Origin of the sequence: Streptomyces sp. NPDC046876, assembly GCF_040645035.1 — a bacterium.
Lineage (GTDB): Bacteria > Actinomycetota > Actinomycetes > Streptomycetales > Streptomycetaceae > Streptomyces.
In genome coordinates, this window is sequence record NZ_JBEYXK010000044.1 from 1 (window position 1) to 54,291 (window position 54,291).

52 protein-coding genes are annotated in these 54,291 nt (G+C 72.3%); 15 read left to right on the forward strand and 37 right to left on the reverse strand.

The window, feature by feature from the left end; genetic code table 11:
- Positions 1-310: 310 nt before the first annotated feature.
- The 3 genes from ABZ924_RS22375 to ABZ924_RS22385 all read left to right on the forward strand — a co-directional run bounded on the left by ABZ924_RS22375 (position 311) and on the right by ABZ924_RS22385 (position 3,778).
- A complete protein-coding gene (locus ABZ924_RS22375; protein ID WP_361912440.1) occupies positions 311-1,534 on the forward strand; it encodes an MFS transporter in 1,224 nt (407 codons plus the stop codon).
- Positions 1,535-1,632: 98 nt separating this feature from the next.
- Positions 1,633-3,060, forward strand: coding sequence for a solute carrier family 23 protein (locus ABZ924_RS22380; protein WP_361912579.1), 1,428 nt, complete (start codon positions 1,633-1,635; stop codon positions 3,058-3,060).
- A gap of 76 nt (positions 3,061-3,136) precedes the next feature.
- The gene (locus ABZ924_RS22385) at positions 3,137-3,778 is read left to right on the forward strand and encodes a DUF5995 family protein (RefSeq protein WP_361912443.1); all 642 of its coding nucleotides are present in this window, start codon (positions 3,137-3,139) and stop codon (positions 3,776-3,778) included.
- Positions 3,779-4,472: 694 nt separating this feature from the next.
- On the opposite strand, the gene ABZ924_RS22390 is transcribed toward ABZ924_RS22385, so the two are convergent.
- The 3 genes from ABZ924_RS22390 to ABZ924_RS22400 all read right to left on the reverse strand — a co-directional run bounded on the left by ABZ924_RS22390 (position 4,473) and on the right by ABZ924_RS22400 (position 7,667).
- The gene (locus ABZ924_RS22390) at positions 4,473-6,170 is read right to left on the reverse strand and encodes an NAD(P)/FAD-dependent oxidoreductase (protein WP_361912446.1); all 1,698 of its coding nucleotides are present in this window, start codon (positions 6,168-6,170) and stop codon (positions 4,473-4,475) included.
- Between the two features lie 58 nt (positions 6,171-6,228).
- On the reverse strand, positions 6,229-7,029 hold the full coding sequence (locus ABZ924_RS22395) for a carbon-nitrogen hydrolase family protein (RefSeq protein WP_361912449.1): 801 nt from the start codon (positions 7,027-7,029) through the stop codon (positions 6,229-6,231).
- A gap of 254 nt (positions 7,030-7,283) precedes the next feature.
- On the reverse strand, positions 7,284-7,667 hold the full coding sequence (locus ABZ924_RS22400) for a hypothetical protein (protein ID WP_361912452.1): 384 nt from the start codon (positions 7,665-7,667) through the stop codon (positions 7,284-7,286).
- A gap of 417 nt (positions 7,668-8,084) precedes the next feature.
- Between ABZ924_RS22400 and ABZ924_RS22405 the strand changes: the two genes are divergently transcribed.
- Positions 8,085-8,807 (forward strand): GNAT family N-acetyltransferase, encoded by a 723-nt coding sequence (locus tag ABZ924_RS22405; protein ID WP_361912455.1) that lies wholly within the window; start codon positions 8,085-8,087, stop codon positions 8,805-8,807.
- A gap of 376 nt (positions 8,808-9,183) precedes the next feature.
- On the opposite strand, the gene ABZ924_RS22410 is transcribed toward ABZ924_RS22405, so the two are convergent.
- Positions 9,184-9,639 carry an Lrp/AsnC family transcriptional regulator gene (locus ABZ924_RS22410; RefSeq protein ID WP_007262967.1) on the reverse strand — a complete coding sequence of 152 codons (456 nt, stop codon included), beginning with the start codon at positions 9,637-9,639 and terminating at the stop codon, positions 9,184-9,186.
- Positions 9,640-9,649: 10 nt separating this feature from the next.
- A complete protein-coding gene (locus ABZ924_RS22415; RefSeq protein ID WP_361912458.1) occupies positions 9,650-11,119 on the reverse strand; it encodes an amino acid permease in 1,470 nt (489 codons plus the stop codon).
- 306 nt (positions 11,120-11,425) lie between these two features.
- Between ABZ924_RS22415 and ABZ924_RS22420 the strand changes: the two genes are divergently transcribed.
- From ABZ924_RS22420 to ABZ924_RS22445, 6 genes are all read left to right on the forward strand, one after another.
- A complete protein-coding gene (locus ABZ924_RS22420) occupies positions 11,426-12,451 on the forward strand; it encodes a GDSL-type esterase/lipase family protein (RefSeq protein WP_361912461.1) in 1,026 nt (341 codons plus the stop codon).
- 126 nt (positions 12,452-12,577) lie between these two features.
- Complete coding sequence (locus tag ABZ924_RS22425) at positions 12,578-13,600, forward strand: SCO0930 family lipoprotein (RefSeq protein ID WP_361912463.1); 1,023 nt, start codon at positions 12,578-12,580, stop codon at positions 13,598-13,600.
- A 147-nt stretch (positions 13,601-13,747) separates the two neighbouring features.
- Entirely contained in the window at positions 13,748-14,605 is an 858-nt protein-coding gene (locus ABZ924_RS22430; protein ID WP_361912466.1) for a LytTR family DNA-binding domain-containing protein, read from the forward strand.
- Positions 14,606-14,788: 183 nt separating this feature from the next.
- Positions 14,789-15,064, forward strand: coding sequence for a hypothetical protein (locus ABZ924_RS22435; RefSeq protein WP_361912469.1), 276 nt, complete (start codon positions 14,789-14,791; stop codon positions 15,062-15,064).
- Positions 15,065-15,252: 188 nt separating this feature from the next.
- Positions 15,253-16,983 (forward strand): cation acetate symporter, encoded by a 1,731-nt coding sequence (locus ABZ924_RS22440; protein ID WP_361912472.1) that lies wholly within the window; start codon positions 15,253-15,255, stop codon positions 16,981-16,983.
- The gene (locus ABZ924_RS22445; RefSeq protein WP_361912475.1) at positions 16,980-18,245 is read left to right on the forward strand and encodes a histidine kinase; all 1,266 of its coding nucleotides are present in this window, start codon (positions 16,980-16,982) and stop codon (positions 18,243-18,245) included. The genes ABZ924_RS22440 and ABZ924_RS22445 overlap by 4 nt, the downstream gene beginning before the upstream one ends.
- Before the next feature lie 349 nt (positions 18,246-18,594).
- On the opposite strand, the gene ABZ924_RS22450 is transcribed toward ABZ924_RS22445, so the two are convergent.
- The 28 genes from ABZ924_RS22450 to ABZ924_RS22585 form a co-directional block, all read right to left on the reverse strand.
- Entirely contained in the window at positions 18,595-20,037 is a 1,443-nt protein-coding gene (locus tag ABZ924_RS22450) for a GuaB1 family IMP dehydrogenase-related protein (RefSeq protein ID WP_361912478.1), read from the reverse strand.
- Between the two features lie 146 nt (positions 20,038-20,183).
- Positions 20,184-21,353 (reverse strand): XdhC family protein, encoded by a 1,170-nt coding sequence (locus tag ABZ924_RS22455; protein ID WP_361912481.1) that lies wholly within the window; start codon positions 21,351-21,353, stop codon positions 20,184-20,186.
- Positions 21,353-22,711 (reverse strand): transposase, encoded by a 1,359-nt coding sequence (locus ABZ924_RS22460; protein ID WP_361912484.1) that lies wholly within the window; start codon positions 22,709-22,711, stop codon positions 21,353-21,355. Before ABZ924_RS22460 ends, ABZ924_RS22455 begins: the two co-directional genes overlap by 1 nt.
- 73 nt (positions 22,712-22,784) lie before the next feature.
- Positions 22,785-23,432: a TMEM175 family protein gene (locus ABZ924_RS22465; protein WP_361912486.1), complete on the reverse strand. Its 648-nt coding sequence runs from the start codon at positions 23,430-23,432 to the stop codon at positions 22,785-22,787.
- Positions 23,433-23,514: 82 nt separating this feature from the next.
- Positions 23,515-23,856, reverse strand: a complete 342-nt coding sequence (locus ABZ924_RS22470; RefSeq protein WP_361912489.1) for a nuclear transport factor 2 family protein — start codon at positions 23,854-23,856, stop codon at positions 23,515-23,517.
- A gap of 12 nt (positions 23,857-23,868) precedes the next feature.
- Positions 23,869-25,407 carry an ATP-binding protein gene (locus tag ABZ924_RS22475; RefSeq protein WP_361912492.1) on the reverse strand — a complete coding sequence of 513 codons (1,539 nt, stop codon included), beginning with the start codon at positions 25,405-25,407 and terminating at the stop codon, positions 23,869-23,871.
- On the reverse strand, positions 25,404-26,651 hold the full coding sequence (locus tag ABZ924_RS22480) for an MFS transporter (protein WP_361912495.1): 1,248 nt from the start codon (positions 26,649-26,651) through the stop codon (positions 25,404-25,406). Before ABZ924_RS22480 ends, ABZ924_RS22475 begins: the two co-directional genes overlap by 4 nt.
- A 54-nt stretch (positions 26,652-26,705) precedes the next feature.
- Complete coding sequence (locus ABZ924_RS22485) at positions 26,706-27,530, reverse strand: FAD binding domain-containing protein (protein WP_361912498.1); 825 nt, start codon at positions 27,528-27,530, stop codon at positions 26,706-26,708.
- Positions 27,527-29,932, reverse strand: coding sequence for a xanthine dehydrogenase family protein molybdopterin-binding subunit (locus ABZ924_RS22490; protein ID WP_361912501.1), 2,406 nt, complete (start codon positions 29,930-29,932; stop codon positions 27,527-27,529). The genes ABZ924_RS22485 and ABZ924_RS22490 overlap by 4 nt, the downstream gene beginning before the upstream one ends.
- Before the next feature lie 5 nt (positions 29,933-29,937).
- Positions 29,938-30,510 carry a (2Fe-2S)-binding protein gene (locus tag ABZ924_RS22495; protein WP_361912504.1) on the reverse strand — a complete coding sequence of 191 codons (573 nt, stop codon included), beginning with the start codon at positions 30,508-30,510 and terminating at the stop codon, positions 29,938-29,940.
- Entirely contained in the window at positions 30,495-31,109 is a 615-nt protein-coding gene (locus ABZ924_RS22500) for an NAD(P)-binding domain-containing protein (protein ID WP_361912507.1), read from the reverse strand. Before ABZ924_RS22500 ends, ABZ924_RS22495 begins: the two co-directional genes overlap by 16 nt.
- A gap of 67 nt (positions 31,110-31,176) precedes the next feature.
- A complete protein-coding gene (locus ABZ924_RS22505) occupies positions 31,177-32,661 on the reverse strand; it encodes an aldehyde dehydrogenase family protein (protein WP_361912510.1) in 1,485 nt (494 codons plus the stop codon).
- A gap of 29 nt (positions 32,662-32,690) precedes the next feature.
- Positions 32,691-33,431 (reverse strand): type 1 glutamine amidotransferase domain-containing protein, encoded by a 741-nt coding sequence (locus ABZ924_RS22510; protein ID WP_361912513.1) that lies wholly within the window; start codon positions 33,429-33,431, stop codon positions 32,691-32,693.
- Between the two features lie 73 nt (positions 33,432-33,504).
- A complete protein-coding gene (locus tag ABZ924_RS22515; protein WP_361912516.1) occupies positions 33,505-34,248 on the reverse strand; it encodes a MinD/ParA family protein in 744 nt (247 codons plus the stop codon).
- On the reverse strand, positions 34,248-35,543 hold the full coding sequence (locus ABZ924_RS22520) for a PP2C family protein-serine/threonine phosphatase (protein WP_361912519.1): 1,296 nt from the start codon (positions 35,541-35,543) through the stop codon (positions 34,248-34,250). The genes ABZ924_RS22515 and ABZ924_RS22520 overlap by 1 nt, the downstream gene beginning before the upstream one ends.
- Positions 35,525-36,001 carry an anti-sigma regulatory factor gene (locus tag ABZ924_RS22525; protein ID WP_361912522.1) on the reverse strand — a complete coding sequence of 159 codons (477 nt, stop codon included), beginning with the start codon at positions 35,999-36,001 and terminating at the stop codon, positions 35,525-35,527. Before ABZ924_RS22525 ends, ABZ924_RS22520 begins: the two co-directional genes overlap by 19 nt.
- Before the next feature lie 5 nt (positions 36,002-36,006).
- On the reverse strand, positions 36,007-36,318 hold the full coding sequence (locus ABZ924_RS22530) for an STAS domain-containing protein (RefSeq protein ID WP_361912525.1): 312 nt from the start codon (positions 36,316-36,318) through the stop codon (positions 36,007-36,009).
- A gap of 1 nt (position 36,319) precedes the next feature.
- Positions 36,320-38,461, reverse strand: coding sequence for a glycogen debranching protein GlgX (gene glgX / locus ABZ924_RS22535; protein ID WP_361912527.1), 2,142 nt, complete (start codon positions 38,459-38,461; stop codon positions 36,320-36,322).
- Complete coding sequence (locus ABZ924_RS22540) at positions 38,458-38,832, reverse strand: STAS domain-containing protein (RefSeq protein ID WP_361912530.1); 375 nt, start codon at positions 38,830-38,832, stop codon at positions 38,458-38,460. The genes glgX and ABZ924_RS22540 overlap by 4 nt, the downstream gene beginning before the upstream one ends.
- Positions 38,833-38,873: 41 nt before the next feature.
- Entirely contained in the window at positions 38,874-40,694 is a 1,821-nt protein-coding gene (locus ABZ924_RS22545; RefSeq protein ID WP_361912533.1) for an AGE family epimerase/isomerase, read from the reverse strand.
- A gap of 1 nt (position 40,695) precedes the next feature.
- Positions 40,696-41,127 carry a VOC family protein gene (locus ABZ924_RS22550; protein ID WP_361912536.1) on the reverse strand — a complete coding sequence of 144 codons (432 nt, stop codon included), beginning with the start codon at positions 41,125-41,127 and terminating at the stop codon, positions 40,696-40,698.
- A complete protein-coding gene (locus tag ABZ924_RS22555) occupies positions 41,127-41,738 on the reverse strand; it encodes a DJ-1/PfpI family protein (RefSeq protein ID WP_361912539.1) in 612 nt (203 codons plus the stop codon). The genes ABZ924_RS22550 and ABZ924_RS22555 overlap by 1 nt, the downstream gene beginning before the upstream one ends.
- Positions 41,731-43,335, reverse strand: coding sequence for a GMC oxidoreductase (locus ABZ924_RS22560; protein WP_361912542.1), 1,605 nt, complete (start codon positions 43,333-43,335; stop codon positions 41,731-41,733). Before ABZ924_RS22560 ends, ABZ924_RS22555 begins: the two co-directional genes overlap by 8 nt.
- A gap of 12 nt (positions 43,336-43,347) precedes the next feature.
- Complete coding sequence (locus ABZ924_RS22565; protein WP_361912545.1) at positions 43,348-43,728, reverse strand: nuclear transport factor 2 family protein; 381 nt, start codon at positions 43,726-43,728, stop codon at positions 43,348-43,350.
- Positions 43,729-43,741: 13 nt separating this feature from the next.
- Positions 43,742-44,197 carry a nuclear transport factor 2 family protein gene (locus ABZ924_RS22570; protein WP_361912548.1) on the reverse strand — a complete coding sequence of 152 codons (456 nt, stop codon included), beginning with the start codon at positions 44,195-44,197 and terminating at the stop codon, positions 43,742-43,744.
- A gap of 73 nt (positions 44,198-44,270) precedes the next feature.
- The gene (locus ABZ924_RS22575) at positions 44,271-44,705 is read right to left on the reverse strand and encodes a nuclear transport factor 2 family protein (RefSeq protein WP_361912551.1); all 435 of its coding nucleotides are present in this window, start codon (positions 44,703-44,705) and stop codon (positions 44,271-44,273) included.
- 44 nt (positions 44,706-44,749) lie between these two features.
- Positions 44,750-46,393 (reverse strand): thiamine pyrophosphate-binding protein, encoded by a 1,644-nt coding sequence (locus tag ABZ924_RS22580; protein ID WP_361912552.1) that lies wholly within the window; start codon positions 46,391-46,393, stop codon positions 44,750-44,752.
- A 42-nt stretch (positions 46,394-46,435) separates the two neighbouring features.
- The gene (locus tag ABZ924_RS22585; RefSeq protein WP_361912555.1) at positions 46,436-47,260 is read right to left on the reverse strand and encodes a type 1 glutamine amidotransferase domain-containing protein; all 825 of its coding nucleotides are present in this window, start codon (positions 47,258-47,260) and stop codon (positions 46,436-46,438) included.
- Positions 47,261-47,540: 280 nt separating this feature from the next.
- Here ABZ924_RS22585 and ABZ924_RS22590 point away from each other — a divergent pair, with 280 nt between their 5' ends.
- The 5 genes from ABZ924_RS22590 to ABZ924_RS22610 all read left to right on the forward strand — a co-directional run bounded on the left by ABZ924_RS22590 (position 47,541) and on the right by ABZ924_RS22610 (position 51,107).
- Complete coding sequence (locus ABZ924_RS22590; protein WP_361912558.1) at positions 47,541-47,810, forward strand: UBP-type zinc finger domain-containing protein; 270 nt, start codon at positions 47,541-47,543, stop codon at positions 47,808-47,810.
- Positions 47,807-49,591 carry an FAD-dependent oxidoreductase gene (locus ABZ924_RS22595; protein WP_361912561.1) on the forward strand — a complete coding sequence of 595 codons (1,785 nt, stop codon included), beginning with the start codon at positions 47,807-47,809 and terminating at the stop codon, positions 49,589-49,591. The genes ABZ924_RS22590 and ABZ924_RS22595 overlap by 4 nt, the downstream gene beginning before the upstream one ends.
- Positions 49,592-49,710: 119 nt before the next feature.
- Positions 49,711-50,211, forward strand: coding sequence for a hypothetical protein (locus ABZ924_RS22600; protein ID WP_361912563.1), 501 nt, complete (start codon positions 49,711-49,713; stop codon positions 50,209-50,211).
- A 78-nt stretch (positions 50,212-50,289) separates the two neighbouring features.
- Positions 50,290-50,625 (forward strand): antibiotic biosynthesis monooxygenase family protein, encoded by a 336-nt coding sequence (locus tag ABZ924_RS22605; protein ID WP_361912566.1) that lies wholly within the window; start codon positions 50,290-50,292, stop codon positions 50,623-50,625.
- Positions 50,622-51,107, forward strand: a complete 486-nt coding sequence (locus ABZ924_RS22610) for a group II truncated hemoglobin (protein ID WP_361912568.1) — start codon at positions 50,622-50,624, stop codon at positions 51,105-51,107. The genes ABZ924_RS22605 and ABZ924_RS22610 overlap by 4 nt, the downstream gene beginning before the upstream one ends.
- 120 nt (positions 51,108-51,227) lie before the next feature.
- On the opposite strand, the gene ABZ924_RS22615 is transcribed toward ABZ924_RS22610, so the two are convergent.
- The 4 genes from ABZ924_RS22615 to rpe form a co-directional block, all read right to left on the reverse strand.
- The gene (locus ABZ924_RS22615; RefSeq protein WP_361912571.1) at positions 51,228-51,593 is read right to left on the reverse strand and encodes a barstar family protein; all 366 of its coding nucleotides are present in this window, start codon (positions 51,591-51,593) and stop codon (positions 51,228-51,230) included.
- A complete protein-coding gene (locus tag ABZ924_RS22620; protein ID WP_361912573.1) occupies positions 51,590-52,045 on the reverse strand; it encodes a ribonuclease domain-containing protein in 456 nt (151 codons plus the stop codon). The genes ABZ924_RS22615 and ABZ924_RS22620 overlap by 4 nt, the downstream gene beginning before the upstream one ends.
- Before the next feature lie 68 nt (positions 52,046-52,113).
- A complete protein-coding gene (locus ABZ924_RS22625) occupies positions 52,114-53,127 on the reverse strand; it encodes a sugar-binding domain-containing protein (RefSeq protein ID WP_361912582.1) in 1,014 nt (337 codons plus the stop codon).
- A gap of 152 nt (positions 53,128-53,279) precedes the next feature.
- Positions 53,280-53,966 (reverse strand): ribulose-phosphate 3-epimerase, encoded by a 687-nt coding sequence (gene rpe, locus ABZ924_RS22630; RefSeq protein ID WP_361912576.1) that lies wholly within the window; start codon positions 53,964-53,966, stop codon positions 53,280-53,282.
- Between the last annotated feature and the right edge of the window lie 325 nt (positions 53,967-54,291).

Below are 54,291 nucleotides of genomic sequence, written 5' to 3' on the forward strand. Positions count from 1 at the left end.
GTCCGGGCGCAGCCCGGGGGCGGGCGCAGCCCGGTGGGGTCCGGGCGCAGCCCGGGGGCGGGCGCAGCCCGGTGGGGTCCGGGCGCAGCCCGGGGGCGGGCGCAGCCCGGTGGGGTCCGGGCGCAGCCCGGGGAACGGGGGAAGGGTGGGGAGGGGACAGCCCCGCAGGGCCCGGCAACCGCAGCAGCCCGTAGGGTCCCGGCAACCGCAGCGGGGCCGCACCGGTCCCGGCCGGGGGCCCCGAGCGTGGTCGGGACCGGTCCGTCCGGGGGGTGGTCCGGAGCGGGGGTGGTGCGGCTAGCGTGGGGGTATGAGGCCGCCCGGGGAAGACGGATCCGGCGCCGGGCGGCTGCGCCGCGCCCGCGTCGCCATTGCCGCCGTTTTCTGTGTGCACGGGGCCGTCACCGGCTCCTTCGCCACCCGGATCCCCTGGATCCAGGACCATGCCGGGCTCGGGGCGGGGAGCCTCGGTCTGGCGTTGGCGTTCCCCGCGCTCGGGGCGGCGGCCGCCATGCCTCTCGCCGGGCGGGTCAACCACCGGCTCGGGGCCCGCACCGCGCTGCGCGTGCTGCTGTCGCTGTGGACGCTCTCCCTCGCGCTGCCGGCCCTCGCCCCGGACCTGCCCACCCTGTGCGCCGCGCTCCTCGTGTACGGGGCCGCCTCCGGCCTGTCGGACGTGGCCATGAACGCCCTCGGCGTCGAGACCGAGAACCGGCTCGGCCGTTCGATCATGTCCTCGCTGCACGGCATGTGGAGCACGGGCGCACTGCTCGGCTCGGCGGCCGGCACCGCCGCCGCCCATACCGGGGCCGACGCCCGGCTCCACCACCTCCTCGCCGCGCTCGGCCTGACGGCCGCCGGGCTGTTCGCCGTACGCGGGGTGCTGGACCTGCGCAGCACGCCGGAGGAGGCGGCGCCGCCGCACTTCGCCCTGCCCCCGCGGTCGGCCCTGCTGATCGGTGCGGTCGGGTTCTGCGCGGTCTTCGCGGAGGGCGCGAGCCTGGACTGGTCGGCGGTCTACCTGCAGGACGCGCTCGGCACGGACGCCGGCCTCGCCGCCGCCTGCACCACCGCCTTCGCCCTGACCATGGCCGCCGCCCGCCTGGCCGGGGACCGGGTGGTCGACCGGTTCGGGCCGGTCCGCACGGTCCGCGCGGGCGGTGCGCTGGCCACGGCCGGCGGGCTGCTCGTGGTGACGGCCCGCCACCCGGCGGCCGCGATCGCCGGGTTCGGGCTGATCGGGCTCGGGGTCGCGGTGGTGGTGCCGCTGGCGTTCGCGGCGGCCGCGCGCAGCGGTCCGGCCCCCGCGCAGGCCATCGCCGGCGTCGCGACGATCACGTACACCTCGGGTCTGATCGCCCCGGCGGCGATCGGCGCGGTGGCCGACGCGACCTCGCTGGTCGGCTCCTTCGCCCTGGTCACGCTGCTGGCGCTCGGGCTGACCGCGGGCGCGGCGGTGCTGCGGCAGCGGCCGCTCCCGGCGGTGGAGGGGGCCTGCGGCAATCGGGGCGAAACCGCCGGTACCCGGCCGTAATATAACGCTGGCCCTGCGCCGTGGGCCGTGCGCCGTGCGCCGTGCGTGCGGTTGCGGCCAGGATGCTCGATCAGTCGACTCGACGGAAGTGGTGGAACATGGGCTTCGGCCTGCGCTGGACCCTGCACGGAGACGGGCGGACCCCCGCCCCCGGGGCGGTGGTGCGGCCGGACGAGCGGCTGTCGTGGCCGCGTACGGCAGGGCTCGGCGCCCAGCACGTCGTGGCGATGTTCGGCGCGAGCTTCGTCGCGCCGGTCCTGATGGGCCTGGACCCGAACCTCGCCATCATGATGTCCGGCGTCGCCACGATCGTCTTCCTGCTGACCACCCGCGGCCGGGTGCCCTCGTACCTCGGCTGCTCGCTGTCGTTCGTGGGCGTGGCGGCGGCGATCCGGGCCTCGGGCGGGGACAGCGCGGTGGTCACCGGCGCCGTCTTCACCGTGGGGGCGGCCCTGTTCCTGGCCGGGCTGGCCGTGCAGCGGTTCGGGGCGCGGATCATCCACGCGGCGATGCCGCCGGTGGTGACGGGCGCGGTGGTGATGCTGATCGGCTTCAACCTGGCGCCGGTGACGGCCTCGACGTACTGGCCGCAGGACCAGTGGACGGCGCTGCTGGTGATGCTGTTCACCGGGATGGCCGTGGTGTGCCTGCGCGGCTTCTGGTCGCGCATCGCGATCTTCCTGGGGCTGGTCTTCGGGTACGCGGTCTCCGCCCTCTTCGACCTGCTCTTCGGCAAGATCCACTCGACGGTGGGCGGCCCCGAGGCCGTCGACCACTGGCGGCTCGACCTCTCCGGTGTCGCCAAGGCCGACTGGATCGGCCTGCCGTCCTTCCACGCCCCGCAGTTCGAGTGGTCGGCGATCCTGATCGCGCTGCCGGTGGTGATCGCCCTGATCGCGGAGAACGCCGGGCACATCAAGGCCGTCGGCGAGATGACCGGCGACCGGCTCGACGACACCCTCGGCACGGCGATCGCCGCCGACGGCGCGGCCTCCATGCTGTCCACGGCGGTCGGCGGCCCGCCGAACACCACGTACTCCGAGAACATCGGCGTCATGGCCGCCACCCGGGTCTACTCGACGGCGGCCTACTGGGCGGCCGCCGGCTTCGCCCTCCTCTTCGGCCTGTGCCCGAAGTTCGGCGCGGTCGTCGCCGCGATCCCCGGCGGGGTGCTCGGCGGCATCACCGTCATCCTGTACGGCATGATCGGCCTGCTCGGCGCGCAGATTTGGCGGAGCGGGCGGGTGGACCTGCGCAATCCGCTGAACCTGGTGCCGGCCGCGGCGGGCATCATCATCGGCATCGGCGGCGTGAAGCTGCAGCTGACCGAGGGCTTCGAGCTCGGCGGGATCGCCCTCGGCTCGATCGTGGTCATCACGGGCTACCACGCGCTGCGGTTCTTCGCCCCGGCCCACATGAAGGAGCAGGAGCCGCTGCTGGACGAGGGCACGTCCACGTACGACGAGAACGCGGACGGGACCGAGGCCGGACCCGGTGCCGGCCCCGGGACCGACACGCGTTCCTGAACCCGGTTCGCCCGAACCGGCGAAGCACGCGGCCAAGTTCCGCGCGTCCGCCCCGCCGCCTGGGACGCTGCCAGGCATGGAAGCGGTGCTCGCGCGGATGCGCGCCCTGGACGAGCGGCTCCCGGCGCGGGACGGGGTCGCCGTCTTCAACCGGGTGTACCTGACGGTGACGGAGACGCTGTACGAGGGCATCCGCCGCGGCGGGTTCCCCGCGCCCCGGCGGGCGGAGGCGCTGAGCGTGCGGTTCGCCGAGCGGTACCTCGCGGCGGTGGAGGCGGAGCGGGCGCCGGCGTGCTGGCGGCCGCTGCTGCAGTACCGGCGGCACCCCGGGGTGCGGCCGCTGCAGTACGCGCTGGCCGGGATCAACGCGCACATCGGCCACGACCTGGCGCTGGCGGTGGTCTCCACGTGCCGGGCTCTGAAGTGCGAACCGGGGGCCCTGGAGGCGGACTTCGACCGGGTCGGCGACACGCTGGTCTGCCTGGAGGAGCGCATCCGGGAGGACCTGATGCCGGGGCCCGACCTGCTGGAGGTCGCCGATCCGCTGACGCATCTGCTCGGGTCGTGGAGCCTGGAGCGGGCGCGGGGGGCTGCGTGGTCGGCGGCCCGCCTGCTGTGGGGGCTGCGCCGCTCCCCCGACCTGGCCGAGGAATTCGCCGAATCCCTCGACGCGGGCGTCGGCCTGGTAGGCCGCTGCCTCCTGACCCCCACGGCCTGACCCCTCCCCCGGGGCGCTGACCCCGCCCCCGCGCCTCAAACGCCGGCGGGGCTGGATGTGCTGCCCCCCGTCAGAGACGAATGGGAACCGCCCCGAGGCCCGCCCCGCATGCGCAGCCAAGGGCAGGAACCACCCGCCTTCGAAGGCGAGAGTCGGCAAAATCCAGCCTCGCCGGCGTTTGAGGCGCGGTCCGGGCGGAGCCCGGTGCCCGGCAGAGCCGGGTTCCTTGGGGCGCCGCCCCAAACCCCGCGCCTCAAACGCCGGCGGGGCTGGATTTTGCCGGACCCCCGTCCCGAGCGTCGGCGGAAGCCGAGATGGCAGGCCCCGCGTCACGCGTCGGCGGAGCCGGCTGGGCTTCTGGGGCTCCGCCCCAGACCCCGCGCCTCAGACGCCGGCGAGGCTGAAACTGCCGGACCTTCGTCCAAGGGACAGGCAGGCCGATCCGGCCTCCGGCCGGGCCAGAATTGCCGGCCCGCATTCGAAGCCGAGGTTCGCCAACACCAGCCCCGCCGGCGTTTGAGGCGCGGGGACTGGGGCAGCTCCCAGCAAACCCGGATCCGCCGGGCACCGGGGCGCCTCAAGCGCCGGCGAGGCTGAATGTGCCGGGCTCTGGGGCGGCGCCCCGGGTGGGGACGGAGGGGTGGGCCGCCGTCGCGTTCGTGGGCGGCGGCCCGGCGGGCGGGGGCCCGGAGGGTCAGTCCTCCGGGAGTTCGACCGGGGCGATCTCGTCGTAGACGTCGCCCGGGCCGGGGTTGGTGGCGTCCGTGGCGCCGCCCAGGTGGTGCATGACGCCCCAGACCGCGTTCAGCGCGGTCTGCACGGCACCCTCGGCCCAGCCGGCCGTCCAGGAGATGTCGTCGCCGGCGAGGAAGATGCCCCGCTTGTCCTCCGGCAGGCGGTCCTGCATGAAGTGCGTGAACAGGCGCCGCTGGTAGCGGTAGTGGCCCGGCAGGTTGGCCTTGAACGCGCCCATGAAGTACGGCTCGTTCTCCCACGACACCGTCACCGGGTTGCCGATGATGTGCCGGCGGATGTCGACCTTCGGGTAGATCTCCCCGAGGGACTTCAGCATGACCTCCATCCGCTCGCTCGCGGACAGCGGCAGCCACTTCAGGCTGTCGTCGCACCAGGTGTAGGAGAGGCAGATGACGGCGGGCTGGTCCGGGCCGTTGTCCAGCAGGTAGGTGCCGCGGGTCATCCGGTCCGTCAGCGTCATCGACATGACGTCGCGGCCGGTCTCCTCGTCCTTGTCCAGCCAGAACGGGCGGTCCACCGGGATGAAGAGCTTCGAGGACTCCATGTAGTGGGTGCGCTCGATCGCCGTCCAGTGGTCGATCGGGAACAGCGTGTCGTCGCACTCGATCTTGGAGAGGAGCATCCACGACTGCGCGGTGAAGATGGCGGCACGGTACGTGCGGATGTCGCCGGCGGCGTCCGTCACCGTGATGCGGTTGCCGGCGGTGCGGTGCAGGCGGGTGACCGCCGGACGCGGGGCGCCCTCGTGCAGGGAGGACAGCGAGGTGCCCTGGGCCCAGTGCACGATCTTCTCGGGCTCCCGCTCCCACAGGCGCATCGGCAGCTGCTGCGAGCCGCCGACGATGCCGCGGTGGTGGTCGTCGGCCTCGGTGTAGACGACGCGCAGGATCTCCAGGATGGAGTTCGGGAAGTCGGTGTCCCAGCCGCCGGTGCCGAAGCCGACCTGGCCGAAGATCTCGCGCTTGCGGAAGGACTTGAAGGCCTCCGACTCGCACAGGAAGCCGTAGAAGGTCTGGTTGTCGAGCTTCTCGACGAGCTTGGCCCAGATCTCGCGGATGCGCGGGACGTCCCGCTCGCGCATCGCGGTGTTCATGTCGGAGAAGTCGGCGCCCTCGTCGAGGCACGCGTTCCACGCCTCGGCGACGTCGCGGTAGATCTGCGGGAGGTCGGCGATCGTCTCGGCGTAGTGGGTCTCGCCCTTGAGGTCGACGACCGTCGAGGGGGTGGCCTCGGCGAGCGGGTTCGGGAAGGGCTGGGTCTGCAGGCCCACGAGGTCGATGTAGTGCTGCAGGGCCGTGGAGGAGGGCGGGAAGCGCATGGCGCCCATCTCCGCGGTGAGGCCCTCGGTGCCGGGGCCCTCGAAGCCGACGGTGCGCAGGCGGCCGCCGATCTGGTCGGCCTCGTACACGACGGGCTTGAGGCCCATCTTCATCAGCTCGTAGGCGGAGATGATGCCGGACAGGCCGCCGCCGATGACCGCGACCTCGGTGCCGTGCTCGGTCGCCGGTATCTGGCCCAGGCCCGCGGGGTGCGCGAGGAAGTCGTCGTACGCGTACGGGAAGTCCGGGCCGAACATGGTGATCGGCGGCTGGCCGTCGCTGTGCGGAACGGCGGTCGTGGGCACCGTGGACGTCATGGGGTACGACTCCTTGCAGGGTGGGGCTGGGGGGAGGGGCTCAGGGGGCGCGGAGGGCTCAGACGAGGGAGGCGTAGAGCCCGGGGCGGCGGTCGCGCAGGTACGGGTTGTTCTCGCGCGAGGCCCGCAGCAGCTCGGGATCGACCTCGCCGATCACCGTCTCCTCGCCGCGGCCGGCCCGGGTGCGGGTGGCACCGTCGGGGGCGGCCAGGCAGCTGAGTCCGACGAACTCGAACTCGCCCTCGGGGCCGGTGCGGTTGACGTACGCGATGTACATCTGGTTCTCGAAGGCCCGTACGGGGACGAGCTGTTCGGCCACGAACTGGAACGGGTGCATCTGCGCGGTCGGCACCAGGAGGAGGTCGGTGCCGGCCAGCGCGTGGGCCCGGACGTTCTCCGGGAACTCCACGTCGTAGCAGATCATGATGCCGATGCGGAGGCCGCCGAGGTCCGCCTGGACGACGGGGGTGTCGCCGGGGGTGAAGGCCTCCTGCTCGAAGCAGCCGAAGAGGTGGGTCTTGCGGTAGTTCGCCAGCCGGGCCCCGTCCGGTCCGACGAGCTGCGCCGAGTTGTAGACCGTCTCGCCGTCGCGCTCGGGGTAGCCGTAGAGGACGGCGACACCGTGGCGGCGGGCGATCTCGCCGATGGCGCGGGCCGACATGCCGTCGGCGGCCTCGGCGAGGGCGGCGATCTCCTCGACCGGCAGGGCGTAGCCGGTGAGGAACATCTCCGAGGTCACGAGGAGCCCGGCACCCGCCTGTGCGGCGCGCGCCGCGGCCTCGTCGAGCGCCTTGAGGTTGTCGGCGGTGTCGCCGAGCCGGCCGGAGCTCTGGAGGAGGGCGGTGCGCAGCGGGGGCATGGGCGTACCTCTGGGGCAGGAGGGGTGGGGTGTCCTACGAAGGTACGTTTCGGCGTTCGACCCGGACAAGCCGTGACCGTTGCGCTGCGAGCATCGATTCGTTGCGCGTTTCGGCGGCGGGGCGGCGATTCGTTGCGCGGGGGTCGGCGCTTTGCCCGGCCCGGGGCGAAACGCTGCGGCCGCGGGGCGGGCTCGGCCCCCAGGGTACGGGGCCGGCCGGCAGGATCCGGTTGCGCTGGTGGTCGAGCGCCGGGCTAGGACGCCGCGCGGAAGGAGCGGAAGGAGGGGTGGGCGCTGAGGCGGCGGAGGTCCTCGAGGATGTCGGGGGTGTCGTTGCCGATGATGCGGCCGCTCCAGGTGTCGCAGAGGGCGGGGACGGTCAGGGTGCCGTCGTAGTGGTGGCCGGCGGCCTCGTAGGCGCAGCGCAGGGCGGCGTACGAGGCCGGGGAGCCGAGCAGGGTGGTGGCGACGGCGTGCTCGAGGCCGAGCGTGCTCAGCGCGGCGGCGACGCGCGCGGAGTGGGGACAGTCGGCGGACAGGTAGAGGCGGTAGCGGTGCGGTACGGGCGAGAAGCCGGATCCGATGCGGCCGCGCAGGACGGGGGCCGGGCCGGTGCGGGGCAGGACCATCTGAAGCATGACTCTCCTGGGGCGTGGCGGAACGCCCGGCGGCATGCTGCGCGCCGGGTCACGGGGGCCGTGCGGGGGGACGTACGCGGCCGGGGCGGCGCGGCGGCGGAGGCCGGCGGGTGCGGCGGACGCGGCGGGCGTACGGAAGCGGGAAGGTCAGGCGGCGGCGCGGAAGGCGCTGCAGACGCGCAGGAGGTCGATGTGCAGGCGCCGGGTCAGCCACCAGCGCCGGAGGGTCTGTGCCTCCGCGACTGCTGCTGTGGCCATCTCCACCGGCTCCGTCCTCTTCTCGGGCATAAAGCCGCTCACGGCGGACGCTGACCTTCCTGACCGTCGTCCCCAGCAGTCTCGTGGCGGTGCGCAGGGCCGTCAAGAAGGTGTGGGCGGCCCGGGTCGCCCGCCGGACCGAGAGGAGCCCGTTCTCCCATGTCGCCCGACTCCACCGCGGCCGCGGCCGTCCATGTCCTCGACAACCCGGTGTGGGCCGCGCTGACCGGGCCGAGCGGCGGCTTCGCCGAGACCGGTCCCGCAGGGCTCTCGGCCCGGTACGTCGAGGACGCCTCGCCGTTCGCGGCCCTGGCCGACCCGGAGGATCCGCGCGCGTGGGCGGACCTGGCGGCGCTGGCGGGTCCGGACGCACCGGTGTGGGTGACGGGGCTGCTGACCCCGCCCGAGGGCTGGACGACCGTGGCGACGGTCGCGGGCGTGCAGCTGGACGGCGCGGCGGTACGGGCCGAGGCGGCGCCGGAGGCGGTGCGGCTGGGGCCGGCCGACGTGCCGGAGATGCTGGAGCTGGTGGAGCTGACGCGTCCGGGGCCGTTCCTGACGCGCACCGTCGAGCTGGGCACGTACCTCGGGATCCGGGACCGGGGGCGGCTGGTGGCGATGGCCGGTGAGCGGATGCGGCCGCCGGGCTGGTCGGAGATCAGCGCGGTGTGCACCCACCCGGACCACCGGGGGCGGGGCCTCGCGGCCCGGCTGGTCCGCGCGGTGGCGGCGGCGATCGCCGAGCGCGGCGAACGGCCCTTCCTCCACGCGGCGGCGGACAACACCGGCGCGATCGCCCTCTACGAATCCATGGGCTTCACCCTGCGCCGCCGCCCGCACTTCATCGGCCTCCGCACCCCGACCACCACCCCGCCGGCTTGACCCTTCCAGCCCCGCCGGCGCCTGTGCCGGGGGCCCGGCCCACCCAGCCCCACCACCGCCTGCGACGGCGGCCCGGCCATCCCTCTCCGCCGGCGGCTGTGACGGGGGTCGGCACATGCAGCCTCGCCGGCGTTTGAGTGGGGGTCCCCCCGGACGAAGTCTGCGGGAGGGTCCGGGCAGAGCCCGGTGCCCGGCGGAGCCGGGATTCTTGGGGCTCCGCCCCAAACCTCGCGCCTCAAACGCCGGCGAGGCCGGAAGTTGCCGCCCCTCGGCTTCGAAGGGGAGGCGGGGCTGAAAAAGCCCACCCACCGCTTCGAAAGCAGGGGGTGGGCTGACACAGCCGGTGGCTCGACAGCGCGGGCTGGCCGAGGCCGGGCTACGCCGGGGCGCCGGAGGTGAAGCGGCGGAGGAGGGGGGAGAGGACCAGGACCGACTTGGTCCGCTCCACGAACGGCTCGCCCGCGATGCGTTCCAGGACCCGCTCGAAGTGCCGCATGTCGGAGGCGAAGACCTGGACGAGGGCGTCCGCGTCGCCGGTGACGGTCGACGCGGACACCACCTCGGGGTACCGCTCCAGCCCTCGCCGGATGTCGTCCGGCGAGGTGTTGTGGCGGCAGTAGATCTCGATGAAGCCCTCGGTTTCCCAGCCCATGGCGGCGGGGTCCACGCGGACGGTGAAGCCGGTGATGGCTCCCTCCGCCCGCAGCCGGTCCACGCGCCGCTTGACGGCGGGGGCGGAGAGGCCGACCTCGGAGCCGATGTCCGCGTAGGAGCGGCGGGCGTCCTCGGCGAGGGCGTGCACGATGCGTTCGTCGAGATCGTTCAATCGCACTGCGGGTGGATCACTTCTCTGCTGTGGCCACTTCTTCCGTGGCCAGTCGGGAGCGGCGGATGCCGTACAGGAAGTAGAACACGAGGCCCACTGCCATCCAGCCACCGAAGACGATCCACGTGGCCATATCGAGGCTGAACATCATGTAGCCGCAGGCCAGGAAGCCCAGGATCGGCGGGACGGGGAACCACGTCACCTTGAAGGTGCGCGGCATGTCGGGGCGGGTGCGGCGCAGGATGATGACGGCGACGTTGACCAGGCCGAAGGCGAAGAGGGTGCCGATGCTGGTGGCGTCGGCGAGCTTGCCCAGCGGGATGAAGGCCGCGAGGACGCCGCAGAAGAGGGAGACGATCACGACGTTGGCGCGGGGGGCGCCGGTCTTCTCGTCGACCTTGGCGAAGACCTTGGGGACGAGGCCGTCGCGGGACATCGCGAAGAGGATGCGGGTCTGGCCGTAGAGGACGGCGAAGACGACGGAGAAGATCGCGATCACGGCGCCGGCGGCGAGGACGACGCCCCAGACGCTGGTGCCGGTGACGTCGGTCATGATCTGGGCGAGCGCGGCCTCGGTGCCCTCGAAGTCCTGCCACGGCATGGCGCCGACGGCGACGAAGGCGACGAGGACGTACAGGACGGTGACGATGCCCAGCGAGAGCATGATCGCGCGCGGCAGGTCCTTCTTCGGGTCCTTGGCTTCCTCACCTGCGGTGGAGGCGGCGTCGAAGCCGATGTACGAGAAGAAGAGGGTGGAGGCGGCGGCGCTGATGCCGGTGACGCCGAGCGGGGCGAGCGGGGTGTAGTTGCCGGACTTGATGCCCATGACGCCGATGCCGATGAAGAGCAGCAGCGTGACGATCTTCACCCCGACCATGATCGAGTTGACCGTGGCGCTCTCCTTGGCGCCGCGCATCAGGAAGACCATCGACAGCAGGACGACGACCAGCGCCGGCAGGTTGATGAAACCGTTCTCACCCAGCGGTGCGGAGACCGCGCCGGGGATGGTGACGCCGATGGTCCCCTCGAGGAGCTCGTTGAGGTACTGGCCCCAGCCGACGGCCACGGCCGCGACGGACACGGCGTACTCGAGGACCAGGCACCAGCCGCAGATCCAGGCTATGAACTCGCCCATGGTGGCGTACGCGTACGAGTACGAGGAGCCCGAGACCGGGACGGAGCCGGCGAGCTCCGCGTAGGAGAGGGCCGAGAAGAGGGCGGTCAGGCCCGCGATCACGAAGGAGATCGTCACGGCGGGGCCGGCCTTGGGGGCGGCGGTGCCGAGGACGACGAAGATGCCGGTGCCGAGCGTGGCACCGATGCTGATCATGGTCAGCTGCCACATGGTGAGCGAGCGGCGCAGCGTACCGCCCTCGCCCTGCCCGCCCTCGGAGACGAGCTGCTCGACCGGCTTGCGACGGAGCAGCGGGTTCACGGGCTTGCGCGTCTCCTGGGAGAGCGGGGGTGCCTGGCCCTGATCGAGCACGAGGGGACTCCTTTGACACTGCGGATGGGGACTGAGGCATCGACCGCAGCGGTCCGGGCAGGACACAGACAAGAGTCTGGGCATGGGGAACCGCCGAGCAGGCGGTCCGCGCCACTCCACGTACAGCGAGTGAGCCTACGAGCTGAGAGATACCGCCCGTAATGCACCATCCTTGCACATTGGCGCACGATCGTTGCGCGGATCTGTCCTGGATGGCCCTTTGTTGCACGCAGATGATCGATCGGTGCGCCGGAACCCCCGGCCGCCGTTCTTGACAGCCCGTCAGAATTGCCGCAGCGTGCCGCCATGGATGCCGATGATGCCGACCGCACGGCCCTGGCCTGGCTCGATCCGGGGCCGTTCCTGCGCGGGGTCGCCTGGCTCGACCAGGCCCGCCGACCGGTGCGCGCCGACCCCGCCGACACCATGCGGCTGCCCTGGGACACCGGCGAGCGGGCCACCCTGCCGATCGGGGTGCGGCTTGAGTTCACCGCGGCCGGGGCGCAGGCGGTGGAGATCCGCTACCGGGCGACCGTCCCCGGCCCCACGGACGCCCTGCACGACCTCGCGCACGGCTTCGCGCTGTGGGACCGCCACGGGGTGCTGAGCGAGGTGTGGACCGACCCCGCCCCCGAGGCCGTCGTACGCATCGACCTGCCCGGCGGGCCCGGGCCCTTCACCGTCCACCCGCCCGAGGCCCAGGCGCCGCTGGTCCTCGGCCTGCGCGGGGTCGGCGGGAGCCTCGCCCCGGCCCCGCCCGCCCCGCGCTGGGTGGTGCACGGCGACTCGATCACCGAGGGCTGGTGGTCCACCCGGCCCGCGCACGGCTGGCCCGCCGTCGCCGGGCGGGCGCTCGGCTGGGACACCGTGAACCTCGGGTACGCGGGCGCCGCGCGCGGGGAACTGGCCACCGCCGAACAGCTCGCGGAGCTGCCCGCCGACGCGCTCACCCTCGCCTTCGGCACCAACTGCTGGACCCGGGTGCCCCATTCGGTGCCCCTGCTGTACGAGACCACGCGCGCCTTCCTCGACCTGGTCCGCCAGGGGCACCCGCAGACCCCGCTGCTGCTGCTCTCGCCCGTACTGCGGCCCGATGCCGAGCGCACCCCGAACCGGCTGGGCGCCACCCTGGGGGCCCTGCGCGACGCGATGGAGCGGGCCGCCCGGGACCGGATCGCCGCCGGGGACGCCCGGCTGGTCCTGCTGCCGGGCCGCGACCTGCTGGGACCCGAGCACCTCGCGGACGGGCTGCACCCCAACGACGCCGGACACCGGGTTCTGGGCCTCGCTGTGGCCACGGCCATGCGCCGGGCCGGGTTCAACGCGGGCTGAGTGAAACACCCCACACCGATCGGGTTGAACAGACCGGGCCTCCCGGGGCGTGTCCTTTGCACAGTTGCCGGCGCACCGCGGATGCGGCCGCACCGGACACGGACACAGCACACGGGAGAGATCACGATGGGCATCAAGCGCGGAACCACCCTGGCCGCCGTGGCAGTCGTCGTCGCACTGACCGCCACGGCCTGCGGCGGGGACGACACCAAGGCCGGCGCCGCCAAGCCGGCCGGGGCCGCCGCCCAGGCCGCGGGATCCGGCTACGGCTCCGACTACGGCGCGGGCTCGGCCGCCCCCGCCGGCGGCGCAGCGGGGGCGGACAGCGGTGCCAAGCCCGCCGGGCAGCTGGCCGTCGCCCAGAACGAGCAGGTGGGGCCGGTCCTCACCGACAGCGCCGGCTTCACCCTCTACCGCTTCGACAAGGACACCGCGAAGCCGCCGAAGTCCAACTGCGACGGCGACTGCGCCAAGGCCTGGCCCGTGGTCGCGGCCGGCGACGCGACCGCCGCCACCGGGATGGACGCCTCGCTGCTCGGTGAGGTGGTCCGCAGCGACGGCAGCAAGCAGCTGACCGTGGCGGGCTGGCCCGTGTACCGCTACGCCAAGGACACCAAGGCGGGCGAGGTCAACGGGCAGGGCGTGGGCGGCACCTGGTTCGCGTTCGCACCCGACGGGAAGAAGGCAGCAAAGCCGGCGGCCGGTTCGGACTCGGGCTCGGGTTCGGGCTCGGGTTCGGGGACCGGCTACGGCTCCGGCACCGGGGCAGGGACAGGAGCCCAGCCGGCCCAGGGTGCGCTGTCCGTCGCCAAGGACCCCAAGCTCGGCGACCACGTCGTCGACGGCAACGGCATGACCGTCTACCGCTTCAAGAAGGACACCGCCTGGCCGATGGCCTCCAACTGCACCGGCGACTGCGTGGCGAAGTGGCCGGTGGTGCCCCCGGTGGACAAGGCCAACGCCAAGGGCATCATCGAGAAGGGTTTCTCGGTGCTCGACCGCCCCGACGGCAAGAAGCAGCAGAGCATCGACTGCTGGCCCGTCTACACCTTCACCGGTGACAAGAAGCCGGGTGACATCAACGGGCAGGGCGTCGGCGGCACCTGGTACGCCGTCTCGCCGGACGGCAAGCTGATCACGACCTCGTAAGGGCTCCGCCCCCGATCCAGGACCCCCGGACCCGCGCCTCGCACCACGACGAGGCCGAAAGACCGCGCGGCCCCCCGCCACCCCCTCCCCCGGCGGGCGGGCCGCGCACCGTTCCACCCTGGCGCGCCGCTCCCTAGACTCCCTCGCATGCTGCGCGTACTGGCCGTGGACGACGAGAAGCCGCTCCTCGAGGAACTCCTGTATCTGCTGCGCTCCGATCCGCGCGTCACCAGCGCCGAGGGCGCCTCGGACGCCACCGGGGCCCTGCGCCGGATCACCCGGGCGCTGGAGACCGGACCGGACGGGCCCGACGGCATCGACGTGGTCTTCCTCGACATCCACATGGCCGGGCTGACCGGGCTGGACATCGCCCGGCTGCTGGCCGGGTTCGCGCAGCCGCCCCTGGTCGTGTTCGTCACCGCCCATGAGGGCTTCGCCGTCCAGGCCTTCGACCTCAAGGCCGTGGACTACGTACTGAAGCCGGTGCGCCCGGAGCGGCTGGCCGAGGCGGTGCGCCGGGCCTGCGCCCAACTCGACCGCACCGCGGCCGGGCAGTCGGCGGCCGACCCGGCGCTTCCCCCGGCGCAGCCGGCAGTCCCCGCGCAACGGCGCCCCTCCCCCGGCGCGGGCACCGCCCCGGCAGCGGGGGGCGGGGCCGGCGCCGACCGCACCGCGGACCAGATCGCCGTGGAACTCGGGGGCGTCACCCGGTTCGTGGCGATCGCGGACATCGCGTACGTCGAGGCCCAGGGCGACTACGCCCGCCTGCACACCGACGCCGGCAGCCACCTGGTCCGCATCCCGCTGTCCACCCTGGAGGAGCGCTGGGCCCCGCGCGGGTTCGTCCGCATCCACCGCAGGCACCTGGTGGCGCTGCGCCGGATCGACGAGCTGCGGCTCGACGCCGGCGCCACCAGCGTCCGCATCGGCACGGCCGAGCTCCAGGTCAGCCGCCGCCACGCCCGCCAGCTCCGCGACCTCCTGATGCGCCAGGCCACGGGCTGAACCGGCCCGCCCGGCCCGACCGTCCGGCGCGCGCCGGTGCCGTTCGTCGCACCGCGGGGGGCGTACGGCGCGCCAGCGGTGCCGTCGGTCGCAGGGCGGGCCACGCCGGGCGGCGAAACCCGCGGCCGCCCCTATCGTGGAGCCGCGGTCACGGGGGTCATGAGGGAAGCACGGGGGGTGCGGATGGCCGAGATCCAGGCGCTGCTCGACGCGGTGGCCGGACTGCCCGGCACCCGGCCCGCCGGGCCCGCCGAGGCCGAGGTGCTCCTCGCGCGGCTGCGCAGTGCCGCCGCCCGCTGGGCCGACGTGCTGTACGAGGCGAACGAGGGGGCCCGCCGGCAGCTGCCGCCGCGTGCGGAGGCCGCGCTGCGGCTGGCGTTCCGGCGCGCCGAGGATTCGTACGTGGAGCTGGAGATCGCGCTGAGGGACTGCACGGAGCACCGCGACCCTGCGCTGTGAGCCGGAGCCACGCGCTGTGGGCCGGAGCCGCGCTGTGGGCCGGAGCCCGCGTCGGGACCGCTCCCGGTCCGGCGCCCTCCTGCCTGGCCGAGGCCCGGTGCCCGATCCCGCCTGGATCCTGCCTGTTGCCGCTCCGACACCGTGCGTAGACTCCGGAACTCCTCCCCTCCCCGGCCGAAGGACCTCCGGTGAACCAGACGTACGCGCTGACCGCGGTCACCGTCGTCGTCTTGGCCACCGTGCTGGTCGGGGCGCTGGGGCTGCGGATATCGAGGACCACCTCCGACTTCTACGTCGCCTCGCGCACCGTGGGGCCCCGGCTGAACGCCGCCGCCATCAGCGGGGAGTACCTCTCGGCGGCCTCCTTCATCGGGGTGGCGGGGCTGGTGATGCTCCAGGGGCCCGAGATGCTGTGGTACCCGCTCGGCTACACCGCCGGGTACCTGGTGCTGCTGGCGCTGGTGGCGGCCCCGCTGCGGCGCTCGGGGGCGTACACGCTGCCCGACTTCGCCGAGGCCCGCCTGGAGTCGCAGGGCGTGCGCCGGATCGCGGTGCTGTTCGTGGTCGGGGTCGGCTGGCTGTACCTGCTGCCGCAGCTGCAGGGCGCGGGGCTGACCCTGGAGATCCTGACCGGGGCCCCGCACTGGGTGGGCGGGGTCGTCGTCGCCGTCGTGGTCACCGGGGCCGTCGCCGCCGGCGGGATGCGGAGCATCACCTTCGTCCAGGCCTTCCAGTACTGGCTGAAGCTGACCGCGCTGCTGGTGCCCGCCTTCTTCCTGCTGGCCGCGTGGGCCGGGGACGGTGCGCCGCGGGCCTCGTTCGACGCCCCGGCCGTCTTCCGGGAGCGCACCGCGGTCACCGTCGCCGAGGACGTACGGCTGACCCTGGACGGGCCGGTGCCGCTGACCGTGACCGGGCGGGTCGACGGGTCGGCGTACGCGTCGGCCCCGCTGCTGCTGGACACCGGGGAGCACCTGGTCCGGGCCGGGACCCGGCTGGAGTTCCTCGCGCAGACCCGGGTGCCGCAGTCCCGGCCCGCGGCCGGGCCGGGGCCGTCGCGCTGGTCGCAGCCGCCGGGCGGGGACACGCCGGGGTTCGCCCTGTACGCGACGTACGGGCTGATCGTCGCGACCTTCCTCGGGACCATGGGCCTGCCGCACGTCGCGGTGCGCTTCTACACCAGTCCCAACGGGCCGGCCGCCCGCCGCACCACGCTCGCGGTGCTCGCCCTGCTGGGCTGCTTCTACCTGCTGCCGCCGGTGTACGGGGTCCTCGGCCGGACCTACGTGCCCGAGCTCGCACTGACCGGGGACGCGGACGCGGCGGTGCTGGTCCTGCCGGAGCGGATGCTCGGCGGGGTGCTCGGGGAGCTGCTGGGGGCGCTGCTGGCCGGCGGTGCGTTCGCGGCGTTCCTGTCGACGGCCTCGGGGCTGACGATGGCGGTGGCCGGGGTGCTGCACCAGGACGTGCTGGCGCGGCGCGGGGTGCGCACGTTCCGCTTCGCGGCGGTGGTGGCGATGTTGGTGCCGCTGGGCGGGAGCATGGCGCTGGCCGAGGTTCCGGTGGCGGATGCGGTCGGGCTGGCGTTCGCGGTGTCGGCCTCGTCGTTCTGCCCGCTGCTGGTGCTGGGGATCTGGTGGCGCGGGCTGACCCCGCCGGGCGCCGTGGCCGGGCTGATCGCCGGTGGCGGGGCGGCGCTGGGCGCGGTGCTGGCGACGCGGGCGGGGCTGGCTCCGACGGGCTGGCCGCATGCGCTGCTGGCCTGGCCGGCGGCCTGGTCGGTGCCGCTGGGCTTCCTGACGATGGTGCTGGTGTCGCTGGCCACGCGCTCGCGGATCCCGGCCGGGACGGCGGCGACCCTGGCCCGGCTGCACCTGCCGGAAGCGCTGACCGGGGCGCTGCCTGGCGGCGGCGCATGACCGCGGCGGTGTTCGCGGCCTGGGCGGTGGCGGCTGCGGCGGTGCTGCTGGGGGCGGGCTGGGCGGGCGGCCGGTGGCACGCCCGGCGGGGCGAGCGGACCGCCGGGCTGGACCTCGGGACCCCGGTGGAGCGGGCCACGTTCCACACCCTGCACACCGCGTCGCTGGCCGCTCCCCCGCTGCGCGCCGGGCTGACGCAGGACGCGGCCCGCAAGGCGGCGCGGCGGCTGCGCTCGCTGCTGGGCACCGAGGCGCTGTGCCTGACGGACCGGGAAGCGGTGCTGGCGTGGGACGGCCCGGGCGCCGACCACCACGAGCGGCGGGCGATGGCCCGGGTCGCGGTCATGCTGGCCTCCGGGCGGAGCCAGAGCGTGCGGACGCAGTGCCCGCGGCCCGACTGCCCGCTGAAGTGGGCGGTGGTCGCCCCGCTCACCGGCGAGGACGGGGTGCTGGGGGCGCTGGTGGCGTACGGCTCGCGGGAGTCGGCCGTGCTGGTGCGGGCGGCGACCGAGGTGGCGCGGTGGGTGTCGGTGCAGTTGGAGCTGTCCGAGCTGGACCGGTCGCGGACCCGGCTGATGGAGGCGGAGATCAGGGCGCTGCGGGCGCAGATCTCCCCGCACTTCATCTTCAACTCGCTGGCCGCGATCGCCTCGTTCGTGCGGACGGATCCGGAGCGGGCGCGGGACCTGTTGCTGGAGTTCGCGGACTTCACCCGCTACTCCTTCCGGCGGCACGGTGAATTCACCACGCTCGCGGAGGAGTTGCGGTCCATCGAGCAGTACCTCGCGCTGGCCGGGGCGCGGTTCGGGGACCGGCTGAAGGTCACCTTGCAGGTGGCGCCGGAGGTGCTGCCGGTGGCGCTGCCGTTCCTGTGCCTGCAGCCGTTGGTGGAGAACGCGGTCAAGCACGGGGTGGAGGACTCCACCGGGGAGTGCCTGATCACGATTGCGGCGCGGGACGCGGGGGCGGAGGCCGTGATCACGATCGAGGACAACGGGGTCGGGATGGATCCCGCGCTGCTGCGGCGGATCCTGGCCGGGGAGCGGGCGGGGGCGTCCTCGGGCGTGGGGCTGCCGAATGTGGACGAGCGGATGCGGCAGGTGTACGGGGACGACTACGGGCTCGTCATGGAGACGGGAGTGGGGGCCGGGATGAAGATCACCGTCCGGGTGCCGAAGTATCGCGCGGGGGTGCATCCGTCGGTGCCGCCCCTCGGTCCGGCCGGGCCCGACCGCGCCGGGCCGCGGGGCCCCGCGTCCTGACCGGCGGGGCGGGCGCGCGCTGCCGCTGCGCGGAGCCGGTTTCCCCACCCCGCCCCTTCCCGAAACCGGTGCTCCGCCCCGGCCCCGCTCGCCTCAAACGCCGGCGGGGCTGAAAAACCCGGCCGCTTCGCGCCCGGCGCGCTCAAACGCCGCGCGGGCTGGAAAATCCAGCCCCGCCAGCGAAAATCCAGCCCCGCCGGCGTTGAGACGCGGGGGTTCGGGGGCGGAGCCCCGGTCTTTCAGCCTCGCCGGCGTTTGAGGCGCGGGGTCCGGGGCGGAGCCCCGATCCGTGAGCCCCGCCGGCGATTGAGGCGCGGGGTCCGGGGGCCGGGGCTCCGGGGAGCGGGGGCTAGCTCCAGCTGGCGTGCAGCGGCTTGCCCTCGGCGTAGCCCGCCGCGGACTGGACGCCGACGACGGCCCGGTCGGCGAACTCCTCGAGGGAGCCCGCGCCCGCGTACGTGCAGGAGGAGCGGACACCGGCGATGATCGAGTCGATCAGGTCCTCGACGCCGGGACGCTGCGGGTCCAGGAACATCCGCGAGGTGGAGATGCCCTCCTCGAACAGCGCCTTGCGGGCGCGGTCGTAGGCGGACTCCTCCGAGGTGCGGTTGCGCACGGCGCGGGCCGAGGCCATGCCGAAGGACTCCTTGTACAGGCGCCCGTCGGCGGCCTGCTGGAGGTCGCCCGGGGACTCGTACGTACCGGCGAACCAGGAGCCGATCATCACGTTGGACGCGCCGGCGGCCAGGGCCATCGCCACGTCGCGCGGGTGGCGGACACCACCGTCGGCCCACACGTGCTTGCCGTACTTCTTGGCCTCGGCGGCGCACTCGAGCACCGCGGAGAACTGCGGGCGGCCCACGCCGGTCATCATGCGGGTGGTGCACATGGCGCCCGGGCCCACACCGACCTTGATGATGTCGGCGCCGGCGTCGACCAGGTCCTTGACGCCCTCGGCGGCGACGATGTTGCCCGCGACGATCGGGACCTGCGGGTCCAGGGCGCGCACGGCCTTGATCGCGGTGATCATCGACTCCTGGTGGCCGTGGGCCGTGTCGATGACGAGCGTGTCCACGCCCGCGTCGAGGAGCTGCTTGGCCCGGCCCACGTAGTCGCCGTTGATGCCGATGGCGGCGGCGATGCGCAGGTTGCCCTTGGCGTCGGTGGCCGGCGTGTACAGGGTCGCGCGCAGGGCGCCCTTGCGGGTGAGGATGCCGACGAGCTTGCCGTCCTTGTCGACGGCCGGGGCCAGCTTGCGGTGGCCGGCGTCGAGCTGGTTGAAGGCCTCGCGGGGGTCGATGTCGGCGTCGATGAGCAGGAGCTCCTTCGACATGACCTCGGAGAGCTGGGTGAAGCGGTCCACGCCGGTCAGGTCGTGGTCGGTGACCACGCCGATCGGGCGACCGTCGGCGTCGACGACGACACCGGCGCCGTGGGCCCGCTTGGGCAGCAGGGAGAGCGCGTCGGCAACGGTCTGGGTGGGCGCCAGCGTGATCGGGGTGTCGAGCACGCGGTGGCGGGTCTTGACCCAGGAGATGACGTCGGTGACGACCTCGATCGGGATGTCCTGCGGGATGACCACGATGCCGCCGCGGCGGGCGACCGTCTCGGCCATCCGGCGTCCCGCGATGGCGGTCATGTTCGCCACGACGAGCGGAATGGTGGTGCCGGTGCCGTCGGGCGACGCGAGGTCGACGCCCTGGCGGGAACCGACCGCGGAACGGCTCGGCACCATGAATACATCGTCGTACGTCAGGTCGTACGGCGGCTTCTGGTCATTGAGGAAACGCACGTGCAGAACATCCCAGTCGAGTCGGAGGATCCCGTCATACCCAGGCAGGGCAGCCGAGGAAACGCACGTACTTCATTCTCCCATGACCTGGCATTAATGCCGCCCAGGCTGATCGTCCAGGACATTCCGGACCTGCTGGTGTCTTCCTACGGGACATTCCCCGCGAACGGCACGGCCGGGCGCAGGGCCGCGGGCCGGCGGTGGATCGGGGCGGTGCGGCCGGTCAGCGGGCGGGCCGAGGCGCCGTGGCGGACGGCGGTGAACTCGGCGGCGATGGACAGGGCCGTCTCCTCGGGGGTGGCGCCGCCCAGCTCCAGGCCGATCGGCGAGCGCAGCCGGGCCAGGGCGGCGGCGGGCACGCCCTCCTCGCGCAGCCGCCGCTCGCGGTCGGCGTGGGTGCGCCGGGAGCCCATGGCGCCCACGTAGCCCAGCGGCAGCCGCAGGGCCAGCGCGAGCAGCGGTACGTCGAACTTGGCGTCGTGGGTCAGGACGCAGACCGCGGTACGGGAGTCCAGCCGGCCGGCCTCGGCCTCCGCGGCCAGGTGGCGGTGGGGCCAGTCGACGAGGACCTCGTCGGCGTCGGGGAAGCGGGCGCGCGTGGCGAAGACGGGCCGGGCGTCGCACACGGTCACCCGGTGGCCGAGGAAGGCCCCGATCCGCGCCAGGGCGGCGGCGAAGTCGACGGCCCCGTAGACGATCAGCCGGGGCGGCTCGGCGGCCGACTCGACGAGCAGGGTCAGCGGCTGCCCGCACAGCCCGCCGGCGGTGCCGAGCTCGGCGGTGCCGGTGCGCCCGGCGAGCAGCAGCCCGCGCACCCGGTCGGCGGCGGCCCGGTCCAGGGCCGCGCCCCCGCCGAGGCAGCCCTCGTACGAGCCGTCGGCGTGGACGGCGAGGGCCCTGCCGAGCTGGGGCGCGGGCCCGCTGACCACGCGGGCGAGCGCGGCCCGGGCGCCGCCGGCGGCGGCCCGCAGGACGGAGCCGAGCACGGGCCGCACGGGGTCCTGGCCGCGGACCGGGGTGACCAGCACGTCCAGGACTCCGCCGCAGGTCAGGCCGACGGCGAAGGCGTCGTCGTCGCTGTAGCCGAAGCGGTGCAGGCCGCCCTCCCCGGAGGCGATGGCGTCGAGGCACAGCTCGTGCACGGCGGACTCGACGCAGCCGCCGGAGAGGGAGCCCAGCGCGGTGCCGTCGGCGGCGACGGCGAGGGAGGCGCCCGGGCCCCGCGGTGCGCTGCCGGTGACGGCGACCACGGTGGCCAGGGCGAATTCCCGGTGCGCGGCGCACCATGCGCGGAGCTCTTCGGCGATGTCCAGCATCAGCGGATGTACTCGCGTCTCGGGCTCTGGCCGGGGATCAGCGGCCGGGGCGGCAGGACCGGCGGCGGGCCGGTCCGCGCGGGTGCGGCGGCGGGCGCCGCGCCGGCGGGTGCTCCGGGGCCGGGGCGGGTGGGCAGGGCGGCGGCGCGGGCGGGGCCGTGGGAGGAGCGGGCCTGACCGGGGTGTCCGGCGGGCACGCGCCCGCGGGCGCCGAGCAGCATCGAGGCGTGGGCGACACTCGCGAGCGTGGCGTGGTGGTGCCAGCCACGGAAGGAGCGGCCCTCGAAATCACGGATGCCTACGGGTTCGCAGGTCTCGGTGAAATCGAGGGATACCCGGTCGGTGAGTTTGGCGAGCAGGAACAGCTGCGCCAGGGGGCGGTCGCCGATGTTGGTGATCCAGAACTCGGAGGGCAGCAGGGCGGCCTCGGTCCAGGCGCCGACGAGCAGCAGCGGGGTCGGCGGCAGCGGCACGGGCCGGTCCTCGCCGGTGGCGGCGAGGATGGCGGCCGAGGTGAGCAGGGTCACTGCGCCCTCGGCGCGGCCGTGGCGGGTCCATTCGACGACGCGGCGCTGGGAGCGCATGGAGTCGATGAGTTCGCGGGCGGGTGCGGTGTGGGGTCCGGGCCGCTGCCGGCCGGCGCCGCCGAAGGAGACGGGCAGGGACCCGTCGACCTTGAAGACGAACGGGATGTCCTGGAGGGTGAAGGACTCCACGCAGGCCGCCATGTCGGAGTTGGCGACCTCCATCACCACGGGCCGGCGCTGGAGCTGCCAGGTGGCGGCCATGCGCTGGACGGCGTGGACGGCATCCTGGGCGGGTGTGAGCGAGCGGGCGGTGTCGGGGATGCCGGCCCGGCGGCGGCGCAGCAGTTCGCCGGTCCAGGGCGCGGGCAGGGTGAGGGTCCATTCGACGGGGAAGCTGGCCTCGCTGGAGGCGAGCCAGATTCCGCTGGCCTGCTGGCAGTTGGCGGTGCGGCCGAGTTGGGGGACGAACTGCCGGCCGACGCCGACGGAGCGGTCGCCCGCCTTCTCTATGACCATGGGCTGGACCACCCAGGCCAGCGGGCGCTGGGCGGTGCGTTCGAGGTACTGGGCGAGCGAGCGCCGTACGGGGGTCCAGTCCCACGGCGACTTGCTGATGAACTGCTGGAGGCTCTGCTCGACGGAACTCGCCCCGGTTCCGGCGATGTTGCGGATTGTTTTCTTCCCGTTGGTGCGCACCAGGCCGTTGAGGTAAACGCGGGCCCAGTTTCGCTGGTCCCGCCTGGGTAAAGATTCGAAGAAAAGAGAGATCAGGACGTCGATCAATTCGGAGATTTCCTTGGCGGATTCCTCCGGCAGCACTACGCGAGCCATCTTCGGGCCTCCCCCGCGACCACTAGATCCAATACCCTACTTGACCGCGCAGAACGGCCGTAGGGCCCGGCGGCTACTTCCTGAGGTCGCTGGCAGAATCGAGCCGCTCTTCCTCTACCACGAGGGGGATCGGGATCTGGTTCGCCGCATAGTAGAGCGCAATCAGGAAGTGTGCGGCGAGAGTGAGCGGGGCGGAGAAGAGTGACAGGAGGACGGTCAGGGGGTAGGCGATCGCGCCGAGGCCGAAGCGCATCCGGGTGGCCCTGGCGCCCTCCTTGTCCACGCGCTCGTGGAACAGGTGGCCGACGCGGGTGACGTACCACCAGAAGGCCAGGAACGCCAAGGCGTAGGCGACGGTGACCGAACTGTAGAGCACCGCGGCCGAGTTGGCGGAGCGGCCGCCCTCGACGAGGTGTTCGGCGAGGACGGTGGTCGTGTACGGAATCACCGACACCATCATCAGCACCAGGAGATTCAGGAACAACAGCGGTCGGTCCACCCGCTTCAGGTGGCTGAAGATGGTGTGGTGGTTCACCCACATCACGCCGATGATGAGGAAACTCACCACATAGGCCGCATAGTGCGGCCACTGTTCCCGGACACCGTGCCAGAAGTCGGATCCGGTTTCCTCCGGAACCTTCAGCTCCAGGACGAGAATCGTGATGATGATGGCGAATACACCGTCACTGAATGCCTCGACCCGGCTGGTTTCGCGTTCCATGACCTCCCCTTTGCCTTTTCCTTGCGTGTGCGAGGAGGGCGCTGCCCCGCCCTCCCCGCACACGCTACCCAGATGAGCGCGGTCAGCCGCCGAAGCCGGCCGTCTGGCGCCAGATCCGGCCATCGCGGACCACCAGTGTCCCGAATGCGTGCTCCGGTTCTCCGTTCAGATTCATGATCGCCCGGTAGAAGATCGTGTCCTCGGTCTCGACGTACTCCTGGAGTTCGACGAGCGTGGGCTTCACCGAAAGGTAGCCGGTGAAGGTCTCGCGCACGGCGTCGATGCCGACGGAGGCCCCCTCGAAGCGCAGGAGCACGGCGTCGTCGGTGTAGTTCTTCATCACCGCCTCGATGTCCAGGGCGGCCAGCGCCTCCATCTGGCGCACGAAGACCGGGTGCAGCTTGGAGATGTCGTACTGGGGCATGTCGACTCCGTCTCAACTCGTGGCGGTGGGTTGCGAGGTGGGTTCAGCAGGCGGTTCGGCGCAGGCGGCGGCCGCGGTGAGCGGCAGCCGGACGACCATCCGGGTCTCCCCGGGGCGCGAGCGGGCCGTGATCGAGCCGTGGTGGCGCTGGGTCACGATGCGGTAGCTCAGGTGCAGGCCGAGGCCGGTGCCCTTGCCCACGTCCTTGGTGGTGTAGAAGGGTTCGAAGATCCGCGGGAGGGAGTCCTCGGGGATGCCGCGCCCGCTGTCGGCGACCTCCACCACCAGGCACGCGCCCTCGGCCCGCACCCGCAGGGTGAGGGTGCCGGCACCCTCCATGGCCTCGGCCGCGTTGTCGACCAGGTTGGTCCACACCTGGTTCAGCTCGCTCGGATAGCCCGTCAGTTCGGGCAGGCCCGGCTCGTACTCCCGCACGATGGTGATCCCGGAGAGCTTGGAACGCAGCACGACCAGGGTGTTCTCCAGCCCGTCGGGCACCGCGAAGCGCTGCTCGGGCGCCCGGTCGAGATTGGCGTAATCCCGGGTGGCGGCGACCAGTTGCGAGATCCTCGGGCCCGCCGCCCGCAGCTCCGCGGCCAGTGACCGGATCTCCAGCAGGGCCGCCAGGTGGTCCAGGGCGGCGGGCAGCGCCGGCTCGCCGATCCCCTCCACCCGCTCCACCAGCCAGCCCAGTTCCAGCCCGAGGTCCGCGATGCCCGCGCCGAGCAGCCCGGGGCGCTCGGTGCCGGCCTCCTCGGCCCAGTCGGCGACCTCCTCCTCGGCGTCCGCCTGGGCGAGCGGGTCGGTGGTCGCCGGCGGCGGCAGCTTGTCCAGCTCCTCGGCCAGCCGGTCCAGTACGGCGCGCTCCGCGCCCGACGCGGCCGCTCCCCAGGCGTGCGCGCTGCGGGTGAGCCGGTCCAGGGCGGGCGCGAGCTCCTGGGCGGCCCGGGCGACCGCCGCGGCGGGGTTGTTCAGCTCGTGCGCGAGGCCCGCGGCCAGGGTGCCGAGCGCCTCGACGGTGGCCCGCTTGCGGGCCTGGACCTCGGAGGACTTGATCCGCCAGGCCAGCACGGGGATCAGGACGGCCGCGACCCCGTTGCAGCGGGTCAGCATCTCGAAGAACACCGGCTTGGGGTAGGCCACGACGGTGGTCGCGGGCCCGCTCGCGGACGCGGTGGCCACGTACGCGCCGTCGGTGAGCAGCGGCAGCTCGCCGGTGAAGCGGTGGGCGGCCGACGGCTTGCCGTCGTGGTCCTCGGCGGCGGCGCTCTCCTCCTCGGTGGAGTGCCGGGTGAGCACCTCCTCGCGGCCGTCGACGACCTTGGTGACCACCAGCCCGCCCGAGAGCAGGACGTGGAATCCGGTGGCCTCCTCGCCGTCGCGGAAGAGGACCTCCCCGTCGGCGAGGACCCGCGGCTCGGAGACCGAGACCAGCCAGTCGAGCTGCTCCTCGGTGAGCCCGGCGAAGATCTCCAGCCCGCGCAGGCCCGCGCGCAGGTCCGCGCGCAGGCCCGCGCGCAGGCCCGCCCCGCGTTCCGTGCCGTCGTTCATGCCGTACTCCCTTCGGCCCGGATGCGGGCGGCCAGCCGCAGCGTGACGAGCAGGGCCAGCGCGCACACCCCGGCGACGGCGGCCATGAAGCCGACCGAGGTGCGCTGCAGCCCGTGGATGTTGGTCAGCAGTCCGGCGAGGACCGCGGGGACGCTCATCGCGAGGTACGCGAAGACGTACACGGCGGCGGTCAGCTCGCCGCGGTGCTCCGGCTCGGCGAGCGTGCTCAGCGCCCGGAAGGCGCCCAGGAACGCCGCGCCCCAGCCGCTGCCCAGGACCGCCGTGCCCGCCAGGAACACGGCGGCCGAGCGCAGGCCCAGCGCGAGCAGGACCAGCGCGAGCCCGGCCAGCAGCCCGCACAGGCCTAGGACGGCGGTGCGCAGGGCCTCGGTGGAGCCGAGCAGCAGCTGGGCGGCGGTGGCGGCGCCGGCGAGCAGGGCCACGGTGGCCCCGCCGAGGAGGTAGTTGCTGCTGTGCAGCAGTGACAGGGCCAGGTGCGGCCCCAGCGAGAGGTAGAAGCCGCCGACCGACCAGACGGCGACGATGGTGAGCACGAGGACGGCGAACCGGCCGCGCACGGCGGCCGGCACCCTGATCCGGCGGACGGCGAGCTTGCGTCCGCGCCGGGCGTCACGCGGGTCGACGGGCGCGCTCTCCCGCATCCGGACCACCCCGGCCAGGGTGACCGCGAAGGCGGCGGTGAGCAGCAGGTAGCTGAGCACGGTCGGGGCGGGCGCGTACTGGACCAGCAGCCCGGCGCCGATCCCGCCCAGCCCGATCCCCACCGTCGGGCCCGCGCTGTTGACCTGGGCGCCGAGCGCGGGCCGCGAGGGCGGGCTGAGCTCGAGCAGGGCCGCCCCCATCGCCCCGGTGGCCAGGCCGACGGCGAGGCCCTGCACGGCGCGGGCGGCGAGCAGCAGCCCGAGCCCGTCGGCCGCCGCGAACAGGCCCATGGAGACGATCGCCAGGACCAGGCCGGCGCCCAGCACGGGGCGCCGGCCCAGGGTGTCCGAGAGGGACCCGAACAGCAGCAGCCCGAGCAGCACGGTGACCGCGTACAGGGCGAAGACCACCGTGATCATGCCGGAGGACAGGCCCCATCTCTCCTGGTAGAGGACGTAGAGGGCGGAGGGCACGGAAGAGGAGAGCATCAGCAGGACGAGGACGGCGCCCACCACCCAGAAGCCGGAGCCTCCGGGGCCGGCCCCGGCCCCGTTCCGGGTGGCCGGGTGCGGTGGCGCCACCCCTGTGGTCGTCCTGGACAAGTCGGCCACTGCATCAACTCCCCTGGTGGGCGGTCAGGCGAGGGCCTGGTCTGCCCTCTGCAGCGCGCGGGCGGCGAGCACCCCCGCGAGGTGGCCGAGGTACTCGGCCGAGGTGCCGCGCCCGGGGACGAACAGCTCCCTGGGCTCGGCTCGGAAGGCCGCGAGCACGGCCTCGGTCGTGTACGGGCCCCCGCGCAGCCGGTCTTCGACCCCGCGCAGCCGCACCGGGCGGGTGGTGGCCCCGGTGACCGCGATGCGCGGTCCGTCGTGGGTGATCCGTACGGCGGTGGCGCACACCGGGTAGCGGGTCGCCCGGTCGGCGGTCTTCTCGAAGGCGGCGGCCCGCCCCGCGGCGGGTACCAGCAGTGCGGTGACCACGGCCCCGGCCGGCACCCCGGAGTCCGCGAACTCCTCGGCGGGCACGGTCCACCGCCCGCCGGGTCCGGCCAGTTCGACCTCGGCGTCGGCGGCGATGGCCGCGACCGGCAGGTCGGTGGCGCGCCCTCCGGCGGCGAGGTTCCCGCCGGCGGTGCCGAGGTTGCGGACCTGGGGGTCCCCGTTGGCCCGGGCGGCGGCCGCCACTTCCGGGGCCTCGGCGAGGGCGGCGGGGTGGGCGGCCAGCTCGGCGAGCGTGGTCAGCGCACCGATCCGGATCCGGCCGGCCGCGCGCTCGATGCCGCGGAGCTCTTCGAGGTGGCGTACGTCGACGAGCAGCCGGGCGGTGTCCTGTCCGGTGCTCAGCGCGGGCAGCAGGCTCTGGCCGCCGGCCAGCACCCGGGCTCCCCGGGTGCCGCGGAGCAGGGCCAGGGCCTCGCCGAGAGCAACGGGCCGGACGTAGTCGAACTCGGTGAGGATCACTGGGCTTCCCCTCTCAGGCGGCGCCAGACCTTCTCGGGGGTGAGCGGCATGTCGATGTGCCGGACGCCGAGGTCGGACAGGGCGTCGACGACCGCGTTGACGACGGCCGCGGCGGGCGGCACGGTGGCGATCTCGCCGGCGCCCTTCGCGCCCAGCGGGTTGTGCGGGGAGGGCGTGACGGTCTTGCCCAGCGTGAAGAACGGCACGTCCGCGGCGCGCGGCAGGGCGTACTTGGTCAGGTCGGAACTGATGAGCACACCCTGTTCGTCGTACTCGGCGGCCTCCATCAGCGCCTGGCCCAGGCCGTGCGTGATGCTGCCCTCGATCTGCCCGAGGACGATCTTCGGGTTGCCTATGTTGCCGGCGTCGTCGACGGCGGTGTACGCCACGACCGCGGTCTCGCCGGTGAGTTCGTCGACCTCGACGACCGCCACGTGCGTGCCGAAGGGGTAGTTGAAGTCCGGCGGGTCGAAGTGGGTGGTCTCGTCGAGGGCGGGCTCGATCTCGTGCGGCAGCCCCCAGCCGTACCACATGGCCATCGCCAGCTCGGAGAAGGTCTTGGCGTTCTCCTCGTTGCCCTCCTCGTAGACCTTGCCGCCCGCGTAGACGACCTTCTCCTCGGGGACGCCGAGGAAGACCGCCCCGGCCCTGACCAGCTTGGCCTTGATCTTCCGGGCGGTGAGGGCGACGGCGGGCGCGGCCATGCTGTAGGAGCGCGAGCCGTACGTGCCCTGCCCGTACGGGGCCTTGAGCGTGTCCCCCTCGTACACCTGGACCAGGGCCGGGTCGATTTCGAGCTCGTCGGCTGCGACCTGCGCGAAGACCGTGTGGTGGCTCTGGCCGGTGGAGGCCGAGCCGACGGTGACGGTGACCTCGCCGGTGGGGTGGACGCGGATGTTCGCGCTCTCCCAGGTGCCGCCGAGCATGCCCTCCTTGGACATCCGGGTGGAGGGGCCGACCCCGCAGATGGCCACGTAGGTGGCGATGCCCACGCCCAGCCGCTTGCCGCGCGTGCGGGCCTCGGCCTTGCGGGCGGGCATGTCGGCGTAGCCCGACAGCTCCATCGCCTTGTCGAAGTTGGCCTGGTAGTCGCCGGAGTCGTACGTCCAGCCGAGGCCGTTGTCGTAGGGGAACTTCTCCTTCGGCACCAGGTTCTTGCGCCGGACGGCGGCCGGGTCCATGCCGATCTCGGAGGCGTACCGGTCGACGAGCCGCTCCATCAGGAAGGCAGCCTCGGCGCGTCCGCTGCCGCGCTGGGCGCCGAGCGGGACGGTGTTGGTGAACGCGGCGTACACCTCGCAGAAGGAGGCCTGGATGTCGTACATGCCGCTGATGGAGCGGCCCATCAGGGCAGTGGCTACACCGGGGCCGATGGTGGAGGGGTACGCGCCGAGGTTGGCGTAGCTGGTGGCCCACAGGCCGGTGATGCGGCCGTCGCGGGTGCCGGCGAGCACCACGTGCTGGCGGTGGTCGCGCCCCTGGACGGTGGAGTTCATCAGGCCGGTGCGGGTGTCCACCCATTTCACGGGCCGTCCGAGCGCCTTGGAGAGGAGCAGGACCAGCGCCATGTCGGGGTACAGGTACCCCTTGGTGCCGAAGCTGCCGCCGACGGTCGGGGCGATCACCCGGAGCTTGTTGAAGGGGATGCCGAGGACCAGCGCGGAGAGCAGGAAGCGGTGGTTGTGCGGGCCCTGGGTGGAGGCGTACAGCGTGTACTCGCCGGTGGCCGCGTTGTAGTCGCCGACCGCGCCGCGCGGCTCGATGGGGCTGTTGATCGTGCGCTGGTTGACGAGGTCCAGTTCCACCGTGACCTCGGCCTCGGCGATGGCCGCTTCGGCGCGGTCCTTGTCACCGCAGGTCCAGTACGCGTTCAGGTTGCCGGGGACGGCCTCGTGCAGCTGGGGCGCGCCCTCGGCGAGTGCCGCGTCGGCCCGGGTGACCACGGGCAGCGGTTCGTACTCCACGGCGATGGCGGCGAGCGCGGCGGCGGCCTGGCGCGGGGTCTCGGCGACGACCACGGCGATCGGGTCGCCGACGTGCCGGACGGTGTCGCCGGTCAGGACCGGGCGGGCGCCGGGAAGTCCGTAGGGGTGGGGCGGGAAGTGGCTCTCGACCCCGCCGGGGATCCAGATGCAGGGCAGCGGCATGACGTCGGTGAAGTCTGCCGCGGTGGCCACCTTCAGCACCCCGGGCATCTGCTCGGCGGCCTTGGTCTCGATGGAGAGGATCTTCGCGTGGGCCATCGGGCTGCCGAGGATCGCCATGTGGGCGGTGCCGGGCAGGTCGATGTCGGCCACGTACTTCGCCTCGCCGCGCAACAGCTGCGGGTCCTCGCGGCTGTCCAGCGGCCGGCCGAGTACGCCCGATCCCTGCAGGGGTGCCTCCCCCGTCACTGCGGTCATCTCCCTCACACCTCCTTGCCGGAGGCGGAGGCGGACACGGACGCCGGCTCGGGCTCGGCGGGCGCGGAGCCGGCGGCACCGGCGCCGATCTCCTCGGGCACCTCGGTCCGGGCGGCGGCGCAGGCGCGCTGCACGCCGCGGACCACGCTGTGGTAGCCGGTGCAGCGGCACAGGTTGCCGGTGAGCCACTCACGGATCTCGGGCTCGGTGGGCGCCTCGCGGTCCGCGGTGTTTTCGACGAGCTCGCCGAGCGCCATGACCATGCCGGGCGTGCAGAACCCGCACTGGGTGCCGTGCTCCTGGCGCAGGGCTTCCTGGAGGCCGGTGAGTTCGCCGCCCCGCTCGGTGACGCCCTCGATGGTGGTCACCCGGGAGCCGGCGGCCGAGGCGGTGAGGACCAGGCAGCTCTTGACGGACCGGCCGTCGAGCCGGACGACGCAGGAGCCGCACTGGCCGGTGTCGCAGCCGACCTTGGTGCCGGTCAGGCCCAGGCCGTCGCGGAGCCGTTCCACGAGCAGTTCGTTCGGCCGGGCCGAGAACTGCTCGGGTCTTCCGTTCACGTTCAGTGAGAGATCCATGCCTGCGCCTGCGCTTCCGTGAGCGGACGGTTGTAAAGGGGCCCGCCGGGCTGCTGGAGAATTGCCCCGGCGTGCAGCGAACCGGTGTCCACGGGGGCGAATCCGAGATCCGTGATGATTCCCGCGACGATTTCCTTCGCTTTTTCGTCGTCGCCCGCCGTGAAATGGGCCAGGCGCTCGCCCGGCTGTGTGCCGGCGACGGCGAGGGTGGCGAAATGCATGGTGTTCAGGGATTTCACGACCCGGGCGCCGGGATACCACTCGGCGACGAGCTCGCTGGAGGTCCGCCCGCCCAGGTCGAGGGCGGTGCCGGGGCCGCTGAACGCGTTCGTGGCGTCCACCAGCACCCTGTCCTGCAAGAGCTCGGGCGGCAGCAGCCCTTGGACGCTCGCGAAGGGCACCATCAGCACCAGGGGTTCGGCCTGCTCGGCGACCTCGGCGGGGTGCGCCGCCGAGGCCGCCGGGCCCAGTTCGGCCAGCAGCGGGCCGATGGACTGCGGTCCGCGGGCGTTGGCCAATAAGACCTCGTGGCCGGCGGCCACCAGGATCCTTGCGAGGGTGGAGCCGATCCGCCCGGTGCCGATGATGCCTGTGCGCATGTGCCGCTCCTCGTCCTTGTGTTGCGGTGGACCTTCGGGCCGGAAAAGGGGCCCGACAGACAGTGCGTCAGTCCATGCCGATCCAGACCGACTTGGTCTGGGTGTAGCTCTCGAGGGATTCCGGTCCGCATTCGCGGCCGTAGCCGGAGGCCTTGTAGCCGCCGTAGGGCACCGAGGGGTCGTACTGGTTGTAGCAGTTGACCCAGACGGTGCCGGCCTTGATCTGGGAGGCGACGCGGTGGGCGCGCCGCAGGTCCTTGGTGTGGACGCCGGCCGCGAGGCCGTAGGCGCTGTCGTTGGCGATGCGGATGGCGTCTTCCTCGGTGTCGAAGGGGATGATCGACAGCACCGGGCCGAAGATCTCCTCCTGGGCGATGCGCATGGAGTTGTCCACGCCCGTGAAGACGGTCGGCAGGAAGTACAGGCCCTGGCTGGAGGCCCCTTCGGGGGTCCAGCCGGTGCCGCCGGTGCGCAGCACGGCGCCTTCCTTCTCGCCGATCTCGATGTAGGAGCTGACCTTCTCGAACTGGGCGCGGTGGGCCAGCGGCCCGAAGAGGGTCTCGGGGTCGCGCGGGTCGCCGGGCTTGAGGGCGGCGGCCCGGCGGACCAGGCGCTCGACCAGTTCGTCGTGGACGGGGCGCTGGAGCAGCAGCCGGGAGCCGGCGGTGCAGATCTCGCCCTTGTTGTAGTAGATGCCGAAGAAGGCGAGTTCCTCGGCGGCGTCGAGGTCGGCGTCGGCGAAGACGATGTTGGCGGACTTGCCGCCGAGCTCCATCGTGACCTTCTTCAGGGTGCCGGCCGACTTGCGGATGATCGACTGGCCGACCGCGGTGGAGCCGGTGAAGGCGATCTTGTCGATGCCGGGGTGGTCGGTGAGGGTCTCGCCGAGCTCCACCCCGGGTCCGGTGATCACGTTGAGGACCCCGTCCGGGATCTCCGCCTCCTGGAACAGCTCGGCGATCTTCAGGGCGGTGAGCGGGGTGGCCGGGGAGGGCTTGTGGACGACCGTGTTCCCCGCGGCCAGGGCCGGGGCGATCTTCGTCATCGACAGCAGCAGCGGGAAGTTGAAGGGGGTGATGGCACAGACCACGCCGAGCGGCTCGCGCAGGGTGTACGCGAGCTGCCCGCCGGCCGGGGCCCGGGAGGAGCCGTCGACGCGGGTGACGGCGCCGGCGTAGTAGTGCATGAGCTGGGCGGCCATGGGGGCGTCGACCGTGCTGGAGAAGGCGAACGGCTTGCCCATGTCCACCGTCTCCAGCAGGGCGATCTCCTCCAGGTCGCGCTCGATGAGCTCACCGACCCGGTTCAGCCTCAGGGCGCGCTCCTGGGCGGACAGTCTGCTCCAGGGACCCTCCTCGTACGCGGCGCGGGCGGCGGCCACTGCCGCGTCCGCGTCGGCTGCGGTGGCCTGGGCCACCGGCACGATCTCCTGTCCGTCCACGGGACTGATGTCCGGCTCGGTCCGGCCGTCCTGGGCCGGTACCCACGTGCCGCCGATGAACAGCTTCCCGGGGTTGGCCAAGGGCTGGTCGCTGAGCGCGCGCTTGGTCATGGCTGCCTTCCGGTGTCGGATGGGGGGTGTTAGCCCTGGGCGAGCTCCTGCAGGAACGTCTCGGCCAGGGCCTTGGAGGAATACGGGTTCTGGCCCGTGGTGAGCCTGCGGTCGACGACCACGTGCGAGTCCCAGATCGCCTCGGCCTTCTCGTAGCGGGCGCCGAGCCGGGTGAGCTCCGCCTCGAGGATCAGCGGGAGCCGGCCGGCCATGTTGGTGACCAACTCCTCGTCGTGCGAGAACGCGGTCATCCGGTAGCCCTCGAAGGGCCAGCGGCCCTCGCCGTCACGCAGCGCGAGGAGGGCGGTGTGGCCGTGGCAGACCGTGGCGAGGGGTTTGTCCTGGGCGATGGCCCAGCGCAGGACCTGGGCGAGCTCGTCTGATTTGGGCAGGTCTCCGATGGCTCCGTGGCCGCCGCTGACGTAGATGCCGTCGTAGTCGGCGATGTCCTTCTCCTCCAGGGACTCCACGGCGATCGGGTGCTTGAGTTGGGGGGTGTTCTCGATGACTCTCACGTACTCGGCGGCGTTGGCTTCGTCCTCGTCCGGTGAGCCCTGGGGGCGGACGAACCGGAGGTTGCCGGGGTCGATGCTGGTCAGGTCGACCGTGGGCGCCTCGCCCCCGACGGTCGCCACGTCCACGGTGTGGCCCGCGGCCGTGAACAGCTTGTAGGGGACCACGAATTCCTCGGCCCAGAATCCGGAGGGGTGCTGTTCCCCGTCCAGCAGATGGAGGGTTGCCTTGGCCGTCATGACGACGAGAATCTTCATGACTTATTTCTCCTTGTTCAGGAATCGCTGCCGATTCAACACGCCGCTCGGGGGAGGGCGTAAGGGGGGAGCGTCAGGCGCGCGATACTTCGTCACGTGCGTCCAACGCGGCGATGATGGTGCGGAATTCACCGACCAGGGGGTGGTCGGGATGGGCTTCAGCGAATATGCGTTCGCCGTACAGGGCGGCCATTTCCGGTACGTACGGGAGGATTCCGGCCAGGGGGGCGCCGTACACCTCCTCCGCACGCCGGCGGGCCTCGTCCTGGTCGACGCCCGCCGGGGCCATGCTCAGGACCAGCGTCCGCCGGCAGGGCAGCCGCCCGGCGAGGGCGATGGTCTCCTCGACCCCGGAGAGGTCGATGCGATCCGCCCGCGCCATGATCACCAGGACGTCGGCGCTGGCCATGGCCGCCACCGACTCGTTGTTCAACCCGGCGTGGGTGTCCAGGAGCAGGATGTCGAGCGAGTGGTACGCGGCCAGCCGCTCGAAGCCCTCGGGCAGCAGTCCGACGTCGTAGCCGCTCGCCATGATCTCGCGCAGGGCCGCGGTGCCCGTGCGCGCGGGCACCACATAGAGGCCGGGGACCCCGGCCTGCTGGGCCGTGGTCTCGATCTCGCAGCGCCCGAGCAGGTAGTCGGCCAGGGAGGGGCCCGGGCCGAGCCGGAAGAGGAGGTCGAGGGTGGGCGACTGGATGTCGGTGTCGACCACCCCGACCCGGCGCCCCGCGCCCGCGATCAGCAGGGCGAGGTTGGCCAGGACGGACGATTTCCCGGTGCCGCCGCGGTGCGAGTGCACCACGACCGTCCGGGCCATCAGGCCACCGCCGTACGGTCCGCACGGTCCGCACGGTCGGGACGTACCGCGCGGTCTGCAGTCCGGTCGGCATGCGGCCCCCGCGCCGCACGTGGCCGGTGCAGGGCCAGCATGGTGACGTCGTCGTGCTGTTCGGCCGTGCCGGTGTGCTCGCGTACCGCGGTGTCCATACGGTCGACCACCTCACTGCCGCTCGCCGGGGGGCCGGCGAGCAGCTCCAGCATGCGCGCGTCCCCGAGGAAGGTGCCGTCGGGGCAGCGTGCCTCCGGCACCCCGTCGGTGAACACGAAGAGGGTGTCCCCGTGGTTGAGCTGGGCGTACCCGAGGGTGTAGGTGCAGTCGGGCAGCACCCCGACGGCGGGTCCGGTGACGTCCAGGGCGAGCGGTTCGCCTCCGTCGGCGCGCAGCAGCAGCGGCGGGTTGTGGCCCCCGTTGATGTAGACGAGGCTTCCGGTCTGCGGGTCGAGGACCCCGAAGAACAGGGTGGCGAAGTAGCCCTGTCGCAGGTGGTTGCGGGTGAGGTAGCCGTTGGTGGCGGTGACCGCGTTGAGCAGGGGGGTGGCCCCCACCACCGGGATGCGCCGGCTGCCGCCGGCCCGGCCCGCGGCCACGAGGTGCTGCAGTCCGCTGTTCTCCGCGGTGTGCCGCAGCAGCGAGCGGATGAGCGCCATGAACAGGGCCGCGCCGACGCCCTTGTCGCAGACGTCGGCGACGACGAAGGCCAGCCTGCGGCCCCGGGAGATCTCGAAGACGTCGTAGAAGTCCCCGGCGACCTGCCGGGCGGGCCGGAAGCGGACGTCGATCTCCCAGCCGTCGGGCACCGGCAGCGCGTCGGGCAGGAAACCGGCCTGGATCTCCCGGCCGATCTCCAGCTCCTTCTCGTAGCCCATGAGCTCGGCGCGCGCGTCGGCCTCGCGCAGGGTGCGGCCGAGGCCGGCGCGCTCCGTGCAGCTGTGCAGCCGGGCTGCGACGAGGGCGGGCAGGAAGGGCGGGACGAGGTAGTCGTGGCCGAGCCGGACGTGCTCCTCCAGCGCGGCGAAGGCGGTCACCGTCCAGACGACCACGAGGGGCGCCCCGGCCCAGGTGCGCAGCCGGCGCACGGCGAGCCGTACGGCCTCCCCCTCGGTCTCGGCCGGGGCGAGCAGCACATCGGCGACGGGCAGCGCGTCCAGGGGGCCGCTCAGCAGGTCGCGCAGGGTGCGGCCGACGAGCTCCGCGTCCATCCGGCGCAGCGCGTCGAGCAGCTCGAGCGGCGGCGGGTACTCGTCGAGGATGATCACGGTCGTGGAGGGCATGGGTCCGTCCCCTCGGCTGTGACGGTGAGGGTGCTGATGTTGCGGCCGTCCCTGCGTACGTAGCTGAATTCGTCCACGCTGGTCAGTGCCAGGTGAATGCCGAGTCCGCCGATCCGGCGCCGCTCGGGGGGAGTCCCGGGGGCGGGCGGAATGCGGCCTGCGACGGGGTCGAATGCGGGTGCCCGGTCCGCAAGGACGATCTGCACCCGGCCCGGACCGGAGCGGCCCCGGACGGTGATCCGTCCGCGGCCGCCCCGGTAGCCGTGCATCACGATGTTCGTGGCCAGCTCGTCCACGGCCAGCCGGATCCGGTACGAGGCCCTCTTGTCGAGGCCCGCCCGGCCGGCCAGCCGCAGGACGAACGCGGCGATGTCGCCCAGTGCCCCCAGCGTGGCGGGCACCTCCAGCTCGGCGGGCGCCGTCGCCGCTGCGACCGTGTCGTGCAGTGGTTCGGCCATCGGCCTTACTCGTCCGAGAGCACGATGCTGCGGTCGAGACCGGCCGTCCGGATGGTCCGGGAGACGGGCTCGATCGCGCCGACCACCTTGATGGTCACGTGGTCCGCGACCTTCTGCTGGGCGAAGACCAGGGACCGCAGCCCGGCACTGGCCATGTAGCCGACGCCGGCCATCCTGATCTCTACCGTGCCGGTGCCGTGCCCGGCGGCCTTCTCGATGGTCTGGTGGAAGTCCGGCGCCGTCTTGGCGTCCAGCTCGCCCTCCAGCTCGATCACGGTGGTGTCGCCCTCGATGCTCAGGGTCACGGAAAGCGGCATGTCAGGTCTCCTTGTCGGGGTCGGGCGTACGGCCGACCAGGATCACGACCGAGCGCGGACCGATCAGGTACTTGCCTGCGTTGTCCAGTTCGGGCTCTCCGCCCGGGGTGCGGATGTCGTACGGCGCCTCGGCCCCGGTGTCCGCGAACAGGTGCCAGCTGCGCCCGTGGGGCAGCGCGGGCAGCTCCAGGTCGTGCGGCTCCCAGTGCGAGTTCATGGCCACGTAGACCACGTCGTCGTCCGAGGTGCCGCAGCGGGCCACCGCCAGCAGCCGGCTCTCGTCCGACCAGTCGGGCTGCCAGGCCCGCTCGCCGTGCCAGCTGATGTCGGGCAGGCCCAGGCTCTCGCGGATCTGCCCGGTGGGGTGGGAGGTGGAGCGCAGTTCCCGGTGGCGCCCCCGGAACGCGATCATCTCCCTGGTGAACCGGAGCAGTTCGGCGTTGTCGTCGACCTGCGCCCAGTCGAACCAGGAGAGCTCGTTGTCCTGGCAGTAGGTGTTGTTGTTGCCCTGCTGGGTGCGCCCGACCTCGTCGCCGGCCAGCAGCATCGGGATGCCCTGGCTGGTGAGGAGGATGGCCAGGGCGTTCTTCATCTGCCGCAGCCGCAGCGCGTTGACCCCGGGGTCGTCGGTCGGTCCCTCGGCCCCGCAGTTCCAGCTGTTGTTGTCGTTGGCCCCGTCGTTGTTGCCCTCGCCGTTCGCCTCGTTGTGCTTGTCGTTGTACGAGACGAGGTCGGCCAGGGTGAACCCGTCGTGGGCGGTGAGGAAGTTGACCGAGGCGGCGGTGCCGCGGCTCGCGTACAGGTCGGGCGAGCCGGCGATGCGGGTGGCGAGCTCACCGGTCACCCCGGCGTCGCCCTTGACGAACCGGCGGACGGTGTCGCGGTACTTGCCGTTCCACTCGGCCCAGCGGCCGTACGCCGGGAAGTTGCCGACCTCGTAGAGACCGCCCGCGTCCCAGGCCTCGGCGATGAGCTTGGTGTGCCGCAGGACCGGGTCGTAGGCGAGCATCTCCAGCAGCGGCGGGTTGGGCAGCGGGGTGCCGTCCGGGGACCGGCCGAGGATGGCCGCGAGGTCGAAGCGGAAGCCGTCGACGTGGTAGTCGGCGACCCAGTGGCGCAGGCAGTCGAGCACGAAGTTGCGCACGACGGGGTGGTTGCAGTTGACGGTGTTGCCCGTGCCGCTGAAGTTGAAGTAGTACCCCTCGGGCGTGAGCATGTAGTACGTGGCGTTGTCCAGGCCCTTGAAGGAGATCGTGGGGCCCTGCTCGTTGCCCTCGGCGGTGTGGTTGAAGACCACGTCGAGGATGACCTCGATGCCGGCCGCGTGCAGGTCCTTGATCAGGGTACGGAACTCGTCGCCCTGCATCCCGTAGCGTCCGGTGGCCGCGTAGCCGGCCTTCGGCGCGAAGAACGAGACGGTGTTGTAGCCCCAGTAGTCGAAGAGCCGCTCCCCCGTCTCCGGGTTGGTGCGCGGGTTGTCGCTCTCGTCGAACTCGAACACCGGGAGCAGCTCGATGCAGTTGACCCCGAGCTCCTTCAGGTACGGGATCTTCTCCCGCAGCCCGGCGAAGGTGCCGGGGGCGGTGACCTGCGAGGAGGGGTGCCGGGTGAAGCCGCGCACATGGGTCTCGTAGATCACGAGGTCCTCGGCGGGCAGCCCCAGCGGGGTGTCGTCGCCCCAGTCGAAGTCCTGCAGGCAGACGCGGGAGCGGTACTGGTAGCCGCGGCTGCGGTCCGGCTCCACGCCCCACACGTCGCGGCCGGCGATCAGCCGGGCGTAGGGGTCGGAGAGGACCTGGCGGGCGTCGAAGCGGTGCCCCAGGGCGGGGTCGAAGGGCCCGTCGGCCCGGTAGCCGTACTCGATGTTCTCGTGGTCGAGGCCGAAGACCGTCATGGCGAAGACGCTGCCGGTGCGGAACTCCTCGGGGAATTCCAGCTCGGCCATCGGCTCGGGTTCTCCGCGCTTGTAGATGACCAGGGTCATGGAGGTGGCCTGGTCGGAGTAGACGGAGAAGCTGACCCCGCCGGGGACCACGTTGGCCCCGAACGGGAAGGGCTTGCCTGCGCGGACGCGGTACCCGCCCACCTCGTGGGTCGGGTACGCGTCCACCCGCAGGACTTGCTCGGGTGCGGACTCGGTCATCGGGCGACCGCGCTCTTCACTGCGGCCCTGCCCCTGGCCTTCGCCTTGGCCTCGGCCTCGGCGGCCTCCCCGGTCTCGAAGAAGTCGAGGAAGCCGGTGGCCGACATCACGAACCGGACCTCCTCGCTCACCCCGTAGAGGGTGACGGCGACACCGGCGTGCTGGGCCTCTCGGTAGACGACCAGCAGCGTGCGCAGGCCCGCGCTGGAGACGTACGTGACGGCCGTCAGGTCGATGCGCAGCGGCCGGCCCTCGCGGACCACCGGCAGCAGCGTGGCGAGCAGCTGCGGCGAGGTCTCGCTGTTGATCTCGCCGGTGGCGACGACCACGGTGGCCGTCTTGTTCCGGCGTTCCTTCACGTTGAGAGTCATTGCTTGCTTTCCCCTTCTGTCGGGGCGCCCCCCGTTGAGCGCTATGACGTCACCGGCCGGAGCCGGACCTTGACCTTGACCCGCCCCTGGACGTCGGGGAGCCGGACGGTGAGGCCGTCGGCGTCGAAGTCCCGGTACGGCTTCTCGTCGATCTCGACGGACGCGATCCGCACCGAGCCCGCGGGCAGCAGGTCGGGCGAGACGCGCAGCACGCGTTCGGGCAGGTTGGTCGGGTCGGGCTTGAAGTGGAAGTCCATCTCGCGGCCGTTGATGAGCAGGTTGTTGTAGACGGCGGCCAGGTAGCACAGCTCCGCCGAGTGGTACATGGACATCGAGTGGCTGCCCTTGAGCCGCTCGGTGCCGAGCAGGTACGGCATCCCGCTGGCCAGCACGTTGAAGTAGACGGCTCCCTCGTCGTGGTCGAGGAAGAAGGTGTTGTAGAAGGCCTCGGCCTGGCGGGCCTCCTTCAGGAAGTCCGCGCCGCCGACGGTGCCGCCCAGGATGAGGTAGGCGAGGATCGCCTGCTCCTGCTGCCACCAGGCCTTGCGGTCGTGCCAGGCGAAACGGTACGCCTCCTGGTCGCCCTCCTTCACCCGCTCGACCACGTCGTACCAGCCGCCGCGCTGCCGGTCGGAGCCGACCGGCGGCATGATCTCGCCGATCTTCTTCGCCAGGTCGGAGTAGGCCGGCTTGGCCTTCAGCGAGTTCATCCGCATCAGGTTCCAGGCGATCTTCAGGTTGTGGCCGACGACCGCGCGGTTCTGCTGCCAGCTGTGCCCGGTGTCGTGGGACCAGTCGCGGAAGAAGCGCTCCTGGACGAACGGGCTGTTCTTGTAGTCCGGGAACTTGTCCGCGATGGTGTCGAACGTGTACTCGAGGAAGTCGGCGTAGCGCTGCTCGCCCGTCGCCAGGTACAGGTTGATCAGGTAGGCGGGCGCGTGGTCGCCGACGGAGTTCCAGTTCTTGCGCTCGGCGTTCTCCCCGAGGGACTCGTGGTCCGGGCTGAACAGGATCGGGTCGATGTGCGAGTAGTAGCCGCCCTGCTCGCGGTCGAGGAAGAACTTGTCGAACAGCCGGATGGTGGCGTCGGCGTCGTTCTTGATCCGGATGTCGCCGGTGATCCGGTAGGTCTGGATCGGGCCGGCGAGGGCGTAGATCTGCTCGTACATCGGGATCGCGTCGTAGTCGTCGGAGAACTCCGAGGTGAACAGCTTGCGCTCGCTGTCGCCGTCGACGCTGATGCCGTGGTACCAGTAGACGACGTCCTCTTCGCTGTCGACGACCCGCATGTGCTTGCGCAGGTACTCGGTGCCGCGCTCGGCGACCTCCAGGTACTCGTCCTTGCCGGTCAGCAGGTAGGCCGAGGCCATGCCGTAGACGAGGCGGGAGATGGTGTCGGTCTCCTGGACGTGGCTGGCCGTCTTGTCGCCGCCGAGACGGATCTCGGTGCGGTACTCGGTGAAGTCCACGGGTCCGTCGCCGAACTGGGCGCGCCGGTAGAAGTCGGCGAGGGACTCGATCTGCCTGACCCACCAGCCGGCTTCCTCGAAGCGGTAGTCCTCCGCGCCGCGGCCCAGGAAGACCAGGCGCTTGGCGTCGAAGCGGCCGCCGTGCTCGGGGTAGTGGACTCCGTAGACGAAGAGGAAGCGGCCCGGGGAGAGCATCTCGTCGATGTGCCCGGAGGCGTCGATGTAGGGCTCGTCGAGGTTGCGGACCAGCTCGGCGCTGGGCCCGGAGGCGAGGGAGACGTCGAACTCACGGCCGTCGGCGGTCTTCAGCCGCAGCAGGCGGGCCTCGGAGTCGAAGCGTCCGACATAGCCCGCGATGGTGTCGGAGAAGGAGAAGCTCACGGCGTCCGCCATGTCATGCACCGTCCTTGTCGTGAGAGCGGTCGTCCTCGAATCCCTGACTGACCTCGACGATCACCCCGTCGGGATCGCGGACCCACACGGTCCGCCAGCCGCAGATGAAGTCGTCGAAGTCCAGCGGCCCCAGGGTCACTTCTGCCGCGTCGCCCAGCCCGGCCAGGAAGGCGTCGACGCTGTCGGTCTGAAAGGCCAGGTGGCGCATCCGCCCCGGGGCCGCCGGCCCGTCGTCGTGCGCCGGGCGGGCCGGTTCGGCTTCCGAGGCGAAGAGCTCCAGGTACGCGTCCCCCTTGCGCAGGAACACGATCTGCGACTCGCCGAGGTCGACGACGCGGGCGCGGGTGAAGCCGAAGTGGCGGGTGTAGAACTCCTCCGTGGTCTTCTGGTCCCGGCAGTTCAGGCCCACGTGCGACCAGACCATGCGCTGCATCAGTCCGCCCTCCGCCCCCGCCCGGCCGCGAGCAGCTCGATGATCCGGCGGGCGAAGAGGTGGTGGTGGGCGCCGGTGCGGCCGGTGACCAGGTCGCCGTCGACCACCACGTCCTCGTCGACGTACTGCGCGCCCATGTTGCGCACGTCGCCGATCAGGTTGTTGTGGCAGACCACCTTGCGGCCGCGGACCTTGCCCGGGATGGAGGAGGCCAGCCACATGCCGTGGCAGATGATCCCCTTCAGGACCGTCGGCTCCTCGAACGCCCGGCGCAGCAGCTCCGTCGCCGGCGCGAGGACGTCGACGTCCTCGGTGTAGCGCAGCCGGTCGGCGACCATGCCCGAGGGCACGACGATCGCCGCGTACCGGCGCAGCTCCTCGTCGTCGAGCCCCTCCAGGGACTTCGAGACGGTGAACGGCGCCCGGTACTCGTGGCCGCTGAAGGTGAGGGAGTCGTTGCCCCACAGCCGGGTCAGGAAGTCGACCTCGGCGCCCTCCTCGGCGAACCGGCGCTGGTAGTAGAAGATCTCCGGCTCGTAGAAGTCGCTCTCGACCAGGACCGCGATGCGGGTCCCGGTGAGTGCGCCCTCGCGCAGCACGGTGTCAGACACGGCTGGCCCCCTTGAGGAAGTCCGCGGCGCGCTCGGCGATCATCGCGATCGCGGTGTGGCAGTTGCCCGACGGCACCGCCGGCATCACGCTGGCGTCGACCACGCGCAGGTTGCGCACGCCGTGCACGCGCAGCTCGGGGTCGACCACGGCGAGGTCGTCGATGCCCATCCGGCAGGAGCCGGACTGGTGGTGGTAGCTCTCCGACTTCTGCTTCACGAACGTGCGCAGCTCGTCGTCGGTGGCCAGGCCCGGGCCGGGCTGGAGCTCCTGCTTGTACCAGGGCGAGAACGCCGAGGTCGCGAAGATCTCCCGGGCCAGCTTCACGCCCTGGACCATCCGCTCCAGGTCCCACCGGTCGCCCAGGTAGTTCGGGTTGATCAGCGGGTGGGCCAGCGGGTCGGCGCTCGCGAGGCGGATCCAGCCGCGGGAGACGGGCCGTACGACGCCCGGCAGGATCGACACCGTGTTCGGGTGGTCCTTGCCGACGATCACGTCGAACGGCACGTGCACGAACGCGATCTGCAGGTCCGGTGCGGGCAGCCCGGGGCGTGAGGAGAGGAACAGCGCGCTCTCCGACAGGTTCTGCGCCGGCGGCGGCAGCTCCTGGGTCACCTCCGCCATCAGCCCGGTCAGCACGTGGTTGTGGAAGTTCTCGCCGACGCCGGGCACGGCCGCGGTGACGGCGATGCCGTGCGCCCGCAGGTGCTCCGGGTGGCCGATGCCGGAGAGCAGCAGCAGCTTCGGGGACTCGATCGCCCCGGCCGCCACGATCACCTCCCGGCGGGCCCGTACGGTGTGCAGCCCGGGCCCGGCGGCGGTGCTGTGCCCGTCCGCGACCGTCCGGCCGGGGAAGGGGGCGGGCGGGGCGAGCTGGGCGTATTCGACGCCCGTGCAGGTGTCCCCGTCGAAGAGGAGCCGGGTGCTCTGGGCGCTGGTGCGCAGCGTCAGGTTCGGGCGGGTCAGCGCCGGCTCCAGGTAGGCGGCGAGGGTGCCCTGGCGGCGTCCGTCGGCCACGTCGATGTGGTGCCAGCCGGTGCCGAACAGGCCGCGCCGCGGGCCGTCGGTGTTGAAGTCGGCGATCTCCTGGTGGCCCAGCTCCACGGCCGCGTCGATGAAGGCCCGCGACACCGGGTTGGGCCCGTGCCGCCCCGCGTGGGTGATGCGCTGCGGACCCTTCGTGCCGGTGGTGGGGGCGGTTGCGTCCTCCTGCCCCTCCAGCAGTGCGAAGTACGGCAGCACGTCCTCGTACGCCCAGCCCGCCGCGCCCTGGTAGGCCCAGTTGTCGAAGTCCGAGGCGTGGCCCCGGATGTGCATCATGATGTACAGGTTGCTGCTGCCGCCGGGCGCCTTCCCGCGCGGCTCGTACGTCCGCCGGCCGTCCAGGCCGGGCTGCGGGACGGAGGTGTAGCCCCAGTCGACGGGCCCGCCCAGCAGCTTGTACCAGGACGAGGGGTCGTCCACCTCGGGCGGGATCCGGTTGCCCCCGGCCTCCAGCACCAGGACGGTGACGTCCGGGTCCTCGCTCAGGCGGTTCGCCAGGACGCTGCCGGCCGTGCCGGAGCCGACGATGACGTAGTCGTACTCATCCGCGGCCATCACGTCTCCCCCTCATCCCCGGCTCAGCACCTGGAAGGGGACGGTGTCGTGGTAGTTCGCCATGTAGGCGATCTTTCCGTCCACGATCCGGAAGAAGTTCATGACCTCGGCCTCGATCGCCTCGCCCGAGGCGCTGACGGCGCTGAGGTGGGAGACCGCCGCGGCCTTCTCCCCGTCGACGAGGAAGTGCACGGGCTCGTTCCGGAAGACCCGGTACATGGTGCCCATGCCCTTCATCATCGAGCGGAGCGTCTCCAGGCCCTCGATGTGCCCGGCCAGCTGCTCGTCCATGACCTGGTCGTCGGCGAACAGGTCGCACCAGCGGTCCCAGTCCCCCGCGTTCGCATACTCGTAGTACTTCTGAAGGATCTGTCGTGCGTCCACAGCGCTCATCGCGCTCCTCCCCCTATCGGTCCCGGCGGGTTCCGTCCGGCGCGAACGGCGCCCAGAACTGGCTGAAGGCGCTGGCCGAGTCCCCGAAGAGGCCGTCGTGGCCCTCGACGATCCGGCCGCCCCGCCACTTCATGAAGTGGAAGACCGGGTAGTCCATCCGCTCGTACGGGGACGTGCTCGCCGGGTCGGCGCCGTCCCGCACGGCGGTGTTGCGGCACACGTCGGCGCTGCAGTCCTCGCCGACCATGACCGCCTCGATGTCCATCCGGAAGGTGCCGCCCGTGAGCTTGTGGGTCTGCCCCATCAGCTCCAGGAAGGCGTCGAGGCCCTCGTACCGGCCGGCCAGCGGGTGGTTGCCCGGCACCAGCCAGCGCAGGTCCTGCGCGTAGTACTCCAGGATGCGGGCCCGGTCCCCGGAGCCGAGGGCGCGGTAGGCCGCCTCCACGCGCTCCCGTGTCACTTCGGTCATGGTCTCGTCGCTCCTTGCTCGTCCGCCCTCGTGCGGAGCCGTCTCACGGGCAGCCGTCTCGCAGGCAGCCGTCTCACAGGGACCCGGAACCGGGCATCGGGGCCAGCTCGTTGACGGTGTACTGCTTGATCAGCGGGCCGTCCGGGCCGGCCACGACCGTCCAGGTCTGGTCGGCGTCGAAACCGAGCCACTGGCTGCGCGCGGCCGGCGGGTCCCAGATCTTCGCCTGCCAGTTGACGAGGACCCGGACGACGGCCCGGTCGCCCTCGATGACCGGCTCCACCTTGGTGACGGTGTGCACCTCGTCGAAGAACCGGTTGGTGACCGCCTCGTACCAGCGGCCGAAGCCCTCCCGGCCGAGGAAGGTGTCCTCGGGGACCTTGAACTCCAGGTCCTCGGTGATCAGGGCGAGCACCTGGCCGGCCGGCACGTGCCGGTCCAGCGCCGCGTACCAGTTCTCGGCGAACGTGCGGATCGCGTCCTCGGTGAGCTGCCGCTCGGCGGGCATGCGGTCTCCTCCTGTCCGTGTGCTGGGTGACTGCTCTGGTCGGATCAGATGTGGACGTCGACGAGGAACGGACCGGGGTGCTCCAGCATCCGGCCCACCGCGGCGACCGCCTCGTCCGGCTTCTCCACCCGCATCCCGTCGGCGCCGAGCGACCGGGCCAGGCCCGCGAAGTCGATCTCCGGACGGGACAGGTCGAAGGAGCCCGGGAAGCCGTGCTCGGGGATGTCCCGCTCCCGCCAGTACTGGGCGATGTTGTCGTCCAGCAGCCGGTACTTGCGGTTGTTGCACACCACGAACTTGGCGTCGACGCCGTGCCGCACCGCGGTCCACAGCGCCTGGTACGTGTACATCGCCCCGCCGTCGCCCGCGAAGCCGACGACGAGGCGGTCCGGGCGGGCCAGCTTGATGCCGACCGCACCGGGGAAGCCCACGCCCAGCGAGCCGCCGCGGGTCAGGTGGTAGTCGCCCGGCCGCTCCGGCGGCAGGTACCGGGTCACCAGCGGAGAGGTGGTCAGCGCCTCGTCGAAGACGATCAGGTCCCCGCCGGTGCGCTCGGCCAGCGTCCGCAGGAAGACCGCCATCGGCGTGCCGTCGTCCTGCGCCTCGCCGGAGCGAGCCGCCAGGGCCCGCTCCCGGCTTCGGGCGTCCAGCCGGGCGGCCGCGGCCGCCCGCTGCTGCGGGTTCAGCCGCACCTCCAGTACGCCGGCCAGCGCGCGCAGCGCGTACCGCGGGTCGGCGGCCAGCCCCAGGTCGACCGGGTGGTTCTTGGCGATCTCGTAGGCGTTCAGGTCGATGTGGACGACCTTGGCGCCCGCCCGGAAGGGGCTGTCCAGCTCGGGGAACACCTCCGGGAAGACGTACGTGCCCACGATCAGCACGCCGTCCGCCCCGGCGACGAGCTCCTTGCTGTGCGGGCCGAACATGTGGCCCGTCTGGCCTCGGCGCAGCGGGTGCGAGGCCGCGATGTTCACCTCCGAGGAGTCCACCTCGTACACGTCCGCGCCCAGCAGCTCGGCGACGGCCGCGAGTTCGCGCTGCGCCCCGGAGAGCGCCACCCCGTCGCCGACCAGGACCACGGGCCGCTCCGCGGAGGCGAGCAGCTCCGCCGCGCGCCCCACCGAGGCCGGGGAGGGCGCGACGTCCGTGAGCGGGACGGCGGCGGGCAGGACCGGCTCGGAGTTGAGCTCGTCCAGCACGTCCATCGGCAGCGCCACGAACACCGGGCCGCGCGGAGGCGTCAGGGCGATCTTCACCGCCCGGCGCACGGTGCGCAGCACCGACCGCGGGTCGGTGACCCGGGTCGCGTACTTGGTGACCGGCCGGGCCAGCGCCACCAGGTCGCAGGCCATCTGCGCGTCCATGGCGTCGTAGCGGACCCCGGCGTCGCCGGCGACCACGACCAGCGGGGTGTGGCCGCGCAGCGACTGGTAGAGCATGCCGATGCCGTTGCCCAGGCCCACGCCGGAGTGCAGCTGGAGCAGGGCCGCGCCACCGGTGGCCCGGGCGTAGCCGTCGGCGATGCCGGCGGCCACGGTTTCCTGGAGGGCGAGGACGTAACGGAAGTCCTCCGCAGCGTCGACCGCGTCGAGGAATCCCTGCTCCACGGTCCCCGGATTTCCGAACATCACCGTCAGGCCGTCGGCCTTGAACTGCTCGATCAGCCTTTCCCGTCCGGGAGTGGCTCCCATGAATTCCCCTTCTTTCCCGAAGAGTTTCCGGAGATTCCCGGTTCACCACCCGTAGCGGGTGAGGCCTTCCTCCAGGACTTCCACGATCTTCTGCCCCGTGAGATACGAGTCGGGGGTGGACCGGCCCGTCACGAACGGGTAGTCGACGATCACCGACAGCGGGTGCCCGAAATTGCCGTGGTACGCCCCGCGCGGGCCGGTCGCATCGCGCAGGATGTACTCCAGCGGGTACGGCGGCGGACCCATGTTGAAGTCGGTGCCGAGGAACCCGGTGCCGTCCTTGTAGTCGTACTCCTTGCAGTGCCCGGTCACGTGCTTGCCCCAGATGATGCTGCGGCGGTCGCCCCAGTCGCGGGCGAAGGCCAGGCAGGCGACCCCGTAGCACTCGGCCGCCACGACCTTGCCGGCGTTCTTGAAGGCCAGGATCAGGGCGTGCACCCGCTCGTTGTTGGCGAGGTCCACGATGGGGCCGCTGCCGCCGACGATGAGGATCGCGTCGTAGTCGGCGATGTCCGACTCGAGCTTCTCCAGGTCGCGGTGGTACTGCTCCAGCTTGCGCAGGTAGCCCTCGTCGCTCGTGTACGGGCGCTCGGGCACCCAGGCCTCGATGTCGAGCGGCGAGTCCAGCCGGCTCGACTGCTCGAACTCGCGGCCCAGCCGGGCGTTCTCCTCGGTGGTGACCGAGCGGCCCAGCGGGGGGTCGATGAAGTCCGCGTCGAGGCTCGGCGGAAGTGCGTGCGCGCGCTTTCCGGTCGGCGTGGCGAATACGACCTCGTAGCCGCGCTCGTCGAACTTCGACACCGGCCCTATCAGTTCCTCGGCCCAGTAACCGTGTTCGGAGACAATGACCAGAATCTTTCTGCTCACGGATTCCTCCAGGCGCCGCCTGTTGTCGTTTGCGTCCACCACACTGCTTGTGCGCGGCTCGAGCGTCAAAGCGCCCGTGTGCGACTTCGTGAGGTAGAACGGCTCCTTCTCGGGCCACCTCACCTAGTCGCCCGCGGACGTCACGAAGTAGCCGCGGGACTTCCTGACCTCGGCCGAATCGCTGAACCATTCGCGTACCTCCCGCCTATGGTCTGGACGCGCCGTGAACCACGGGCGCGCGGAGGACGATCGCGCGCAGACGAGGAGAGGGACGGGGACGATGACGGACCTGTTGTGCACACATCTCGATCAGATACGCCCGGTGGAGCCGGGCACCGAGGGCTGCGAGGAGTGCCTCGCCCTCGGCGACACCTGGGTGCACCTGCGGATGTGCCTGTCCTGCGGGCACGTCGGATGCTGCGACTCCTCCAAGAACCGCCACGCCACCCGGCACTTCCGCACCACCGACCACCCGATCGCGGCCTCGCACGAGCCCGGTGAGACGTGGGCCTGGTGCTATGCCGACAAGCTGATGCTGGAAGCGGCATGAGCGCGGCCCCCGAGAGCGCCTCCGCCGGCGCCGCGACGGCCACCGCCACGACGGCCACCGCCGCGGGCACCCCTGCTGCCACGGCCGCCACCACCGGCGCGGCCACTGCCGAGCGCCCGGAGAGCCGCAAGCCCGTCATCCTGGCCGTGGACGACGACCCGCAGGTGCTGCGGGCCGTCCGCCGGGACCTGCGCAGCGCCTACGGCGACCGCTACCGGGTGCTCGGCGCCTCCTCGGCCGCCGACGCCCTGAAGATCCTCGACTCCCTCGACGAGCGCGGCCACGACCCGGCGCTGTTCCTCGTGGACCAGCGGATGCCCGACGTCACCGGCGTCGAGTTCCTCCTCGAGGCCGTCAGCCGCTTCCCCGACGCCCGCCGCGTGCTGCTCACGGCGTACGCGGAGACCGACGCGGCGATCACGGCCATCAACCGGGTCCGGCTGGACTACTACCTGCTCAAGCCGTGGGACCCGCCCCACGAGCGGCTCTTCCCGGTCCTGGACGACCTGCTGTCCGACTGGCTGGCCACCTACCGGCCCGCCTACGACGGCATCATCGTCGCCGGCCACCTCGTCTCCCCCGGCACCCACGCCGTCCGCGACTTCTTCACCCGCAACGGCCAGCCGTTCCGCTTCCTCAACGTCGAACGGGACCCCGAGGCCCTCACCCTCATCGCGGCCCAGCCCGACGCCGCGCTGCCCCTCGTCCGCTTCCCGGACGGATCGGTGCTCTCCGCCCCCACCGACACCGAGCTCGCCCAGCGCCTGGGCCTGGCCACCACCGCCTCCCGCCCGCACTACGAGTGCGTGATCGTCGGAGCCGGTCCCGCGGGCCTGGCGGCCGGTGTGTACGCGGCCTCCGAGGGCCTGTCCACGCTGATGCTGGACTCGCGCGCCCCCGGCGGGCAGGCCGGCACCTCCAGCCTGATCGAGAACTACCTGGGCTTCCCCTCCGGCCTCTCCGGCGGGGACCTCACCCGCCGGGCCACCATCCAGGCCTCCCGGTTCGGCGCCGAGATCCTGCACCCGGTGGAGGTCGTCTCGCTGACCCGCGACGACCCGGCGAAGATCCTGACGCTGGCGGACGGCACGGAGATCAGCGCCGAGACGGTACTGCTGGCCACGGGGGTCTCGTACAACCGCCTCCAGGCACCGGGCGCCGAGCGCTTCGAGGGGGCCGGCCTGTACTACGGCGCCGCCACCACGGAGAGCTCGGCCTGCATCTCGCAGCACGTCTACATCGTGGGCGGCGCGAACTCGGCCGGGCAGGCGGCGGTGCACTTCGCCAAGTACGCGGCCAGGGTCACGGTGCTGGTCCGCGCGGAGTCGCTGGACGCCAGCATGTCCCGCTACCTGATCGACGAGATCGAGCGCACCCCGAACATCGAGGTGAAGGTCCGCACGACCGTGGTCGCCCTCGACGGCGGCGAGCACCTGGAACGGCTCACCCTGCACAACGCCGACACCGGCGAGGACACGGAGGTCCCGGCCCGTTTCATGTTCACCTTCATCGGCGCCCGCCCGCACACGGACTGGCTGTCGGGCGTGGTCGAGCGCGACGAGTACGGCTTCGTCCTGACCGGCTCCGACCTGATCGCCAACGGCGGTGAACTGCCCGCGGAATGGAGCCTGGAGCGCGCCCCGTACCCGCTGGAGACCAGCGTCCCGGGCGTCTTCGCGGCGGGCGACGTCCGCGCCCACTCGGTCAAGCGGGTCGCGTCGGGCGTGGGAGAGGGGGCGATGGCGGTCTCGCTGATCCACCGGTACCGCTCGATGGGCTGAGCCACCGGTATCGGTCGACGGGCTGAGTCGGCACGGCTCGATGGGCCGAGAGCGAACGCAGCCCAGAGCGAACGCGGATTGCTTGCGATCAAGCTGCGAACGGATGCAACGTTGATTACATGATTACATCCGAGCAGAGCGAGCAGCTGCGCACCTGGTTCGCGGACCGCCTCCCGGTGGACGTCTACGAGTCCCTGGTCGAGGTGGCGGTCGACCGCGAGGAGATCACGGTCGTCGGCACCCTCCCGGCCAACGAGTCCGTCAAGGCGTTCCGCGAACGCACCCGCGAACAGCGCATCGAGGTGGCCCGTCAGGCGGAGGAGCTCTACCGCCGCAAGGTCGCGTGGGCCGTCCAGTCCGGGGACGACCGCATCCTGTTCACCCACCTGGCGGTACCGGTGATGACGCGCCTGCGCCAGCCGGAACGCCAGGTCCTCGACACCCTGGTCGAGGGCGGTGTGGCCCGCAGCCGGGCCGACGCCCTCGCCTGGTGCGTACGCCTGGTCGGCCGCAACACGGACGAGTGGCTGACCGAGCTGCGCGACTCCCTGGCCAAGGTCCGCACGGTGCGGGAGGAGGGCCCCGACCGTACGGACTCCCAGAAGTCTGCGTCGGAATGACGAAAGGGCCCCACGTCGGGGCATGATCGCGCCAGGCTTGGCCGCGACCGACGCCTGACTCAGGGAGAGGCACGCAGCATGACCACCACCGTCGAATACATCCGCTACCGGATCGCCTTGGACGACCAGCAGGCCTTCGAGGAGTCGTACCGGCAGGCCGCGGAGGCCCTGGCCGCCTCGCCCGAGTGCATCGACTACGAGCTGGCCCGCTGCGAGGAGGAGAACGACCGCGAGCACTACGTCCTCCGCATCCGCTGGACCTCGGTCGACGCCCACCTGAACGGCTTCCGCAAGGGTGAGCACTTCCCGGCCTTCTTCAGCGCGATCCGCCCCTACGTCACGGCCATCGAGGAGATGCAGCACTACCGCGTCACCGACGTGGCCGGCCCCGGAAAGGCCGCACCCCAGTCATGAGCAGCAGCACCACACCCGGAACCACTCCGACCATCTACGAGTGGATGGGCGGAGCCGAGGCTATGCACCGCCTCACGGTCGCGTTCTACGACCACGCCCTGCAGGACGAGATCCTGGCCCCCGTCTTCGCGGGCATGGACAAGGAGCATCCCCGGCACGTCGCGGTCTGGCTGTCGGAGGTCTTCGGCGGACCGGCCGACTACACCGCCCACCACGGCGGCCACCAGCACATGGCCACCAAGCACCTGGGCCGGGGCATCACCGAGGAGCAGCGCCGCCGCTGGGTGGACCTGCTCATGGACACGGCCGACGAGGTCGGCCTGCCCACCGACCCCGAATTCCGCGCGGTCTTCGCGTACTACATCGAGTGGGGCACCCGGATGGCCCTGATCTACTCGGGGCCCAACCCGCCCCCGGTCGACGCGGCCAAGATCCCGATCTGGTCCTGGGGCCAGACCCCTCCGTGGATCCCGAAGAGCTGACCTGTCGAACGGCGGCAGCGGCACGACGCACTGCTGTACGGCTGCACGGGCTGCACGGCTCGAAACGGCCGTGCGGAAGAACGGCCCCGTGACGGGGGCGGGGGAACGGCCCCGCCCCCGTCACGGCGCGTCGGCGAGCAGTACCTCCAGGGCCCCGTCCTCGGCCTCCCGCCAGTACGCCACGGCCTCCTGGAGCACCTCCCGCAGCGTCTCCCAGTCGGCGGGCCGCGCCGCGGCGTAGCCCCGCCACGAGGTCACGGCGAGCAGCCGGCCCGGCGCCGGCGGCAGCCACGACAGGTCGATCAGCGCGTCGGCCAGCGCGTCCCAGTTCCGCCCGAACCAGTCGGGCAGCCGCAGCGCCGCCTCCCAGCGGCGCATCAGCCCGGCCTTGTCGCGTACGCCGTCGAGATCGACCCGTACGGTCGCCCAGCCGGCCAGCTCGGCGGCGGCCAGGGCCGGGGCGAGCGGCTGCGGATCGAGGGTCATCGCAGCACCGCCTTGAAGCTGTCGTAGTGGTCGTCGGTGTAGTAGAACTCCCCGCCCTGGCCGGTCACGATCCGCCGGGCCCCGCGGTCGCGCTCCCCCGGCGTCTTCACCGTGAACTCGTGGTAGTAGCCGCGCTTCTGCTGCGGCAGCGCCTTCTCGAAGTTCCCGAACACGGTCCCGTCCTGCCGGTAGGGGTACGGCCCGCCCTTGTCGATGAGCTTCAGCACCTCGCGCGCCTGCGGCGGCAGCGCGTCGGCCCGTACGGTCGCCATGCCCTTCGCCCAGGCGGGCGCGGACACCGGCGCGGACGGGAGCGCGGACGGGGAGGTTCCCCCGGACCGGGCCCCGGAGCCGCCACAGCCGCCGGCCGTCGCGACCAGTGCGACGCAGAGGAACACCGCCCCGAGCAGGCGCAGCAGCAACCGGGCCCGGGGTGCGTTCCGCACGATCATGCACCGATCGTGCCAAACATCCGATACGCCGGCGAATCACACGGCCGAGGGACCGGCAGCGATCCCGGTCACTCGTCCGGGTCGGCGCGGTCCAGCGCGGGCCGCAGACCGGGCTCCGACTCGGTCAGCAGATAGTCCGCCACCGCCGTGTCCGTGACCAGGCTGGTGACCAGGCCCGAGCGCAGCACCGCGCCGATCGCCGCCGCCTTGCGCAGCCCGCCCGCGATCGCCACGACCTCCGGGATGCGGCGCAGCCGGTCCGCCTCGACGGTGATGCAGCGCTCGCCGAGGTCCCGCCCGACCCGGCGGCCGTCCTTGTCGAAGAGGTGCGCGGACATCTCGGCCGCGACGCCGAGCGAGGCGTAGTGCGCCCGCTCCTCGTCGGTCAGCATGTCGTGGACGGTGGAGATACCCGGCTCCCAGGAGCCGATGGACACCGCCGCGACGGTCACCTTGTCGAAGTACTCGAAGGCCCGCGCGATCCCGGTCTGGTTGCGCAGCGCGGCCGCGGTGGCCGGGTCGGGCAGCAGCATCGGGGCGTAGATGGGGTGCGCGTCGCCGCCCGAGACCTGTGCGGCGCGGCGCACGGCCTCCACCGAGCCGCGCTCGGCGGTGCCGGCGTCGTACACGCCGGTCAGCTGCACGACGGTGCACTGCGGGAGCCGGTGCAGCGAGGCGGCCATGTGGATGGTGGACCGCCCCCAGGCCAGGCCGAGCACGTCGCCCTCGCTGACGAGCTCGCCGAGGAGGTCGGCCGCGACCGCGCCGAGGTTCTCCGGGTCCGGGGCGTCCTCGCTCGTGTCGGCGGGGGACTCGACGACGACCGCGTGCCGCAGCCCGTACCGGGCGCGGAGCGCGTCGGAGCGCTCCGCGTCCAGCTCGGCCGGCACCCGGATCTCGATCCGCACGAGGTCGCGCTCGAGGGCGGTCTCCAGGACCCGGGCCACCTTGAAGCGGCTCACGCCGAACTCCTCGGCGATCTGGATCTTGGACTTGCCCTCCAGGTAGAAGCGGCGGGCCATGGCCGCCGCCTGCACCAGCTCCGCGGGTCCCATCCGCAGGGCTGACCGTCCCGCCGACATTGCCGACACCGCGCTCTCCTCACTGCTACTGCTGTTCACACTCTCGACTCGTCGTTCATCCTGTCAGATCCAACGGCCGTTGATCAGCCTGGACAGCTGCCGTTCACCGACCTGTCCTCCAAGCCTCGTCTGGCGTGGTTGCCTCGGTGCTCTCAGTGGTCGCAGACCCAGGGCGCCGCGGCGATCGCCACGTCCGCCTGCTCGCGCAGCGTACGGACGGCAGTGGCCGGGTCGACCGCCCCGTACACCGCGCTGCCCGCGACGAACACGTCCGCGCCGGCCTCGGCGCACCGCTCGATCGTGGTGGCCGAGACCCCGCCGTCGACCTGGAGCCACAGGTCCAGGCCGTGCTTGGCGATCAGCTCCCGGGTCCGGCGGATCTTGGGGAGCATGATGTCGAGAAAGGGCTGGCCGCCGAAGCCCGGCTCGACCGTCATGATCAGCACCATGTCGAGCTCGGGGAGGATGTCCTCGTACTGCTCGATCGGCGTCGCCGGCTTGAGTGCCATGGCCGCGCGGGCGCCCTTGGCCCGGATCTCCCGCGCGAGCCGCACCGGCGCGGCGGCGGCCTCGGCGTGGAAGGTGACGGATCCGGCGCCGGCCTCGATGTACTGCGGGGCCCAGCGGTCCGGGTCCGCGATCATCAGGTGCAGATCCAGCGGCGTGTCGGTGGCCCTGCTCAGGGACTCCACGACGGGCATACCGAGGGTGAGGTTCGGGACGAAATGGTTGTCCATGACGTCGACATGCAGCCAGTCGGCGCCCTCGACGGCCTTCGCCTCCTCGGCGAGACGGGCGAAGTCGGCGGACAGGATGCTGGGAGAAATCTGAGCGGCCATGCCCCAAGCCTGCCATGCCGCCGCGCACTTCTGGCCACGACCCCGTATCTGGCCTCAGAAGTAGCACTACTAAACAATCACCGAAGAACAATTAACCTGCGCTTCGAGATCATCCGCATTCCCTGGCGTGGGCCTGAAGAGCTGGTCGGCGCCTCGTGGGAACGGGGTCACGGTGGGGCGGGGTCGGTGGGTGTCCGGGGGCGTCCCGGCCGCCCATTGTCCTTTCGGTTCGCGCCGGCCCGTCAAGGGCGCTCCCTCGTCGCGTCGCTTCGCGATGGCCTTCGGCCACCCTTGACAGGCCGGCGCGAACCGAAATGCCAAAGAG

Bases quoted from the DNA above. Each gene is read 5' to 3' on its own strand.
- ABZ924_RS22375 (WP_361912440.1), top strand. From the start codon at position 311: ATGAGGCCGCCCGGGGAAGACGGATCCGGCGCCGGGCGGCTGCGCCGC.
- ABZ924_RS22380 (WP_361912579.1), top strand. From the start codon at position 1,633: ATGGGCTTCGGCCTGCGCTGGACCCTGCACGGAGACGGGCGGACCCCC.
- ABZ924_RS22385 (WP_361912443.1), top strand. From the start codon at position 3,137: ATGGAAGCGGTGCTCGCGCGGATGCGCGCCCTGGACGAGCGGCTCCCG.
- ABZ924_RS22390 (WP_361912446.1), bottom strand. From the start codon at position 6,170: ATGACGTCCACGGTGCCCACGACCGCCGTTCCGCACAGCGACGGCCAG.
- ABZ924_RS22395 (WP_361912449.1), bottom strand. From the start codon at position 7,029: ATGCCCCCGCTGCGCACCGCCCTCCTCCAGAGCTCCGGCCGGCTCGGC.
- ABZ924_RS22400 (WP_361912452.1), bottom strand. From the start codon at position 7,667: ATGCTTCAGATGGTCCTGCCCCGCACCGGCCCGGCCCCCGTCCTGCGC.
- ABZ924_RS22405 (WP_361912455.1), top strand. From the start codon at position 8,085: ATGTCGCCCGACTCCACCGCGGCCGCGGCCGTCCATGTCCTCGACAAC.
- ABZ924_RS22420 (WP_361912461.1), top strand. From the start codon at position 11,426: ATGGATGCCGATGATGCCGACCGCACGGCCCTGGCCTGGCTCGATCCG.
- ABZ924_RS22425 (WP_361912463.1), top strand. From the start codon at position 12,578: ATGGGCATCAAGCGCGGAACCACCCTGGCCGCCGTGGCAGTCGTCGTC.
- ABZ924_RS22430 (WP_361912466.1), top strand. From the start codon at position 13,748: ATGCTGCGCGTACTGGCCGTGGACGACGAGAAGCCGCTCCTCGAGGAA.
- ABZ924_RS22435 (WP_361912469.1), top strand. From the start codon at position 14,789: ATGGCCGAGATCCAGGCGCTGCTCGACGCGGTGGCCGGACTGCCCGGC.
- ABZ924_RS22445 (WP_361912475.1), top strand. From the start codon at position 16,980: ATGACCGCGGCGGTGTTCGCGGCCTGGGCGGTGGCGGCTGCGGCGGTG.
- ABZ924_RS22455 (WP_361912481.1), bottom strand. From the start codon at position 21,353: ATGCTGGACATCGCCGAAGAGCTCCGCGCATGGTGCGCCGCGCACCGG.
- ABZ924_RS22460 (WP_361912484.1), bottom strand. From the start codon at position 22,711: ATGGCTCGCGTAGTGCTGCCGGAGGAATCCGCCAAGGAAATCTCCGAA.
- ABZ924_RS22465 (WP_361912486.1), bottom strand. From the start codon at position 23,432: ATGGAACGCGAAACCAGCCGGGTCGAGGCATTCAGTGACGGTGTATTC.
- ABZ924_RS22470 (WP_361912489.1), bottom strand. From the start codon at position 23,856: ATGCCCCAGTACGACATCTCCAAGCTGCACCCGGTCTTCGTGCGCCAG.
- ABZ924_RS22475 (WP_361912492.1), bottom strand. From the start codon at position 25,407: ATGAACGACGGCACGGAACGCGGGGCGGGCCTGCGCGCGGGCCTGCGC.
- ABZ924_RS22490 (WP_361912501.1), bottom strand. From the start codon at position 29,932: ATGACCGCAGTGACGGGGGAGGCACCCCTGCAGGGATCGGGCGTACTC.
- ABZ924_RS22495 (WP_361912504.1), bottom strand. From the start codon at position 30,510: ATGGATCTCTCACTGAACGTGAACGGAAGACCCGAGCAGTTCTCGGCC.
- ABZ924_RS22500 (WP_361912507.1), bottom strand. From the start codon at position 31,109: ATGCGCACAGGCATCATCGGCACCGGGCGGATCGGCTCCACCCTCGCA.
- ABZ924_RS22505 (WP_361912510.1), bottom strand. From the start codon at position 32,661: ATGACCAAGCGCGCGCTCAGCGACCAGCCCTTGGCCAACCCCGGGAAG.
- ABZ924_RS22510 (WP_361912513.1), bottom strand. From the start codon at position 33,431: ATGAAGATTCTCGTCGTCATGACGGCCAAGGCAACCCTCCATCTGCTG.
- ABZ924_RS22515 (WP_361912516.1), bottom strand. From the start codon at position 34,248: ATGGCCCGGACGGTCGTGGTGCACTCGCACCGCGGCGGCACCGGGAAA.
- ABZ924_RS22520 (WP_361912519.1), bottom strand. From the start codon at position 35,543: ATGCCCTCCACGACCGTGATCATCCTCGACGAGTACCCGCCGCCGCTC.
- ABZ924_RS22525 (WP_361912522.1), bottom strand. From the start codon at position 36,001: ATGGCCGAACCACTGCACGACACGGTCGCAGCGGCGACGGCGCCCGCC.
- ABZ924_RS22530 (WP_361912525.1), bottom strand. From the start codon at position 36,318: ATGCCGCTTTCCGTGACCCTGAGCATCGAGGGCGACACCACCGTGATC.
- glgX (WP_361912527.1), bottom strand. From the start codon at position 38,461: ATGACCGAGTCCGCACCCGAGCAAGTCCTGCGGGTGGACGCGTACCCG.
- ABZ924_RS22540 (WP_361912530.1), bottom strand. From the start codon at position 38,832: ATGACTCTCAACGTGAAGGAACGCCGGAACAAGACGGCCACCGTGGTC.
- ABZ924_RS22545 (WP_361912533.1), bottom strand. From the start codon at position 40,694: ATGGCGGACGCCGTGAGCTTCTCCTTCTCCGACACCATCGCGGGCTAT.
- ABZ924_RS22550 (WP_361912536.1), bottom strand. From the start codon at position 41,127: ATGCAGCGCATGGTCTGGTCGCACGTGGGCCTGAACTGCCGGGACCAG.
- ABZ924_RS22560 (WP_361912542.1), bottom strand. From the start codon at position 43,335: ATGGCCGCGGATGAGTACGACTACGTCATCGTCGGCTCCGGCACGGCC.
- ABZ924_RS22565 (WP_361912545.1), bottom strand. From the start codon at position 43,728: ATGAGCGCTGTGGACGCACGACAGATCCTTCAGAAGTACTACGAGTAT.
- ABZ924_RS22570 (WP_361912548.1), bottom strand. From the start codon at position 44,197: ATGACCGAAGTGACACGGGAGCGCGTGGAGGCGGCCTACCGCGCCCTC.
- ABZ924_RS22575 (WP_361912551.1), bottom strand. From the start codon at position 44,705: ATGCCCGCCGAGCGGCAGCTCACCGAGGACGCGATCCGCACGTTCGCC.
- ABZ924_RS22580 (WP_361912552.1), bottom strand. From the start codon at position 46,393: ATGGGAGCCACTCCCGGACGGGAAAGGCTGATCGAGCAGTTCAAGGCC.
- ABZ924_RS22590 (WP_361912558.1), top strand. From the start codon at position 47,541: ATGACGGACCTGTTGTGCACACATCTCGATCAGATACGCCCGGTGGAG.
- ABZ924_RS22595 (WP_361912561.1), top strand. From the start codon at position 47,807: ATGAGCGCGGCCCCCGAGAGCGCCTCCGCCGGCGCCGCGACGGCCACC.
- ABZ924_RS22600 (WP_361912563.1), top strand. From the start codon at position 49,711: ATGATTACATCCGAGCAGAGCGAGCAGCTGCGCACCTGGTTCGCGGAC.
- ABZ924_RS22605 (WP_361912566.1), top strand. From the start codon at position 50,290: ATGACCACCACCGTCGAATACATCCGCTACCGGATCGCCTTGGACGAC.
- ABZ924_RS22610 (WP_361912568.1), top strand. From the start codon at position 50,622: ATGAGCAGCAGCACCACACCCGGAACCACTCCGACCATCTACGAGTGG.
- ABZ924_RS22615 (WP_361912571.1), bottom strand. From the start codon at position 51,593: ATGACCCTCGATCCGCAGCCGCTCGCCCCGGCCCTGGCCGCCGCCGAG.
- ABZ924_RS22620 (WP_361912573.1), bottom strand. From the start codon at position 52,045: ATGATCGTGCGGAACGCACCCCGGGCCCGGTTGCTGCTGCGCCTGCTC.
- ABZ924_RS22625 (WP_361912582.1), bottom strand. From the start codon at position 53,127: ATGTCGGCGGGACGGTCAGCCCTGCGGATGGGACCCGCGGAGCTGGTG.
- rpe (WP_361912576.1), bottom strand. From the start codon at position 53,966: ATGGCCGCTCAGATTTCTCCCAGCATCCTGTCCGCCGACTTCGCCCGT.